Source organism: Pantoea sp. Mhis (assembly GCF_009830015.1).
In genome coordinates this window covers 1-55,669 of sequence record NZ_SZZX01000007.1, presented here as the reverse complement: position 1 = coordinate 55,669, position 55,669 = coordinate 1, and the positions used below count along the sequence as shown (strand labels likewise).

General features: G+C 25.7%; 40 protein-coding genes, 1 rRNA gene and 6 pseudogenes. 22 read left to right on the top strand and 25 right to left on the bottom strand.

Annotated features, from left to right (window positions below; all coding sequences use genetic code 11):
- Positions 1 to 1,797 precede the first annotated feature (1,797 nt).
- Positions 1,798 to 2,433, top strand: coding sequence for a DsbA family protein (locus FD727_RS03330; protein WP_159938736.1), 636 nt, complete (start codon positions 1,798 to 1,800; stop codon positions 2,431 to 2,433).
- 251 nt (positions 2,434 to 2,684) lie between these two features.
- A pseudogene (polA, locus tag FD727_RS03325) lies at positions 2,685 to 5,471 on the top strand (DNA polymerase I).
- Positions 5,472 to 5,515: 44 nt separating this feature from the next.
- Here polA and yihA read toward each other — a convergent pair.
- Positions 5,516 to 6,136, bottom strand: coding sequence for a ribosome biogenesis GTP-binding protein YihA/YsxC (gene yihA, locus FD727_RS03320; protein ID WP_159938735.1), 621 nt, complete (start codon positions 6,134 to 6,136; stop codon positions 5,516 to 5,518).
- Between the two features lie 284 nt (positions 6,137 to 6,420).
- Positions 6,421 to 7,830 (bottom strand): glutamate--ammonia ligase, encoded by a 1,410-nt coding sequence (gene glnA, locus FD727_RS03315; RefSeq protein ID WP_159938734.1) that lies wholly within the window; start codon positions 7,828 to 7,830, stop codon positions 6,421 to 6,423.
- A 397-nt stretch (positions 7,831 to 8,227) separates the two neighbouring features.
- Here glnA and typA point away from each other — a divergent pair, with 397 nt between their 5' ends.
- Positions 8,228 to 10,063, top strand: coding sequence for a translational GTPase TypA (gene typA / locus FD727_RS03310; protein ID WP_159938733.1), 1,836 nt, complete (start codon positions 8,228 to 8,230; stop codon positions 10,061 to 10,063).
- 1,412 nt (positions 10,064 to 11,475) lie between these two features.
- Here the strand turns inward: typA and FD727_RS03305 are convergent.
- From FD727_RS03305 to FD727_RS03285, 5 genes are all read right to left on the bottom strand, one after another.
- Entirely contained in the window at positions 11,476 to 13,362 is a 1,887-nt protein-coding gene (locus tag FD727_RS03305; RefSeq protein ID WP_236393569.1) for a RelA/SpoT family protein, read from the bottom strand.
- Positions 13,349 to 13,567, bottom strand: a complete 219-nt coding sequence (rpoZ, locus tag FD727_RS03300; protein ID WP_159938732.1) for a DNA-directed RNA polymerase subunit omega — start codon at positions 13,565 to 13,567, stop codon at positions 13,349 to 13,351. Before rpoZ ends, FD727_RS03305 begins: the two co-directional genes overlap by 14 nt.
- A 52-nt stretch (positions 13,568 to 13,619) precedes the next feature.
- Positions 13,620 to 14,243, bottom strand: a complete 624-nt coding sequence (gene gmk, locus FD727_RS03295; protein WP_159938741.1) for a guanylate kinase — start codon at positions 14,241 to 14,243, stop codon at positions 13,620 to 13,622.
- A 627-nt stretch (positions 14,244 to 14,870) separates the two neighbouring features.
- A complete protein-coding gene (locus FD727_RS03290) occupies positions 14,871 to 15,482 on the bottom strand; it encodes a trimeric intracellular cation channel family protein (RefSeq protein WP_159938731.1) in 612 nt (203 codons plus the stop codon).
- Positions 15,483 to 15,959: 477 nt separating this feature from the next.
- A complete protein-coding gene (locus FD727_RS03285; protein WP_159938730.1) occupies positions 15,960 to 16,826 on the bottom strand; it encodes a YicC/YloC family endoribonuclease in 867 nt (288 codons plus the stop codon).
- 690 nt (positions 16,827 to 17,516) lie between these two features.
- Between FD727_RS03285 and pyrE the strand changes: the two genes are divergently transcribed.
- Entirely contained in the window at positions 17,517 to 18,164 is a 648-nt protein-coding gene (pyrE, locus tag FD727_RS03280; protein WP_159938729.1) for an orotate phosphoribosyltransferase, read from the top strand.
- A gap of 66 nt (positions 18,165 to 18,230) precedes the next feature.
- On the opposite strand, the gene dut is transcribed toward pyrE, so the two are convergent.
- Positions 18,231 to 18,686: a dUTP diphosphatase gene (dut, locus tag FD727_RS03275; RefSeq protein WP_159938728.1), complete on the bottom strand. Its 456-nt coding sequence runs from the start codon at positions 18,684 to 18,686 to the stop codon at positions 18,231 to 18,233.
- Positions 18,658 to 19,863 (bottom strand): bifunctional phosphopantothenoylcysteine decarboxylase/phosphopantothenate--cysteine ligase CoaBC, encoded by a 1,206-nt coding sequence (coaBC, locus tag FD727_RS03270; protein WP_159938740.1) that lies wholly within the window; start codon positions 19,861 to 19,863, stop codon positions 18,658 to 18,660. The genes dut and coaBC overlap by 29 nt, the downstream gene beginning before the upstream one ends.
- Positions 19,864 to 20,359: 496 nt before the next feature.
- Between coaBC and rpmB the strand changes: the two genes are divergently transcribed.
- The 3 genes from rpmB (at position 20,360) to mutM (ending at position 21,658) form a co-directional block, all read left to right on the top strand.
- Positions 20,360 to 20,602: a 50S ribosomal protein L28 gene (rpmB, locus tag FD727_RS03265; RefSeq protein WP_159938727.1), complete on the top strand. Its 243-nt coding sequence runs from the start codon at positions 20,360 to 20,362 to the stop codon at positions 20,600 to 20,602.
- A gap of 3 nt (positions 20,603 to 20,605) precedes the next feature.
- On the top strand, positions 20,606 to 20,773 hold the full coding sequence (rpmG, locus tag FD727_RS03260) for a 50S ribosomal protein L33 (protein WP_159938726.1): 168 nt from the start codon (positions 20,606 to 20,608) through the stop codon (positions 20,771 to 20,773).
- 75 nt (positions 20,774 to 20,848) lie between these two features.
- Complete coding sequence (mutM, locus tag FD727_RS03255; protein ID WP_159938725.1) at positions 20,849 to 21,658, top strand: bifunctional DNA-formamidopyrimidine glycosylase/DNA-(apurinic or apyrimidinic site) lyase; 810 nt, start codon at positions 20,849 to 20,851, stop codon at positions 21,656 to 21,658.
- 17 nt (positions 21,659 to 21,675) lie between these two features.
- Here mutM and coaD read toward each other — a convergent pair whose 3' ends face one another.
- The 10 genes and pseudogenes from coaD to FD727_RS03210 all read right to left on the bottom strand — a co-directional run bounded on the left by coaD (position 21,676) and on the right by FD727_RS03210 (position 31,088).
- Positions 21,676 to 22,155 carry a pantetheine-phosphate adenylyltransferase gene (coaD, locus tag FD727_RS03250; RefSeq protein ID WP_159938724.1) on the bottom strand — a complete coding sequence of 160 codons (480 nt, stop codon included), beginning with the start codon at positions 22,153 to 22,155 and terminating at the stop codon, positions 21,676 to 21,678.
- The gene (locus FD727_RS03245) at positions 22,152 to 22,931 is read right to left on the bottom strand and encodes a glycosyltransferase family 2 protein (protein WP_159938723.1); all 780 of its coding nucleotides are present in this window, start codon (positions 22,929 to 22,931) and stop codon (positions 22,152 to 22,154) included. Before FD727_RS03245 ends, coaD begins: the two co-directional genes overlap by 4 nt.
- Before the next feature lie 3 nt (positions 22,932 to 22,934).
- Positions 22,935 to 24,221 (bottom strand): lipid IV(A) 3-deoxy-D-manno-octulosonic acid transferase, encoded by a 1,287-nt coding sequence (gene waaA / locus FD727_RS03240; protein WP_159938722.1) that lies wholly within the window; start codon positions 24,219 to 24,221, stop codon positions 22,935 to 22,937.
- 100 nt (positions 24,222 to 24,321) lie between these two features.
- Positions 24,322 to 25,440 (bottom strand): annotated as a pseudogene (locus FD727_RS03235) (glycosyltransferase family 4 protein).
- Positions 25,441 to 25,566: 126 nt separating this feature from the next.
- Positions 25,567 to 25,860, bottom strand: a complete 294-nt coding sequence (locus tag FD727_RS04055) for a hypothetical protein (protein WP_236393570.1) — start codon at positions 25,858 to 25,860, stop codon at positions 25,567 to 25,569.
- 541 nt (positions 25,861 to 26,401) lie between these two features.
- Positions 26,402 to 26,524 carry a hypothetical protein gene (locus FD727_RS04095; RefSeq protein ID WP_255454575.1) on the bottom strand — a complete coding sequence of 41 codons (123 nt, stop codon included), beginning with the start codon at positions 26,522 to 26,524 and terminating at the stop codon, positions 26,402 to 26,404.
- 123 nt (positions 26,525 to 26,647) lie between these two features.
- Positions 26,648 to 27,625: a lipopolysaccharide heptosyltransferase RfaC gene (gene rfaC, locus FD727_RS03225; protein WP_159938721.1), complete on the bottom strand. Its 978-nt coding sequence runs from the start codon at positions 27,623 to 27,625 to the stop codon at positions 26,648 to 26,650.
- Entirely contained in the window at positions 27,622 to 28,674 is a 1,053-nt protein-coding gene (gene waaF, locus FD727_RS03220; protein WP_159938720.1) for a lipopolysaccharide heptosyltransferase II, read from the bottom strand. The genes rfaC and waaF overlap by 4 nt, the downstream gene beginning before the upstream one ends.
- The gene (gene rfaD, locus FD727_RS03215; RefSeq protein WP_159938719.1) at positions 28,671 to 29,627 is read right to left on the bottom strand and encodes an ADP-glyceromanno-heptose 6-epimerase; all 957 of its coding nucleotides are present in this window, start codon (positions 29,625 to 29,627) and stop codon (positions 28,671 to 28,673) included. Before rfaD ends, waaF begins: the two co-directional genes overlap by 4 nt.
- 771 nt (positions 29,628 to 30,398) lie before the next feature.
- On the bottom strand, positions 30,399 to 31,088 hold the full coding sequence (locus FD727_RS03210; RefSeq protein WP_159938718.1) for a DUF2076 domain-containing protein: 690 nt from the start codon (positions 31,086 to 31,088) through the stop codon (positions 30,399 to 30,401).
- Between the two features lie 1,229 nt (positions 31,089 to 32,317).
- Here FD727_RS03210 and FD727_RS03205 point away from each other — a divergent pair.
- The 5 genes from FD727_RS03205 to pfkA all read left to right on the top strand — a co-directional run bounded on the left by FD727_RS03205 (position 32,318) and on the right by pfkA (position 36,848).
- The gene (locus FD727_RS03205) at positions 32,318 to 32,746 is read left to right on the top strand and encodes a rhodanese-like domain-containing protein (protein ID WP_159938717.1); all 429 of its coding nucleotides are present in this window, start codon (positions 32,318 to 32,320) and stop codon (positions 32,744 to 32,746) included.
- A 172-nt stretch (positions 32,747 to 32,918) separates the two neighbouring features.
- The gene (gene secB / locus FD727_RS03200; protein WP_159938716.1) at positions 32,919 to 33,386 is read left to right on the top strand and encodes a protein-export chaperone SecB; all 468 of its coding nucleotides are present in this window, start codon (positions 32,919 to 32,921) and stop codon (positions 33,384 to 33,386) included.
- A complete protein-coding gene (gene gpsA / locus FD727_RS03195; RefSeq protein ID WP_159938739.1) occupies positions 33,383 to 34,381 on the top strand; it encodes an NAD(P)H-dependent glycerol-3-phosphate dehydrogenase in 999 nt (332 codons plus the stop codon). The genes secB and gpsA overlap by 4 nt, the downstream gene beginning before the upstream one ends.
- A 77-nt stretch (positions 34,382 to 34,458) precedes the next feature.
- Entirely contained in the window at positions 34,459 to 35,262 is an 804-nt protein-coding gene (cysE, locus tag FD727_RS03190) for a serine O-acetyltransferase (RefSeq protein WP_159938715.1), read from the top strand.
- 623 nt (positions 35,263 to 35,885) lie between these two features.
- On the top strand, positions 35,886 to 36,848 hold the full coding sequence (pfkA, locus tag FD727_RS03185) for a 6-phosphofructokinase (RefSeq protein WP_159938714.1): 963 nt from the start codon (positions 35,886 to 35,888) through the stop codon (positions 36,846 to 36,848).
- A gap of 69 nt (positions 36,849 to 36,917) precedes the next feature.
- Here pfkA and tpiA read toward each other — a convergent pair whose 3' ends face one another.
- The 5 genes from tpiA to priA form a co-directional block, all read right to left on the bottom strand.
- Positions 36,918 to 37,691: a triose-phosphate isomerase gene (tpiA, locus tag FD727_RS03180; protein WP_159938713.1), complete on the bottom strand. Its 774-nt coding sequence runs from the start codon at positions 37,689 to 37,691 to the stop codon at positions 36,918 to 36,920.
- Between the two features lie 273 nt (positions 37,692 to 37,964).
- Positions 37,965 to 38,711: a ferredoxin--NADP(+) reductase gene (gene fpr / locus FD727_RS03175; RefSeq protein WP_159938712.1), complete on the bottom strand. Its 747-nt coding sequence runs from the start codon at positions 38,709 to 38,711 to the stop codon at positions 37,965 to 37,967.
- Between the two features lie 452 nt (positions 38,712 to 39,163).
- Positions 39,164 to 40,498 carry an HslU--HslV peptidase ATPase subunit gene (gene hslU / locus FD727_RS03170; RefSeq protein WP_159938711.1) on the bottom strand — a complete coding sequence of 445 codons (1,335 nt, stop codon included), beginning with the start codon at positions 40,496 to 40,498 and terminating at the stop codon, positions 39,164 to 39,166.
- A gap of 11 nt (positions 40,499 to 40,509) precedes the next feature.
- A complete protein-coding gene (hslV, locus tag FD727_RS03165; RefSeq protein ID WP_159938710.1) occupies positions 40,510 to 41,040 on the bottom strand; it encodes an ATP-dependent protease subunit HslV in 531 nt (176 codons plus the stop codon).
- Between the two features lie 831 nt (positions 41,041 to 41,871).
- Complete coding sequence (gene priA, locus FD727_RS03160; protein ID WP_159938709.1) at positions 41,872 to 44,073, bottom strand: primosomal protein N'; 2,202 nt, start codon at positions 44,071 to 44,073, stop codon at positions 41,872 to 41,874.
- A gap of 224 nt (positions 44,074 to 44,297) precedes the next feature.
- On the opposite strand from priA, the gene rpmE reads away from it, so the two are divergent.
- From rpmE to metF, 3 genes and pseudogenes are all read left to right on the top strand, one after another.
- Positions 44,298 to 44,513 carry a 50S ribosomal protein L31 gene (gene rpmE, locus FD727_RS03155; RefSeq protein ID WP_159938708.1) on the top strand — a complete coding sequence of 72 codons (216 nt, stop codon included), beginning with the start codon at positions 44,298 to 44,300 and terminating at the stop codon, positions 44,511 to 44,513.
- A 512-nt stretch (positions 44,514 to 45,025) separates the two neighbouring features.
- Positions 45,026 to 46,185: pseudogene (gene metB, locus FD727_RS03150) on the top strand (cystathionine gamma-synthase).
- 267 nt (positions 46,186 to 46,452) lie between these two features.
- Positions 46,453 to 47,352, top strand: a pseudogene (metF, locus tag FD727_RS03145) (methylenetetrahydrofolate reductase).
- A 616-nt stretch (positions 47,353 to 47,968) separates the two neighbouring features.
- Here the strand turns inward: metF and FD727_RS03140 are convergent.
- Positions 47,969 to 48,214 (bottom strand): peptidase dimerization domain-containing protein, encoded by a 246-nt coding sequence (locus tag FD727_RS03140; protein WP_159938707.1) that lies wholly within the window; start codon positions 48,212 to 48,214, stop codon positions 47,969 to 47,971.
- A gap of 612 nt (positions 48,215 to 48,826) precedes the next feature.
- On the opposite strand from FD727_RS03140, the gene FD727_RS04190 reads away from it, so the two are divergent.
- The 7 genes and pseudogenes from FD727_RS04190 to FD727_RS03105 form a co-directional block, all read left to right on the top strand.
- Positions 48,827 to 49,117, top strand: a complete 291-nt coding sequence (locus FD727_RS04190; protein WP_159938738.1) for a hypothetical protein — start codon at positions 48,827 to 48,829, stop codon at positions 49,115 to 49,117.
- 1,373 nt (positions 49,118 to 50,490) lie between these two features.
- Positions 50,491 to 51,645, top strand: a pseudogene (locus FD727_RS03130) (argininosuccinate synthase domain-containing protein).
- A 754-nt stretch (positions 51,646 to 52,399) separates the two neighbouring features.
- Positions 52,400 to 52,588 (top strand): annotated as a pseudogene (locus FD727_RS04185) (lyase family protein); the annotation flags it as partial.
- 199 nt (positions 52,589 to 52,787) lie between these two features.
- Positions 52,788 to 52,949 (top strand): hypothetical protein, encoded by a 162-nt coding sequence (locus FD727_RS03120; protein ID WP_159938706.1) that lies wholly within the window; start codon positions 52,788 to 52,790, stop codon positions 52,947 to 52,949.
- Between the two features lie 713 nt (positions 52,950 to 53,662).
- Positions 53,663 to 54,013 (top strand): YijD family membrane protein, encoded by a 351-nt coding sequence (locus tag FD727_RS03115; RefSeq protein ID WP_159938705.1) that lies wholly within the window; start codon positions 53,663 to 53,665, stop codon positions 54,011 to 54,013.
- A 365-nt stretch (positions 54,014 to 54,378) separates the two neighbouring features.
- Entirely contained in the window at positions 54,379 to 55,230 is an 852-nt protein-coding gene (gene murI, locus FD727_RS03110; RefSeq protein ID WP_159938704.1) for a glutamate racemase, read from the top strand.
- A gap of 327 nt (positions 55,231 to 55,557) precedes the next feature.
- A 16S ribosomal RNA gene (locus FD727_RS03105) occupies positions 55,558 to 55,669 on the top strand; the annotation flags it as partial.

The window sequence follows — 55,669 nt, the reverse complement described above, 5'->3', positions numbered from 1 at the left end:
CATGTATTATAGAACGATACGGAGCACACCGAGATCTAAACATGCGATGACAATCTTTACCTACAAGACTATATTCCGATCTTTATATTTTTATTTAAATAGTATATTACTAGTAATATACTATTTAAATAAAAATATAATAGAATAATCAAATGTTTTAAAAGAAAATTTAAATATAAAGTTAGATACAAGTCAATAACTTTAACGTTCATTAAGTTAATATTTTATGAAAATTTATAATATTAAGATAAATGTATAAATTACGTATTTATAATAAAATAAACTATATAAAATATAATTTATTTTGAGTATATATATATAAAATTGCATATATATAAATATCAAAAATATATTAAAGACAAATAAATTTGCTTTTGGTTAATTTAAGCTTGATATTAATGGATTGTGAAATAAAAATGTTTTTATGCTGATTAAAGGTTCATTAAAATTTAAATCATTATAAATAATCTATGATACTAAGCTCAAAACATTATAAATATTCATTGTTTATATTTATAATAAATAAATTGCTTTAAAACATAGATATGTTAGTTTATTTAGACAATCCTTTAATATTTAATGATATAAATCAAATTATTGAGCTAAAATGTTAACAACGTTAATTTCATAAAATGTACCAAAAAATATAATAATTACTCAATTCAACTTGACATATTGATAGATTTGTTCAAGATTATTATGTTATTTATAAAAATTATTCACATTATAAATACAAAGTAATTTATAATAAATCATATATTTTGAATACTTAAAATAGAGAATATTATTGAATAATTTATAGTTATCATAATGATGTACAATTTTGTTAAATATAGCTTTATTATATTCTATATAATCTATGTTTAATTTAGTAGAGTGCAATAATAGTAGATACAAAATATATAATTTATTGGCATTTGAAGTAGTGCGAAGTTGATTAAATTTAAAATATTTTAATTTGGTAATTTTATTTATAATTTATGTACATTAAAAATTGCAATTAATTATTACTTTAGTATATTAAACTATAGTAACCAATATAAGTTACTTATATTGTAATTTTCATGTCTAGTGTATAAAATAATGATTCATTAATAAATAAATGGATATTGAAGATATATAAATAAGAAATTTATATTAAAATAATTATATTATAAAACTAATTGTTTTATAAAGAATATTTAAACAAAGAAAGTTAACTAGATATCGTTATAATTGATCTCTTAAATAAATTATATTGTTAGCCTATGTATAATATTTAATCTAATAGCAGAACTATAAGTACTAAAAAGATTTTAAAATAAATTAAACTTTTTTAAGTTCTTTATTGTGAACGTAATTAACAATTAATATAGAATAACATAATTATATGAACTTAATAGAAATTACGATGATAAAATATCTAAAAAGAGATCAAATTTAGAAACAGAACGCGTATATTAAATAATATTATAATATCATGCTATTTATAAGTATTAAATTAATAGGAACTAATTTAATATTATATTATTTATATAATTCAATTGATAGTTTTAATTTAAAACATTCAAATAAATTAATAATTTTAAGTCATGTTTAAAAGAAATTAATTTTCTTCTAACGTTCTTGTTGTGTTAGAAAATAATCATATGTATTTTATATAAAAGTTAAAAATATAAATATTTTTATTCATTAATAATAAAGGAAAATAAAAATACAATCGTCATATGTTGTTTAGTTTTTTTAAAAAAGATAAATAATATATAAATATATCTATCAATTAACATTAAATTGTTAGTTAATCACTAGGAGTATAGAATGAAAAATATTGTCTTCACATTAATAGGATTAATATTATCATTTAATACATTAGCAATACAATTCAATGAAGGTAAGCAATATATAACTTTATCAAAACCTCATATTCATGATGATACACCACAAGCTTTAGAATTTTTTTCTTTCTTTTGTTCATATTGTTATCAATTTGAACATGTCTATCATATAAGTGATGTAGTAAAGAAGAATCTTCCAGTTGGTATTAAATTAGTCAAATATCATGTAGATTTTTTGGGTAATGAACTTGGTCAAATGCTTACACATGCTTGGGCTATAGCAATAACATTAGGTGTTGAAGATAAGGTGATTCTTCCTCTTTTTGATGAAATACAAAAAAAACATGCTATTTTCGATGAAAAAAGTCTAAAGCAAGCTTTTATAAAAGCTGCTGGTATTTCTTCTAAACAATATGATATCGCATGGAATAGTTTGAGCGTAAAATCATTAGTTGCAAAACAACAAAAAGCTACTATAGATATGAATTTACAAGCTATACCGGAATTTTTTGTTAATGGTAAGTATATGGTTAATATAGCTGGTTTGTATAACAGTAATATTAATAAGTTTGTTAATAACTATGCAAAACTTGTTGTTTTTTTAATAAACAAAAAATAATTTTATTAATTATTTATTTATATTTAATAATTTTATTACTACTATTCATGTAGTAATCATATATTACTACTATATTACTATTTATTAACTATTTAATAAAAATTAATATTTTAATCTAAAGTTTATTCATTAAATGTATCTTTTTAAAAACACAAAACATTTATTTAATTAAAGTATATATAAATAATATTTAGTTTAAAAAATACTATTGATTAATAGAAGTTCATGTAAAGATAAAAAATAAAATTACAATAATGCAAATAACGAAAAATCCTTTAATTTTAATAGATGGTTCTTCTTATCTCTATCGAGCATATAACGTCTTCCCTTTGCTAACAAATAGTATTGGAGAACCAACAGGAGCAATATATGGTGTACTTAATATGCTTAAAAGCATACTTTTACAATATGATTCAGAGCATATAGCCATTATTTTTGATGCATACGGAAAAACTTTTCGTGATGAATTATTTGAAGGTTATAAATCTAATCGTTCCGCTATGCCGAAACAGTTATCTCTGCAAATTCCTCCATTATATGAAATAATACAGGCAATGGGTGTATCGCTATTGGAAATAGCAGGGGTAGAAGCGGACGATGTTATTGGATCATTAGCATTAAAAGCAGAGAAACAAGGTCATACAATTCTAATTAGCACAACTGATAAAGATATGGCACAATTAGTTACACCTAGAATTAAAATTCTCAACACTATGAAACATATAGTATTAGGCCCAAATGAAATACAACAAAAATATGGAATACCACCTTCGTTAATTATTGATTTTCTTGCTATAATGGGCGATAAAATAGATAATATTCCAGGAATTCCAGGAATAGGTGCAAAAACTGCACAAATTTTATTAAAAGAAATTGGAAATATAAAAATTATCTATAATAATCTAAATAAAATAACTAATCTTTCATTTCGTGGTGCAAAAACTGTAGTCAATAAATTAAAAAAACATCGTGATATAGCGTTCTTATCTTATCAATTAGCATCAATTAAAACCGATTTAAAATTAGAATTAACATATGAACAACTAAAATTAAAAACACCCAATATGAGTATTTTAAAAAAATTATTTGATCGTTATAATTTTAAACGATGGTTAAATGATTTAAATTAAAAATAAATTTTTACAGAGCAAAAAAATAAAATTTTAGTTGGGTATATAAATTATAAGACCATGATAATGAAGTTAAAAAATCCTAATATAATTTTCAGTAATAATTATGTTATTATTCTAGATAATATTAAATTTAAAGAATGGTTAAATAAATTAAAAAAAGCTAAGTACTTTGTTTTTACTTTAAAAACTGATTCTTTAGATATCTTAGCTACTAAAATAATAGGAATTGCTTTTGCTATAACAGCAAATGATATCGCTTATTTACCACTTAGCCATAGTTATATGTTCGTACCTAATCAGCTAGATTATAATAATGTGTTAAACCAACTAAAACCTCTACTAGAAGATAAAAATTTAATAAAAATTGGACATAATCTTAAACGTGAATTATATATATTAAAAAAACATAATATTGAACCAAATGGTTTTAAATTCGATATTATGCTTGAATCTTATTGTCTAAATAGTGTTAATAAAAAACATGATATATATAATTTATCAGTGCAATGGTTAGATTATGAATATTTAAATATTAAAGAACCTATACAAAAAAATAAGAAATCTATTCCATTGAATAATATTGAACTAAAACAAGCAGCTATATCTGCTGCTGAGCATGTTAGTATTATTTTTCAATTACATTTGAAGATGTGGCCTAAATTACTTCACGAAGTAGGATCAAAAAAAATTTTTGAAGATATTGAAATTCCATTACTGAAAGTAATCTCACGAATTGAAGAAAATGGTGTATTGATTGATAAAAATATGCTCATAGAATACACGAAGGAAATTAGTATACGTCTAACAGAACTAGAACAAAAAGCATATGAGATAACAGGTAAAACATTTAATCTTTCTTCTCCCAAACAACTTCAAGATATATTATTTAAAATAAAAGGAATACATTCCAATAAAAAAACTCCAGGAGGTACTAAATCAACGAAAGGAACAGTATTAATTGAATTTGCTCATAAACATGAGTTACCGGGCATTATACTAGAATATCGTAAATTATCCAAGATTAAATCTACTTACTCTGCTAAATTACCTTTAATGATCAATTCATTAACTGGACGTGTACATACATCCTACCATCAAATAGTAACAACTACTGGAAGACTTTCGTCTACAAATCCTAATTTGCAAAATATTCCTGTAAAGAATAAAGAAGGACGTCGTATTCGTAAAGCATTTATCGCTACATCAGGTAAAAGTATTGTCTCTGCAGATTATTCACAAATTGAGTTACGTATTTTAGCACATTTTTCCAAAGATCCAAGATTATGCAATGCTTTTTTTTTAGGTCATGATGTACATAGTACAACAGCAGCAGAGATATTTGGTATAACACTAGATAATGTATCTAAAGTTCAACGAAATACTGCAAAAATAATTAATTTTAGCTTAATTTATGGTATAAGCTATTTTAGCTTATCAAATCAACTTAACGTAGATGCTAAAAAAGCAAAAGAATATATAGAACTTTATTTTAATCGATATCCTGGTATACTTAGTTATATGAAAAAAACATGTGAACAAGTAGAAAAAAATGGCTATGTTGAAACAATTGATGGTCGTCGTCTATGGATACCAAATATTAGATCAAATAATATTATTCTCCGCAAATCGGCAGAACGAGCAGCAATTAATGCTCCAATACAGGGAACTGCAGCAGATATTATTAAAAAAGCAATGATTAAAATTGATAGTTGGCTTTTGGAAACAGACAATAAATTTATAAAAATGATTATGCAAGTACATGATGAACTGGTATTTGAGATACCACATGACATGATTGATATATCAAGCAAAAAAATTAGTCAAATAATGGAAAATGTTACGCAACTTGATGTACCATTACGCGTTAATATTGGTATAGGGCATAATTGGGATCAAGCACATTAACAAAAATTATAACATTAATAAATATATAATTACTAGTTTCAAATTTATATTTGATTTATATAAGGATCGCTAAACCAAGTATTTAATTTTTGTTGTAATTTATTTACCCCTATTTTTTTTAAAGAAGAAAAAATTTCTACTTGTATATCTGCTGTAAACATAAATGAAAGTTTATATAAAACCATATTAAGCTGAGCTTTAATCGCATTAGACATTAATTTGTCAGCTTTAGTTAAAAGTATCATAATTGGTATATTTCTCTGAGTAGCTAATTTAATTACTTGATTGTCAATATCTGTTAATGGATGTCTAATATCCATTAATATTATCAACCCTTTTAATGATTGACGTTTTTGAATATATTTAGGTAATACATTCGAGCACGTTCGCCGTATTTCCTTTGATGCTATTGAATAACCATAACCTGGTAGATCTGTTAGACGTTTACCTTCGATTATTTGGAATACATTAATCGATTGTGTATTTCCCGGTGATTTGCTGGTATAAGCTAATTTTTTTTGATTAGTTAATGTATTGATTGCGCTAGATTTACCAGCATTTGAACGTCCAGCAAAAGCAATTTCAATTCCAATATCTGTTGGAAGTTGGAATATCTTATATGCACTAAGAATAAAACGAGTAATGCAGTAATTTAAATTACACATAAGCAGGATATTCATCCTAAAAATTTTAAAACATTAAAGTACGATATAACAAGGTACTAAGTTTTTTCCATAAATATTCAATAATTCGTTATATAATAATTAGTATATAAAATTCTCTCGTACTGAATTTATATCTTTAATAATAATATTTTTTATAAAAAAGAGCCCATCTTTAAAAGATTAAATGGGCTTTCATATTTTTTAAATAACGTAATTTAATTGAAATTAACTAATACATTTCATTTAAAATAATAGTCATTTTTTATAAATATTTACTCTAATTATTATATACTATAGTATAATTCAAATTCAATAGGATGAGGTGTCATAGATACACGAGTAATGTCTAATTGACATAATTTAATATAAGCATTTAAGGTATCATCATTAAATACTCCTCCACGTTTTAAAAATTCACGATCTGTATCTAAAGCATGCAAAGCATCTTCTAAAGAAGTTGCAAGTTTTGAAATATTAGATTTTTTTGATTCAGGTAAATCATATAGATTTTTATCTAAAGGATCACCAGGGTGAATTTTATTAATTATACCATCAAGACCTGCCATAAGTAGTGCAGTGAATAATAAATATGGATTAGCAGCTGGATCAGGAAAACGCACTTCAATTCGACATGATTTTATATTAGTGACAATGGGGATACGAATCGACGCGGAACGATTACGTGTTGAGTACGCTAATATTACCGGAGCTTCATAACCTTCAACTAAACGTTTATAAGAATTAGTTGTGGGATTAGCTAGTGCATTAATAGCTTTAACATGTCTCATAATTCCTCCAATGTAAAATAGGGCAATTTCAGATAAACCACCATATTTATCACCGGAAAATAGATTTACATCATCTTTAAATAAAGAAATATGACAGTGCATTCCTGAACCGTTTTCACCTAACATTGGTTTAGGCATAAATGTTGCTGTTTTACCATGTATATGAGCAACATTATGTACTACATATTTATACATTTGAATTTCATCTGCTTTTTTAGTCATAGTATTAAAACGAGTTGCTATTTCATTTTGACCTGCAGTAGCTACTTCATGATGATGTGCTTCAACTATTATTCCCATTTGTTCCATGAACAGACACATGGTAGAACGAATATTTTGTGAAGAATCAATAGGAGGAACTGGGAAATAACCACCTTTTAGACTTGGCCGATGACCTTTATTTCCGTTTTTATAAAATTTACTATTATTCCAATAGGCCTCAATATCATCAATAATAACATGTGAACCAGAAATTGAAGAACCGAAACGAATATCATCAAATAAAAAAAATTCAGGTTCAGGACCAAATATTGCAATATCAGCAATACCAGAAGATTGTAAAAATTCTTCCGCACGTTTAGAAATACAACGAGGATCACGATCATAAAAATTTAACGTAGTTGGTTCTAAAATATCACAACGTATTATCAATGTTGATTCATTAAAGAATGGATCCATAATTACAGTAGTTAAATCTGGCATTAAGATCATATCTGATTCATTAATATCTTTCCATCCACCAATGGAAGAACCGTCAAACATTTTTCCTTCTTCAAAGAATTTAATATTTACTTGTTGAGAAGGAATAGTAATATGTTGTTCTTTGCCTTTAGTATCTGTACAACGTAAATCAATAAATTTAATTTTTTGCTCTTTTATCATCGAAAGTACATGTTTAGCAAGCATACGCAACTCTCCTGCAAATAGTTATTTTTTGTTTTAATAAATAAGCTTAATTATTTTCAATAAATATTTATAACTTATCCAATTAAATTAATCATTAAGTTATGGTATAATTAATAGTTGATAACATTAATAAATAATTAAATTTATGACAATTATTGTTATAACATTTTATATATAATACTTTGCTGGTTAGTAAGTTAAAACACATTAAAATAACAAATTTAATTACCAAAAGTTTTTAATATATGAAAAACAAAATTTTGAAAAACGATAAATACATTATGAATATTACTAAAATTTATTATTAAACTTTATTGAAATTCAAAAATATTTATTAAATCTTTTATCTACTCTGTATAGAGTAATGATTATTTTTATAATATTCGAGAGATATATTATGAATAAATATTTGCGTAATATTGCTATTATCGCACATGTGGATCATGGTAAAACTACTTTGGTTGATCAATTATTACGACAATCAAGCACTATTGATATTCTTAATTCTCTTTATAATAAAAAAATTGAGCATGTTCTAGATTTTAATGAGCTTGAAAAAGAGCGTGGTATTACTATTTTTGCAAAAATTATTGCTATAAAATGGAATAATTATCATATTAATATTATTGATACTCCAGGACATGCTGATTTTAGCGGTGAAGTTGAACGTATAATGTCAATAGTAGATTCTGTATTATTAGTTGTAGATGCAATAGATGGACCTATGCCCCAAACACACTATGTAACCAAAAAAGCTTTTCAATATGGTTTAAAACCAATTGTAATTATTAATAAAATTGATTGTATAGGAGCTCGACCAGATTGGGTAGTAAATCAAATATTTGATTTATTTGTAAATCTTAACGCTTCAGATGAACAAATAGATTTTCCAATTATTTATACTTCAGCATTACTTGGCATTGCAGGAATAAGTTATCTAAAGATGGATAACAATATGATATCATTATATCAGACAATTATAGATCATGTATCTCCACCAAAAGCAATAATTAATACACCATTACAAATGCAAATTTTTCAGATAGATTATAATGATTATTTAGGCATGATTGGTATAGGTCATATTAAGCGTGGTAAATTACAAATTAATCAACAAGTAAGTATCATTAATAACTCTGGAAATACAATTATTGGTAAAGTAAATAAAATATTCAAATATTTGGCTTTAGAACTTATAGAAACTAAAGAAGCAGAAGCAGGTAATATTGTTGGAATTACCGGTATAAATGACCTTCGTATTTCTGATACTATTTGTGATGTACAAAATGTACAGGCATTACCTATATTAAATATAGAGAAACCAACATTGACTATGTTTTTTAAAATTAATACTTCGCCTTTTAACGGTAAAGAAGGTAAGTCATTAACATTTTCTAAACTTTTAGAAAGATTAAATAAAGAGATACTATATAATGCTGCATTACGTATTGAAGAAACAAATAATACTGATACATTACTTGTTTCTGGAAGAGGAGAATTACATTTATCAATATTAATTGAAAATATACGTCGCGAAGGTTATGAATTAGAAATATCTCGTCCAAAAGTTATTTTTCAAGTATTTGAAAACTGTAAGCAAGAACCTTTTGAAAAAGTTATTTTTGATATTAAACAAAGTTATCAAGGTTCTATTATGCAAGCAGTATCTGAACGTAAAGGAATTCTAAAAGATATATCTCCAGATGGAAAAGGTAATCTACGTTTAAATTACATTATTTCAAGTCGTGCACTTATTGGATTTCGTCGTGAATTTATGATGTTAACTTCAGGAACTGGTCTGATGCATTCTATTTTTAGTCATTATAGTAATATGCAACCAGGTGAAATAGGGAGACGCCAAAATGGCGTATTAATTTCTAGTTCTCAAGGCAAAACCGTTGCTTTTGCTTTATCAAACTTACAACATCTTGGAAAATTATTTGTTAGTCATGGAATAGAAGTTTATGAAGGACAGATTATTGGAATCCATAATCGTGCTAATGATTTAACAGTTAATTGCTTGACTAATAAAAAATTAAGTAATATGCGTGCTTCTAGTAATGATGAAGCTATAACTTTAATTCCTCCAATAAAAATGACTTTAGAGCAAGCGATTGCATTTATTGAGGATGATGAATTAGTAGAAGTTACACCAAAATCAATTCGTATTCGTAAATTACATCTAACAGAGAATGAGCGTAAAATCGCATCTCGTATTGTTAGTAAAAATTAAATACAAACTAACTACATTACAAATATGATTATATTAACTTATTTAATAAACATTGATAATTATCAATATCATTTAGTTTTTAAACTTAAGGTAAATAGTTATGTGTGTCTTTATCTAATAGATAAATAAAATAATTTACTCAGCTTATTTTTTCTTATATGATTAAACATAACTTTAATGTCTATAGCGGAATTTCTTATCTAGAAAACTTCAAATATCAAGAAATAAGCTATTTTATTATATATAATTTGATGCATAGAAAATATTTCTAAATCATTAAACTATATAAATGTTTTAGTTTAACTTAATTACAGTTAACTTTAATTAAGTTAAAAACAAATATAAAATAGTAAATGCTTTAGATAGAAGTATAACAGAATAGTTTTACTTAGAGCTTTATTATTTCATCAAATATAATTAATTATTACAATAATCATTACATGATACATTGTATTTTTAAATGCAAAACTTGCATTTTATTATTTAGTAAATGTGCCTTTTTAAAATTTAATGCTTTACTTATATTAAGTAATCACTACTTTTTTAATCCTAAACATTTTAAGTTTTATTTAGTAAATAAATAATAATTATGACTATTGATTATTATGCTCATTTGTGAATTATTTAAATTAATTATTATTTTTATAATAACAATCTATTCAAATATTATTAAATTATACCAATATTAATTATATTAATTTAATGTCTATATGTCATATTGATTTTTTTAAATAGTAATTAAACTAACATTTCTATCTTTATATCAAATTTAATATTTAAAGTATTTAGTAAAAATTTTAATAAATTAATTTATTAAAATCTATTTAGTTTTTATTCATCTATCTATTATTATCTATACTATTTTATTTATAAAAATTTTAATTTTTCATTAAAATACAATATAAATGATTGATAATTTTTAATAAAGATTATTACAAGTTAATTGAGTTAATGATTTTAAATAAAAACTATTTTACTTAGAGCTAATATGGTACTTAAAATAAAAATACTGATGTTAATAAGTAATCAATCATTGTCAATAAAAATAATGATAAATATATAAAATCAAATTATTAATCAAATATCTTTAATGTTAAAATTCAATGCATAGTTTAATATAGATCATGATATACATCAATAAATTATAAATGGTAACTAATCTTAATTTTAGATAATGTTTATAAAGTAATTATAATATCTTATCAGTCAATAATGATTAGTTTGATTATAAAAATTTTATGTTTAATGCTTATTAAAATTAATATAATTAATTAGTTATGAGTATCTAAATTAGATGATCTAGATATCAATTATATTTTATCTATTAGAAATAAAAATAGGTAATTATAAAATTAAATTTAAGAGTTTATAGTGATTATTTAACAATTAATTATATATTATAACTGAATTTTCTATAAAAGAATTTTTGATGAACTAAAAAAAAATTTATCCAAATTCATGTATATAATAATTGATTTATTAATAATAAAAAGATAATTTTTAACAAGATTGACCAATAATCTATTATAAAATTTTATGAATATTTTTTTTAATTCATATTTAATATGTAATAATATTTTATTACTTACATATAGAATTTTTGTTTCTAACATACTTTTAGTAATATGTTTTAAATATAAATATTGCATAATATCAAAAAAATTTTTTGATATTATGGATTTTCGATATTTAATGTTATAAGTGCCGATCTTAATAGATTTTTTATTATCGTAACATGTATTTCTCAATACATCATATTTTATATTAACTGAATTATCGTATTTTATAATTTTTATAAGTTGACGAATTTTAGTTTTAGCTTTTGAGCTAACAACAAAATTTAGCCAATTAGGGTTAGGTCTTGCATCTGGTGCAGTGATAATTTCAACAGTTTGACCACTGGTGAGCCTTTGTGATAGTGGATGAAAGCGATGATTTAAACGGGCTCCAATGCAAGTATGACCAATATTACTATGTACTGCATAAGCGAAATCTACTGAAGTAGAACCTGCAGGTAACTCAATAATATGACCTTTAGGAGTAAATACATAAATTTCATTTGGTAAAAGTTCAGATTTTACACTTTCAATAAATTCAAATGAATTACCAGTATTTTGATATAGTTCTATAAGATTTTTTAATAAACGTTGTGAACGTATTTGTATTGTGCTATATAATCCTATATCTTTATAAGTCCAATGAGCTGCTACACCCATTTTTGCCATTTGTTCCATATCTTCTGTATAAATTTGGATCTTGATTAATAATCCTCGTGGTCCAATTAATGATGTATGTAATGATTGATAACCATTCCTTTTAGGAACAGCAATGTAATCTTTAACATGTCCCGGAAGTGGTTTATACAAATTATGCAGTTCACCAAGAACACGATAACAATTATCTAAATCTCTTACAATGATTTGAAAAGAATAATCATTTACTATAGAATGAAAACATTGTGTTTTTAGATGCATTTTGCAATAAATAGCATAAAGATGCTTTTCTCGACCATTCACATGACATTCAATTCCTGCTCCTTGTAGACGATTAGTAATTTCAAAAATTATATTTTGAATCATTTCTCGACGATTACATTGTGATATTTTAACTAATTGGTTAATTACACGAAATCTTTTAGGATAAAGAGCTTTAAAACCAAGTTCTTCCAATTCTGTCTTAAGATGATAAATACCTAATCTATGAGCAAGAGGACTATAAATTTCCAAAGTTTCTAGAGCAATACGTCGCTTCTTATCAGGTCTTAACGATTCTAAAGTACGCATATTATGCGTACGATCAGCTAATTTAATTAAAATAACACGGATATCTTGAACCATTGCCATAATCATTTTTTGAAAATTTTCAGCTTGTGCTTCTTTCTTGTCCCGAAATTGTAAATTATCTAGTTTTGATACTCCTTCCACTAATTCTGCAATGCTTTTACCAAATAATTGTTCCATATCTTGATACGTAGCAGGCGTATCTTCAATAACATCATGTAATAAAGCTGCCATCAATGTTTCATGATCAAGTTTCATTTTTGCTAAAATGCAAGCAACAGCAATTGGATGAGTAATATAAGGTTCACCACTAGAACGTGCTTGTCCTTCATGGGCTTCACGTGCAATAAGATAAACATGCCTAAGCCGCTTAATTTCCTCTTCAGATAAATATTTTTTAGTTAATTTATTAAGACTTTCAAATTTATACAAAATAGACCTACAAATATTTTTAATTAAATCATCAAGAATATTACTTATATTTAGTTTAAAGTTTCGCTTGTCTCTATTGTTCTGCATTAATATAAATATTCAAAAATTGATTTGTAATTAATCCTTCTTCAATTTCACGCAAAGCAATAACTGTAGATTTATCATTTTCTTCTAGAACTAAAGGATCTTTACCTCCAACCTGCATCTGACGTGCTCGACAAGCAGCAACTAAAATTAAATCAAAACGGTTACCAATTTTTTCTACTGCATCTTGGACTGTTACACGTGCCATAAATATATTACTCCATAAGCTATGCACAAGTTTTTTAAAATACTTAAATTGATTAAATCGCTAATAGCTTGGCGATTAAATCATTATGTAATACTTTTTGACGAAGCATACGTAAACGTTCCGCATATATAATACTTGTTAGTTCAGATAATGCTAAATTAATATGTTCATTGATTATTAAATAATCATATTCATAATAGTGACTCATTTCTTGTATAGCTTTTTGCATACGATGAGCAATAACTTCTTCGCTATCTTGATCACGGATACGTAAGCGATATTCTAATTCCTTAGTTGAAGGTGGTAAAATAAAAATACTGCATGTTGTTGAAATTTTCCTTCTAACTTGCTGTGCTCCTTGCCAATCAATATCTAAAAATAAATCAGAACCACTATTTAATATATTCTCAGCAGCCAAACGCGAAGTACCATAATAGTAACCAAATACTTCAGCATATTCGAGAAAATCATTTGCAGCAATCATAATTTCAAATTCATTCTTCGAAATAAAAAAGTAATGTTGACCATGTATTTCATTAGGACGTATATTACGTGTAGTATGAGAAATAGAAATTTGTATATTACATAATGCCTTCGAATGTAAAAGTGCATGAATCAAACTAGATTTACCAGCTCCACTTGGAGCTGAGACAATATAAAGTGTACCTTGAGATATCGTCATGTTAACTTGATAAAAATACATCTAATCGCTTATAACAGCATAGGTATCTTAAATATTACATTCAAGTTTTTTCTCAACTAATGTAATACTAAGTATTAATTAAATTATTACCAACAATATTAATAATAAATAATTATTTTAGTTAATCTATAAACATGAATAAATATATATTTAAATAATTTATATAATTATTTATTATTACTTTATTAAAGTATTTTTTTAAAATTCATATGTATTAAATAAATGAATTTATGGTATCCTAAATCATTTATATATTTTATTCAAAATTTATATGTTTAGCACTTGGTTAAAATCATTAACTATATAATATTAATGTTAATGTTATATATATTGTTTTGTAACAGAAGAGAAGATATTAATAATAGTAAAGCATTATTTATCAAATATTTCCACAATATAAATTGTTATAATAATGTATTTAAATACATTACTTTATAATGAATTAAGACAAACTAAATAAAAATTAATTATTTTTATGAGTGAAAATTATGTTCAAAAATAAACCTTCTTACTTAGCTATATTATGTTTAAAAAACTTAATTTATAAAATTACTTGATCTATGTTGCTACATTACTCATAAACTTAATGATGAATTAATATTAATTATCTGAGTAATGAAAAATAGGTAAACTAAGCTGAAAGTGTACTGCTAGTAAACGAGCACAAAATCCAAATAGTAACGTCATAATAGTTACTATCTCTGATGGTAATGATGTACTTATTAAAGTAATATAAATCCATGCTGAAACAAAAGATATTCCGGCATAAATTTCTTTACGAAATACTAATGGAATACAATTACAAAACATATCACGCAATACTCCACCAAAAACTCCAGTAATTACTGCTGAAATTATAGCAATAATTTCTGGATGACCTGAATTTAGTGCAACTTGTGCTCCTATAATAGAAAATACTACAAGACCTAAAGCATCTAATATTAAGAAAATTTTACGTAATTGATGGATTAATGGTGCTATAAAAATAGTTATAATTGATGCAGTAGAAATAATTATAATATACTCCGGATGGTTTATCCAGCTTAGTGGATAATGACCTAGTAAAATATCACGTACTGAACCACCACCAATAGCAGTAACTAAAGAAATAATAATTACGCCAAATAAATCCATTTTACATCTACCAGCTGCTAATGCGCCAGTCATCGCCTCAACAGTAATACCTATTATATAGAGAGTAGTTAATAACATAAATCATTCCGTCTATCAATTTCGATATAACTAAAACTATAACATAATAAGAATTACAATGTATTAAATCTGAAACATTCATTTAACTCTATTAATTAAATAAAATAAAGAAATTTTAAAGACTGCATTTACTTTTAGTATTAGAATTTTTAGAAAGTTTCTTATATAAATTATTATAATTATCTATATAATAAATATATCTATATTTATAAGATTTAATCAATATTTCAATATTAGAATTAATAAATAAAATTAATTGTAAAGTAATAAATAATTTAATTAACTTTAATATTATATATATTAATAATTTAAATATGAATTAAATATATTTAATTATCTATTTTTTTATATAAGATCTTAACTATATATTTAATGTATTATTAAACAACATTTGATACTTTATTAAAATTTTAATTTTAACTATAAGCAAATAATATCATTTATTACAATATAAAATAAATATATTATATAAATAAATCATTCAATATTTTGAATTTGCTCGCGCATCTGTTCAATTAATACTTTCAATTCAATCGCTGAAGATGTAATACTAGCATTATTTGCCTTAGATGCAAGTGTGTTGGCTTCACGGTTAAATTCTTGCATTATAAAATCTAGTCTTCGACCAATAGCAGTTTTTTTTGTTAAAATATTATATGTTTCTTTAACATATGTGTTAATACGATCAATTTCTTCTGATATATCAATACGCTGTGCTATCATTACTAATTCTTGTTCTAGCCGATGATTGTCTAAAGTTACTTCTGCTTCCTTAAGTTTTGTAATTAATTTTTCATTATGATATTTAATCACTTCAGGTATTAGTAGTCGTATTTTATCTACTTCATATATTACTTGTTCTAAACGTTTTTCAATAAACGATTTTAATGCTATACCTTCATTTTTACGATTAGTGATAAAATTATTGATTGTGCTATCGAATGCAATTAGTAATTCCGTATTAATAGCATAAAAGTCATATTTTTGCTCTAATATAATTCCCGGCCAACGTAAAATATCCAGTGGATTAATAATCCCCCCATCATCACTTTGGATTTTTATCCACTTAGCAGCTTGTATTAATTGTTTAGCCAAAAATTCATCTAATTGAAGTTTCGCTTTTGTATTAGAAATTGCATTAATATGTAAATTACATTCGATTTTACCACGTGTTAAACTATTACGAATACGTTCACGAATAATACTTTCTAATTTATAAAATGTTTCTGGTAAGCGTATATGAACTTCTAGGTAACGCTGATTTACGGAACGTAATTCCCAAGTAGCATTACCCCAGGCACCTTTGGTTTCACAAAGAGCATAAGAGGTCATACTGCTAATCATGATTTTTAATCCTTATTATTTTTTTATTTATTGATTTTGAGTGTTTAATAATAAATATTAGAGTGTTAAAGCACTACTTAAATATCTAATAAATGATATTTAATAAATAATTAAATATTAAAATTTTTAAAATTAAAGTAAATTGTAATTAATTACAATCATTCTGTACTATAATATCTCAAATTAATTATTTAAAAATAATAACAAGCAGATTATAAATATTTTTAAAAATTTAAAATAGGTAGAAATGTATCAGATTAAATCTCATGTATTAAATATTTAATTTTTTTTTTCATTATTAATATCACTTTATATCAATATATTATTTGATATAAATTAATTTTTTAAAATGTCATATTGTAACTATATTAGTTTAAAGACTAATGAAATTGCTAAACATCAAATAAATGTTTCTTATCATATTTTAATTGAATAAAATTTCAAATATCTAAGTAAACCTAAAAAAAGAACTAATAGTAAAAACTAATCTATAGTAGATTAATAAATCTATTAATTTATCAATTTACTTCATAGGAAATTAATCATAGATTTCAATTTTAATTGATCAATTAAAAATATATTAACATTATCTAAATAAAACAATCATAATTTATTATAAAAATTTAAATATAAGTTCACTAAACATTTATGTTATATTTTAATATAAATTAATTGATTGGGAAGTAATAAATGAAATATTGGCAACGTCAGTTCATTGAACATATTTTAAATAAAAATATAATAAATTTTGGTAATTTTATTCTAAAATCCGGTCGTAGTAGTCCATATTTTTTTAATTCTGGTTTATTCAATACTGGGTTAGAGTTATCAATACTTGGTCGTTTTTATGCTCAAGCATTAATAGATAGTAATATTCAAGGTGAATTATTGTTTGCTCCAGCTTATAAAGGAATTCCTATTGTTGCTGCTACCTCAATAGCATTAGCTGAACACCATAATCAAGATATGCCTTATTGTTTTAACCGTAAAGAAACTAAATATCACGGTGAAGGTGGATTATTGATCGGTAGCCCATTACAAGGTAGAGTCATATTAATAGATGATGTAATTACTATGGGTACAGCAATTCAAGAATCTGTTAAAATCATCAATTCACATGGCGCTAAACTTATCGCTGTACTTATATCTTTTGATCGTCAAGAACAGGGTAAGTGTAAAATGTCAGCAATCCAAGAAATTGAAACAACTTATAATTGTAAAGTGATTTCAATTATTAATTTAAATCATATAGTTAAAGTTTTAGAAGAAAAACCAGAAATGGCTGAATATTTGGTACGAATTCATGATTATCATAAAAAGTATGGCGTATTAACATAAATAAATATATAATAACGCTATTTCTTAACATATATAAATTACATGATTAATAAATAATTTAATTATTTATTGATATCCTGAGTGACCAAGTCCACCTAACCCTCGTATCGTAGAATCAAAATTCTTAATTATATTAAATTCTACTTGTATGATTGGCACAAAAATTAATTGTGCTAAGCGATCACCTGGTCGAAGCATAAAGCTTTGTTGACCACGATTCCATGTACAAATAATTAATTGACCTTGGTAATCTGAATCAATGAGTCCAACTGAATTACTTAATACAATGCCGTGCTTATGTCCTAGTCCAGAACGTGGTAAAATGATTGCTGCTAAACCGGGATCACCAATATGAATCGCTAATCCAGTTGGTACTAAAATAGTCATACCTGGGATAATTGTTATGGGTTCATCAATACATGCACGTAAATCTAAACCAGCTGAACCCGAAGTTGCATAAGTTGGTAATGGAAATTCATTGCCAACGCGTTTATCAAGTATTTTTACGTCGATTTTTTTCATTGTAAAGGTTTATAATTTCATTTATTAATTGTTTGCCTAGTAATTTCTTATTCATACATGGAAGAGTTTTTGCTCCTTTCTGCCAAAAAAGATGAACAGCATTAGTTTCACTATAAAATCCTTGACCTACTTTTCCAATATAGTTAGCACAAATTAAATCTAAATTTTTTTGTAAGCGTTTTCGTTGTGCATGTTTTCTTATATGTTGTGTTTCAGCCGAAAAACCAACTACAAACGGTCGATTGCTCTGTAATGCTGCTACATCTGCAATAATATCTGGATTTTTAACTAGCTGCAATGTAAGATTATTATCTTTATCATGTTTTTTAATTTTTTCTAAAAAAACATTTTTGGCTCGATAGTCTGCTACAGCTGCATTGCCAATAAAAATATGCTGTTGGTTAATTGTTCTCATTACTGCTGTTTTCATTTCTATTGCACTATTAATATCTATACGTTTTACTCCATAAGGAGTAGATAAATTCACAGGACCTGTAATTAAAGTAACTTTTGCACCACATTGAGCTGCAGCTGTAGCAATAGAAAATCCCATTTTTCCTGAACTATGATTACTAATGTAGCGTACTGGATCTAATGCTTCTCGAGTTGGACCTGCAGTAATCATGATATTTAAATGCTGTAATTTTTTAATAAAATTTATCCATTCAATTACATAAGATAATACTGCTAATGGTTCAAGCATGCGACCTGGACCAATATCACCACAAGCTTGTTTACCAACGTCTGGTCCCCAAATTAGCATTCCTCTTTGATGTAATTTTTTTAAATTTTCTTGCGTTATATCCGCATGGTACATTTGCTGATTCATTGCAGGAACAATAGCAATAGGCACATTGCTAGAAATACATACATTAGTTACTAAATCATTAGCTATACCGTTAGTTACACGTGCAATTAAATCAGCAGTAGCAGGAATTAAGATTATTAAATCAGCCCATTTTGCTATATTAATATGAAACATCGTTGTTTCTATATCACGTGCAAATAAATTATCAAATACTGGGTATCCTGATATTGTCTGTAAGCTTAGAGGTGTAACAAATTCTTTTGCTTTTTCAGTCATTATTATCCGTACTTTTGCACCATGATTGATCAGCAGACGAATTAAATCTAATGTTTTATAGGCTGCTATACTTCCACTGATACCTAATAGAATTTTTTTTTAGCTAATATAGCCATTTTCTTACCTTAATTTTAAAATTATAAGTATTACTAATAATTGTTTGTAATACTTTATTGAAAGTAGATGATATCACTTTTTATGAATTTATTAATGTACAATAAATACAATAATTATAAAAATTTAAATATATTTATTCATATAAAACTGTTAATTAATTTAAAGTTTTGTGTAATTAAGTTGTACACTTTATATACACGGTATATTAATATATAATATTGAGTTCAATAAGAAAAAAAGTTAAGTATTAAAAAAATAATTGATTATTAGATCGAATCATTTTTATTACAAGCTAATAATTTTAAATTTTAACTTTTATTCAAATAATTTTGTAAAAATAAGATTTTTAACAAATGCATTTGCATATCTATAGATATATATATATAATTGAATTATTTAATAATAAATTATTCAATTATAATTTAAGTATCAAATTCCCAGCATAAGAAAATTTAATTCTTGGAGAATAGGTATGTCACGAGTATGTCAAGTTACAAAAAAACATCCAGTAAGTGGTAATAATCGATCTCATGCAATGAATGCAACAAAGCGCCGCTTTTTACCAAATTTACATTCACATCGATTCTGGAGCGAAAATGAAAAACGTTTTATTAATTTATGTATAAGTACTCAAGGAATGCGTATTATTGATAAGAAAGGAATTGATGAAGTTTTAGCTAAAATTCGTACTGATAATAAACATTCAAGGATATAAATTATGGCTAAAGGCAATCGTGAAAAAATTAAACTTATTTCTTCTGGCAATACCGGCCATTTTTATACAACTACAAAAAATAAACGTATCAAAATCGAAAAGTTAAAGCTTAAAAAGTATGATCCAATCATACGTCAACATGTAATTTATCAAGAAGCTAAAATTAAATAATTTTGTTTTTTATAATAACTTGATGTCGTAATTAAACTGTTTATTTTTTTAAAATTTATTAAGGTTGAAAATTTAATGCCTGAGTTACCTGAAGTAGAAATCAGTCGAAAAAGTATTGAACCTTATTTAGTTGATCAGATTATTTTATACACAATTATACGTAATATGTTTTTACGTAAACCAATATCCAACGAAATTAAAACATTACGTAATCAACCCATATTAAGTGTACAAAGGCGTGCTAAATATTTATTACTGGAATTACCGATAGGTTGGATCATTATCCACTTAGGTATGTCTGGTAGACTTCGTATATTTAATTTAAATGAACCAGTAACTAAGCATGATCATGTAGATTTAGTTATGAATAATAATATAGTGTTACGTTATAATGATCCACGTCGTTTTGGTTTGTGGTTGTGGAGTAAGGATTTGATAGAAAATCAGATATTATCTCAACTTGGTGTAGAACCACTTAGTGATAAATTTGATACTAATTATTTATTCTATAAATCACGAAATAAAGTTACAGCAGTAAAACCATGGTTGATGAATAATAAAATTGTAGTAGGTATTGGTAATATTTATGCTAATGAATGTCTTTTTCATGCTAATATTCTTCCTACCCGAGCTGTTATGAACTTAAATAAAATAGAAATAACTAAGTTAGTAACTGTAATAAAAACGGTATTATTAAATGCTATTCAACATGGTGGAACTACACTACGTAATTTTTTACATGTTGATGGACAACCAGGACGATTTAATTATAAATTGCAAGTATATAATCGTTCTGGTAAGCCATGTAATTTATGTGGAACATTAATTGTTAGTATTAAGCAAAATCAACGTACTAGTTTTTGGTGTCCAAAATGTCAATATTAATAATTAATGTATTTAAATTATAGCATTTTTTTAATAAGCAATTGATGCACAACATCAGGTAAAAAAGCTTGAACATCATTACTATAATGTGCTAATTCTTTTACTATAGAAGAAGAAATAAATGAAAATTTTTCCGTAGACATTAAAAATACATTTTCAATGGTAGGCATAAGATGATGATTTATCTGTACTAATCTTAACTCATATTCAAAATCTGATGTTGTTCGTAATCCATGTATCAATATATTAGTAGATTGAGTTTTAGCAAAATTTGTAATTAATCCATTAAATCCAATTACTTTAACATTAGGTAATTCTGCTGTTACTTGATATGCTAATTTTATACGTTCTTCAATGTTAAAGAGTGGTTGTTTAGCAGGATTAGCAGCAATTGCAATGATAATAAGATCAAAAATTCCTGAAGCACGTGTAATAATGTCTAAATGACCAAAAGTAATAGGATCAAATGTACCAGGATAAATTGCTTTATTACTCATAAATCTTTCCTACTTGAATTATGATACAAGCACCAAAGTGCTGAATATTTGTTGAAAGTATATTGTGCATTTACAATAGCTAATATCCAACCTCGTTTACCATCTAAAATTCCTCGTCTTATTAGTAATGTATTCAAGAATGCACCTAACATGTGATTAAATATAGACAGAAAACTATAGTATTTTCTGCTTTGAAAACGATCTTCTGCCCATGCTTTAGCATAATTTAGTTGTTTATGTTGAAAAATATTTAAATCACGGCATGTAAAATGTTCTAAATCACCATGTAATAATATTACAAGAGCATTTTTTATATCTAATGATTCATGTACTAAATTATTATTATAATTAAAACTACGTGGATAAAGACGTATCACTTCGTCTGGATTCCATCCACTGTACTTCATACAATATCCTAAAAATATATTTTTACGTCTAAAACTATAAACTTTATTAGGTTGCGGTTGCTTTAAGACTTCCTGTATACTGTGCCGTAACTTCGGGGTTATGCGTTCATCTGCATCAATCATTAATATCATATCACCTGTAGATAAAGTTTGAGCATACTGACGTTGTTTACCAAATCCTAGCCATTCAGTAGTTTGATAAACTTTGACACCATAGCTAAGAGCTATTTCATAAGTTTTATCATTGCTTCCGCAATCAAGTATTACAATTTCATTTGCCCAATCAATAACTGAATCTAGCATATTAGGTAATAATTCTGCTTCATTTTTTACAATCATTACAATAGATAAAAGTTGAGGTTTTAACATATATTAATCATTTATTAAAGGTAGTAAATAAGGTTCTAGTAGTTTAATTATAGAATATACTGAGCCCTGATTTTCGGATAACACTTTTATCGCATTATAGGTATAGAAGCGTCGATATTTATTATCTTGTAATAAATTTACTAATGCTTTCTCCATGGAAGAAGCATTATTAATAATAATCAATCCTTTTTCTCGATATAATTTCATACAGATATTTTTAAAGTTCCAGATATGAGGACCTGTAAGCACTGGAATAGCATGTAAAGCAGGTTCTAAGGGATTGTGCCCTCCATGTTTAACTAAACTGCCTCCAACAAAAGCAATATCAGCTATACCATATAAGTATATTAATTCTCCCATTGTATCACCTATTATTACTTGTGTAGAATCAGAAGGTACTTCTCCACTACTTCGTAACATGGAAATAAAACCAAATTTATTTGTTAAATCATAAATATTATGAAAACGTTCTGGTTGCCTAGGTACTAAAATTAGTAATAAATTAGAAAATTGCTGTAATAATCTGCGATGTACATTTAATATAATTACTTCTTCTCCTTCATGAGTACTTCCTGCTATCCACACTGGACGATGCGCAGCCCATTCTCTACGTAATATCATGGTTTTAATGATTATGTTATTAGTTAATGATGTATCGAATTTTAAACTACCGCTTATTACTAATTGAGATTTATTCAATCCTAGCTTAAGAAAACGCTTAGCATCTTCAGAATTTTGAGCAACTATTAACGTTATATATTGTAATAATTTCCTCATAAAACTACCAATTTTTTGGTAACGTATAGTGGAATACTTTGATAGACGTGCATTAACAATGATCAATGGAATATGATTTTGGCGTAAGGTATAAATAATATTTGGCCATAATTCGGTTTCCATAATAATTACTAATTTTGGTTTGACATTTTGTAAAAAGCGATTTATAGCAGAAGGAAGATCGTACGGAAGGTATACATGATATACAGTTTTACCAAATGATGAACGTACAAAGTCCGAACCACTAGGAGTCATTGTAGTTATAGTAATTGGTAATGTTGGATAACGATTAAGTAATGCGTGAATTAAAGGAATAGAAGTGATAGTTTCTCCTAACGAAACTGAATGCAACACAATACCATTTGGTCGTATTTTATTAACACAATGTCCATACCACCCATAACGTTCTGCCCAGCGTTCACGATAATTAGGTGATTTTTGACTACGTAGGAGTAAATATAACCAAATTAATGGCTGAATCAAATACGATAAAATCGTATATAAGGTTATCATAGTACGCATTATTATTTATTGATATTAAGCTATATTAAAATATATAATTAAAACTAATAATTTTACCTAAATTTAAGATTTTTGTCGATTTATTAAAACATTAATTCAATACTAATTTATAAAGCGTAGTTAATGATTTTGATAGATATCTATGACTAAATAGATTGGATTTATGCCGTGTAGCTTCACCCATAATAGAATTATTTGTAAGTGATGGTGTTGCTAATATAGCTTCATTTAATCCTTTAATATTTAAAGCATCACGAATAAAACCTTCTTGTCCATCACGAATAAATTCAGTAGCTCCACATCTATTACTGGTAATTATGGCTAAACCACAAGCCATTGATTCTAATACTATATTAAAAAATGGATCATAGAATGTAGGTAATAAAGCATTTGCTGCATGATAAAATAATTGCATATTTTTTGTAAACTAACAGTTCTTAATCGATCTAAACAATTAAGATTATTTGCTAATTTTTTATAATTAGGTAATTGCTTATCTTGACCAACTATTATTAAATACCGATCAGTATTTGCAATAGCTCTAATAGCATGACGATAATCCTTTTCTTTTAAAATCAAAACCGACGTAAATCATGACAGTAGCATTACAAGGAAGATTAAGTTGCAAACTTGAAAAATACCGATCTTTTTTTATAGTTGGCATAAATTTGTGATAATCTATACTGTTATAAATGATATGAATCATATTAGAATCAAGCGAATAATAGCGTAAATATCCTCTTTTACCATTTTGAATTACAAATTATAGCTTTTAAAGATGATGAATTAAATGTTTTTCAGCTTTAAGTATATACCTATGATAAGGACTTAAAACTTTACTTAAACATTTCCATGGTGATATAGTACGCATACATTCTTGTAACCAAATACGATGTACACTATCACTAGCTCTAAAAATATTACATCCGTCAATACGTTCATGACTTTGTATAATATTAAATTTCTCATGTTTCTAATATGCACGTGCAATCTTAGCAAAATGATATTCACGAGATATCCTACCAAATTTTATTGGATTGCATATATGTACATTCCAATTGATATTTCCTGTATTTTTCCAACTACGCGTAATAAGATTAACATCAAATTCTTTATTATTTAATATTTCTAATATATTTGAAATAAAACGTTCTGCTCCATCATCTAAATGATATTGTTGTCGAACAATTGCTATACGTAATTTACTCATGTAAATAAATATCCATCTTATAACATTCAAGAATATTAAATAATAAGAACATATCAATAATATTGATTTTAATAAAATTAATTTATGTTAATTATACTAATTAATTTTATTAATATAATTAATTAGTTATATTGTAAGTAAAATTTTTAAATTATCTTTGATAAAGATTTTGATCTTCTCTATTTTTTCTTCAATTAAAATAAATAAATCTTTAGTAAATTGCTTAACTTGAACTTTTGTGTCAAAAACAAAACTTGAAGCTTGTATATTTTCTTCTGGACCAATTAAAAGTACATTTTGTACTGGTCGTTGTTCTTGGAATGAACAAGGACCATAAAACATGATAATTGGAATATTTTGTGAATCAGCAATATAACCATTACCTGAATCAGAAGAAATATAAAAGTTCATTTGAGAAATAGCCCACGGTACATCCTCTAATTTTAATTGACCAAGTAAATTTACAATATTTTTTTTCCTGTTAATTTTAATAAGTTATCAAACCAAGATCTTTCATCAATACTACCAAATATAAAAAAAATGTACATAAAAATATCAAGTAAATCAATAAGTTCAATCTATATTTTAGTTGGAATAATTTTTATTTTATTGCCAGCTACAATAATTATTCCAATTTTTATCCCTATATTACATGAATCAATGATAGATTGATGATTGATTGAATATGTAAAGGAAAAGTTGCATGTTTAGGAAAATTTGTATACTTAAAGATTCGATTAATTAGCTTTAAATAGCTATTTAAAGTTAAATCTAATTTAGTATGTTCTACCATGCCAGTAGAGTTATTATAAAAATATTTATAATAAAGCTTATATGCATATGTTTTTAAAAATTGTTTATTGGTCGCATTACATAAAGATGTAAAAAAAGATTTATGCTATTAGGATAAACGAGATAAATATTATCATAATTATTCATTAACTTAAACACTAATATAATTTTAGTAAAAAATTTTATTGGCTTTTTCAATTAAATAAAAATGAGTAATAGTACTATCATAACGTGCTAATGGTTCTACAATACGACTAATTAAAATATCCGAATTTTTTAAAGCATGTAGCATAGGAGTAATATTAATAAAATCATCGATTTTAGTTGTTTGAACTATTAAATTCTTTCTTGTTTTTTTAAAAAAAACGTAAAATATTTCGAAAAGGTAATAGTAAAAAATACATTAAAAGATATTTTATAAAATGTTCTTATCTAAAATGGATTGAAGATAAGGAAGTACATACTCTACTTTTAAATCACTAAGATGTTGAGTAGAAGAAGTTAATGAAATTTGATTTTTCCCATAACTACCAATTAATTGTGAGTATGTAGGTCCATATAAGGTAATATTCGGGCGTCCTAAAGCTGCTGTTAGATGACTTAATCCTGTATCTACAGATACCACCGCTCGTGCACCTATTAATTGCATAGCAATCTGCTCCAACGTTAATTTAGGTAGAACTTCTACATATTTAAATCCTTTAGCTAAGCGACAAGCACGTAAATATTCATGTTTTAATCCCCAGGGAAGTTTTATTTTTAAGATATTTGATTGTATATACTGAATTAGTTTTCGCCAGTATAATTCTGGCCAATGTTTATTAGTATCTGTAGTAGAATGTATAAAAATTAAATATTCATATGTATTATTAGTTAATGATGAAGAAAAATGTTCCGCAATAGCATAATTTCCTAAGTTTTTTGGTTTTTTATAGTCTAAACATTTCGAGAATAATTCTCGAGTTCGTTCTATGGCATGTTGATCTTTATTAATCCTATGACCTTTATCATACCACCATCCAGCAAAAGATTCTCGTGCACTTTGACAATTGTATCCATGTTTTTTGCCTTGAGCCAAACGTGTAATTAACACAGCACTTTTAATAAGTCCTTGTGCATCTATAATTAAATCATATTTATTTAACTGTAATTCTGTTTTAAATTGTCTACGTTCTTTTGATTGTTGTCTACCAAACCAATGTTTGCGCCATCGGCGAATTGCAACAGGTATTACTCGCGCTACTGCTGGATGCCATGCTGGAATTTGTAAAAAATCTTCTTCAACTACCCAATGAAAACAGATTTTTGGCAAAATATTCATTGCATCAGTAACTGCAGGTAATGTATGTAATATATCGCCCATTGATGAAGTTTTCACGATTAAAACTTTCATATTAAATTTTTTGATGAATTCAATAAAATCATTAATTCTTTATATACATGTATAGGCTCAATATCAATTAAACTGTGATGATAACCATCTTTATTAATATGATTTTTATATATTTTATAGCAATTTTCATCCATTCGAATAATACGTGCCTGATGAGATAAAGGAGGAGTAAATATTGGACTACTTGGACCATATAAAACTACTAGCCGACAATTAAGTGCTGCTGCAGCATGCATAAGTCCAGAATCATTACTTATTACAACGATACACTGTGTAAGTAAAATTAATGCTTGTGTAAGTTGAGTCTTACCTGCTAAGTTTTTACAAAATATACGAGCTGAATTTGATAACAATTGGATAATATTGTTGCAAATTTTATGATCTTCTTTTGAACCTATTAATATTATTTGATAACCTTCTTTAATTAATTTTTCAGCTAATGCTGCATAATGGTAATGTGGCCAGCATTTTTCTAGACTAAGTGCTGCACCTGGACATAAACAAATAATTGGTCGAATAGATAAAAATACAAATTTAGACTTTATTTTACGCTTTTCTTCTTCATTGATTTTTAATTTTGGCCACATCAACGGTTTGGGTAACTGTTTTGCAGAAATAAAAGTTTTTTCATATGCTAGTGCTATATATCGTTCAACCATAAGTGGAAATGCAGTTTTATCTAGTATACGCATATCATTAATAAGACCATAACGCATTTCACCACGCCAACCAATACGATGTTGAATACCAGCAAAAAATGGTATTAGTGCTGATTTAAAGGAATTGGGTAATATATATGATCGATCATAATTATTTAGCTGTAAAATTTTACTCAGTTGATATCTTTTATTAAAAGCTAATATACCATGATCGAATGGCATTATTAATGCTTGGTTAACTTCAGGCATATATGATAGTAATGAGCAACACCAGATAGGTGCTATAACATCAATTACTGAATGAGTGTAGTTTTTTTTAATGGTTCTATATAAACTTTGCGACATTACCATATCACCAATCCACGAAGGACCAATAATTAGAATTTTCATTCTTTATTATTTTTTATTGATTTAATTTGTTGATTTAATTGCATTATATACTCATTAATACCGTTATTAATTGTTTTAAATTTTTTTGTATAACCAATTTGATGCAATTTAGTAAGATTAGCTTGTGTAAATGTTTGATAATAACCTTGCATTTCTTTGGGAAATGGAATGTATTCAATGAAATTTTCTTTGTAAGAGCTTAATATTATATTAGCTACTTCCTGAAAGGAAGTAGAATGACCTGTTCCGCAATTATAAATACCAGAAATTCTTTTTTTCCAACACCATAAATTTAATGCAACTACATCATCTACATGAATAAAATCTCTATAAAAATTACTACTACCTTCAAATAGTTTTAAACTTAATTTTTCATTAATCTGCGAATTAAAATGAAATATTATGCTCGCCATGGCTCCTTTATGTGCTTCACGTGGTCCATAAACATTAAAATAACGAAGACCACATATAGGTGAATTTGTGCACGGTAATAATTGTCGTACATAGTTATCAAATAACATTTTTGAATAACCATAAATATTAAGTGGTTTTTCATATTGGCGTTCTTCAATAAAATTTTTTTTACGAATACCATAAACAGCAGCAGAAGAGGCATATAAAAAAGGGATTTTATAATTAAGACAAAAATGTAAAATTTCCTTTGAGTATTGATAATTATTTTCCATAATATATTTGCCGTCCCATTCAGTAGTATCTGAGCAAGCACCTTTATGAAATACTATTTTAATAGAACCAAAAGTTCTATTAGACTTAATATAATTAAGAAAATCTTTTTTATCTATGTAATCTATAATATTTAAATCTGCAAGATTTGCACATTTATGACCATCCTTAAGATTATCAACAACTAAGATATCAGCGTGGTTAAGAATATTTAAGGCTTTAATAATATTACTACCAATCATACCCGTACCGCCGGTAACAATAATCATATATCTTACCTATCAAACTAAATACAAAAATATTTTTTATTATTTTTAAAAATTTTTATTAAATTCAATACATATATATAATATGTGTCAATATAATTATAATTTTAAAGTTATTAACTAATTAAAGTTGTATATCTATTAATTAGATGACTGGATAAATTTCAATAAATTATAGCATAATACAATTATTTAATTTTTTCTAAAAATTTAGTTTCTATAAAATTTATAATAGTTAAATAAATAATAGCGATATTTTATAAATGCAAAAACATTTATTTTAAATAAAGAATATTAATGTATATATATTTTATATGTATACATACAAGCTTTTTATTTTAAATAGTCAATAAATTTTACATACCATATGAATTTTAAATTTCAGGTAATAGATTTAAATAAAATTTAAAAATTAACTAAAGTTAATTAAAAGTAATATTTTATTTAGAAGTGAATAATAAATTTACAGAAAAATATATTTTAAATACAATGATTTTATAGCTATATTTTTTTAAAAAATTACATTGGATATTTTAGAAAGAGTCACTTTAGAATAATTTCTATTAAATATACTACAGCATAGTAAATCAGTATAAAATATACATAAATAATTTTATTTTTGAATAAAAGATGTTTTGATATAATATGTATTCATTGTTAATGAATATTAAAAATTCAATATATTTATGTATTACAGCTACAAAATATATTTGTAGCTGTAATACAAGTTTAATTTTAGTTATTTAAAATATTAAAAATTTTATTTAATATTTGTTAAATGAAACCATCATCGTCGATATTAAAATCAGTACTGTTAAATTCATTACTTTGTTGTATATCATTATGGTCAAGAAAATGACTGTCAGAAATATCATTAAATGTGTCTAGATTACCTGCATCTAAATCATAATTTAGAAATGAATCATTCGTTTCTGACAACGATGTTATAGGATCATCTTCAATACTATTAATTATATCTTCAGGAGCTGAATGATGAAACATGTTAGTTAGCATGTTTCCTAATACTACTCCTCCAGCTACACCTGCTGCAGTTTGTAAAGCACCTGACATAAAACTACTAGTTCGAGGAAAACTAGAAGGTTGTTGCGTTGTAGTATAACTATTATTATAGTTTAAAGGTGACATTTGAGATTGTGGTTGTTGTATTGTTTTATTTCTATTACAACGGAATAAATTGCCAAAAAATCCTTTACCAGCAGATTGTTGAGATATCTGTAATTGATTGATTCTATCTTGTAAATTTTTAATTTGTTCATTTAATCGGTTAAGAGCAGCTTCCTGAATTAAAATCGATTGTGCCATATAATAAGGAGCAGCTGGTTGTTGTTGAATAAATTTCTGAATTTGTTTTTCTGCTTCAGAATCTCGTTGACTTGCATTTTGTTCAGTTTGTTTCAAACGTTGAAACAAACCCTCTATTAAACGTTGTTCTTCAGCTTGCATAAATTATAATCTCTTTATATAAAAAACAAAACAAGCATTTTAATGTATTATACTTACATTATAGTAGCTAATATCATAAAATAAATAATGTTAATATCATATAGAAATAGTTTTTTTTGATATATATAAATGTGTTCATTATATTATATGATTAATATATATTTTATATGATAATTTATTGGATTTGTGTTAAAAACAGTAGATATGTAAATTTAATATTATATCCTTTAATTATATACAGAATTAAATAGTGTTCTCATGACTATATGATGATATCATTAAATTTATACATAATACATAATGAGCTGTTTATTGATTGACTAGAAGTTAGTAGCTTTATATCACATATTAAACTTATATTTGTTATACTATATATACAGTATATGTTTTAAAATAAATATTTTGAATTATATACAAAATTTATTAAGTAAGTTTTACTGTATCAATAAATTCATACATCTATAATAATATACACTTTAAATATTTTAAAGTATATATTATTAAATATAAGTATGTATGAATCGAATTCTTAAAACCTTTTGATTAATGATCATGATAAAAAAATCAAAAAGATAAAAATCATAATTATTTATTATATGTATAATCTTTTCCTATTAAATGAATTAAAACTCATTTAATTATCTATATAATTATTTATATTTGTGTTATATAACACATTTTATTATTTATTTATAGTATATATAATTTTATTTAAATTACTTTTTTATGATGTATTTATATCATTAATTATCAAGAGGATTTAAGCAAAAAACTTAATATTTCATGAATAATTTAAGGAATTTTAATAGCTATCTTACTTATATATATAGTATTATATAATCATAGGATTGTAATACTAATTACAGATATTTATAGTATATTATTTTCTATAACTACATGATAACTAAAATTTTAGAACACGATATAAACCTTACCTGCTTACTAATAAATAAAAATATAAAATGCATAGTATTATAATAAATTTATAAATAAATATAGAGAATTTATATTCTTGAACAATGTTATTTTATATTTACTATATCATACATAATAGTATTTATTTTTAAACCAAATAATTAAATCAACAAATGATTAAGTTATGTATGATTATTTAAATAAATAAACTTTTATCCCATAAAATCGCAATTTTATGTATTTAATATAATATATAGATATTTATTATCATTAATTTTAGATGATTATCTTTAGTATGAAATGGTTAAATTCTCATGCAAGAAATTATTGAGTTTATAAATAGACATGTTGTGCTCAGTGCAATATGGGTTATGCTACTTATATCACTAATTTTAAATCTTATAAAAAGATTTTTTTTAAAAGTAAAAATTATTAATTGTATCGAAGCAATATGTCTTATAAATAAAGAAGACGCAATAGTAGTCGATATTCGTTTTCATAATGACTATAATAAAGGACATATTACAGGAGCTCTTAATATAACAGAACCAGATATAAAAAAAGGAATTTTAGGTAAATTAGAAAAGAACAATTTAAAACCCATAATTATAGTATGTAACACAGGTAATAATGCTATAAATTCAGCAATGCAATTAAAATCTATGGGATTTATTGATGTTTATGTACTACGTAATGGAATGAATGCCTGGATTGATGAAAATTTACCATTAGTTCGTATGTAATAATATTTAATAAAATTTAAAATAATTGATTTAGCATAATTTCTAGTTCTTTATTCATGATAGATATGCGCTAAAAATCAATAGTAGTTAAAAGTATTATAAGAATATAAGTTATTTAAATATAAATTATTAATTGGTTAATGTGTAATTTACAATTACAGGATTCAGTAACATGTTAGAAGATAATGCTAACGAAATACAATTTCAGATTCAGCGTATTTATACTAAAGATATTTCTTTTGAATCACCAAAATCTCCAAAAATTTTTCAAGAAAACTGGGAACCAGAAGTAAAACTAGATTTAGATACTTCATCTACCCAGTTAGATGATGAGGTTTATGAAGTTGTTCTACATGTTACTGTTATTGTTCTTATTAGTAAAGAAACAGCATTTTTATGTGAAATTCATCAAGCAGGTATATTTCGCATAAGTGGTATTACTGGTAATCAGATGACACATTGCTTAGGTGCTTATTGTCCAAATATTTTATTTCCGTATGCTAGGGAATGCATTACAAGTTTAGTATCCCGCGGTTCTTTTCCTCAGTTTAATTTAACCCCTGTTAATTTTGATGCATTATTTATTAAATACTTACAGCAAGAGGATCAAAAATCATCATGCCCGAAGAATGCTCAATGACATATTTTAATAGTTCAGTTAGCGTCATTGGTGCTGGTTCATATGGCACTGCTTTAGCTGTTGCACTAGCTCGTAATAAACATTTAGTCTTACTATGGGGATATAATGATAAATTTATAACAAAGTTAAAACATGATCGATGTAATAATACTTTTTTGCCTAATGTACCTTTCTCTAACATGTTAATTCCTGAATCTAATTTAGCTAAAGTTGTTAATACTAGTCAGGATTTAATAATAGTAGTTCCTAGTTATGCATTTAGTAATATTCTAATACAAATTAAACATCACTTACGACCAGATTCAAGAATCGTATGGGCGACTAAAGGATTAGAAAAAAGAACAGGTCGCTTATTATACGATGTTGCACGCGAAATTCTAGGTAATAATATACCATTGGCAATAATTGCTGGTCCTGCATTTGCAAAAGAATTAGCGATCGGATTACCAACTACTATAACACTTGTATCTAATGATAAACAATTTGTTAAAGATTTACAAAACAAGTTTTTTTATGATAGTTTTCTTCACATAAAACATAGTTCAGATTATATTGGTGTACAGCTCAGCGCTGCAATTAAAAATGTTATTGCAATTAGTGTTGGTATTTCAGATGGAATTAATTTTGGTTCTAATGCTCGTATTACATTGATTATTAATGGTTTAAATGAAATGAGTAAGTTAGGTACAGTATTAGGAGCTGATCCTGCTACGTTTACAGATATGGCTGGTTTAGGTGATTTAATATTAACATGTACTAATAATCAATCACGTAATCGTTATTTTGGTATGATGTTAGGTGAAGGTAAAAGTGTTGAAGAAGCAAGACATATTATTGGACAAGTTATAGAAGGTTATAGTAATAATAAAGAAATTAAATTATTAGCTGAAAGTGTTAATGTAAGAATGCCAATAGTTGAGCAGATGTACCAAGTATTGTACTGTAAGAAACCTGCAAGAGAAGCTATATTAAATATACTGAATTATTCATATTAAAATAAAAAAATTTAATATATATATTACTTATAATATCTATAAAAGATACTCAATATTTTTATTGGAGTCATAATAAAATGTTTCCTAAAGAATTAGAATTAATTTGGAGTAATATTAAAGTTGAAGCTAAATTAACAATAGATTATGAACCTATATTGTCTAAATTTTATCATGAAACTTTACTTAATCATAATACTTTTAAAAGTGCGCTAAGTTATATTTTGTCAAATAAACTATCTAATTCAATTATGCCTGCTATTATTATACGTAAAATAATTGACGAAGCACATCAAAAAGATCCAAAAATAATTATTTCAGCTTGTTATGATATTCAAGCTATTCGACAACGTGATCCTGCTGTTCATGAATATTTAATACCATTGTTATATTTAAAAGGGTTTCATGCATTACAAGCTTATAGAATTTCTCATTGGTTATGGAATGAAAAGCGATTTGCCTTAGCTACTTATTTGCAAAATGAAATTTCTGTTTCTTTTGGTGTAGATATTCATCCAGCTGCAAATATAGGTCGTGGTATTATGCTTGATCATGCTACTGGAATAGTAATTGGTGAAACAGCTGTAGTAGAAAATGATGTATCTATTTTACAATCAGTTACATTAGGTGGCACTGGCAAAACTATTGGGGATAGACATCCAAAAATACGGGAAGGAGTTATGATTGGTGCAGGAGCTAAAATTTTAGGTAATATAAATGTAGGACAAGGTGCAAAAATTGGTGCAGGTTCTGTAGTTTTAAGAACAGTGCCATCTCACACTACGGTTGCTGGTGTACCTGCACGTATTGTAGGCAAACCAGTTAGTGACAAACCATCCATGGACATGGATCAATATTTCAATGATTTTGGTGATGGTATTTAATCTTAATTAATAATTAATTATATAAATATATTTAACAAATATATTTATATAATTAATTATTATACATTTTTATATTTATAAATATTTAAATTTAATTTATTTAAACACATAAATTTAGATAAATTACTATTTAAGTATATTAAAAATTAAATTTCCATATATATATATACAAGTAAAATTATATAAATTTAATCTTTTTTTAAATTTATATATTAAATAAAATTTGTATTATATATTTAAATTGATATTTTTTATATTAAAATATACAAAATAATATAAAGTTATCAGCTAACAATAGTTTATAATTTACAATTTATTTAAACCTATTGATTTATTAATTAATATCATTTGTATATATTAATTAATAAATAATTATGTAGTGCATTATCTTTGACTCATTATTTAGTTAGGTTTATTTTAAAGTATAAATAATTGTTAGTTATGTATGAGATACCAGATAATAAATTTCTAAAATATATACAGATAAAATAAAAAAAATATATATATATTTTTTTTTAAAACAGCATTTCTAAAATTTTAACTCAATAAAAGATTTACATAATATAAATACATAAATTTGCTATGATAAATAATCATAGATTTTGAACAAACTAGAGGTTGTCATGATCAAAACAATTGCTGTACTAACGAGCGGAGGAGATGCCCCAGGTATGAATGCAGCTATTCGCGGAGTTGTACGTTGCGCTCTAAACGAAGGACTTAAGGTTTTTGGTATCTACGACGGCTTTCTAGGATTATATCAAAATCGAATGATTAATCTTAACCATTATAGTGTATCTAATATGATTAATTGTGGGGGTACATTTCTTGGTTCTGCACGTTTTCCTGAATTTTGCGAAAATAAAATTCAGGAAATAGCTATAAAAAATATGAATAAAAGTGGTATTGATGCATTGATAGTTATTGGTGGAGACGGCTCTTATATGGGAGCAAAATGCTTAACAGAAATGGGATTTCCATGTATTGGATTACCAGGGACTATTGATAATGATGTAGCCGGTACTGACTATACAATCGGTTATTTCACAGCTTTAGAAACTATTGTAGAAGCTATTGACAAATTACGTGATACTTCTTCTTCACATCAACGTATTTCTATTATAGAAGTAATGGGACGTTATTGTGGTGATTTAACATTAGCAGCTGCTATTGCCGGTGGTTGTGAATTTATTGTCTTACCTGAAATTATATACACTCGTGAAGAGTTATTAGCTCAAATTAAGATTGGTATTCGTAAAGGTAAAAAACATGCAATAGTAGCTATTACTGAACATATATGTGATATTGTTGATTTAGCTTACTATATTGAAACTGAAACTAAGCGTGAAACACGTTCTACTGTGCTTGGTCACATTCAACGTGGTGGTGCCCCTTGTGCCTACGATCGTATTTTAGCTTCGCGTATGGGGGCGTATTCAATTGAATTGCTGCTTAAAGGTTACGGAGGACGTTGTGTTGGTATTCAAAATGAAAAAATGGTACATCATGATATTATTAATGCTCTTAAGCATATGAAACGTCCATTTAAGAGTGATTGGTTAGATGTTGCAAAAAAACTATATTAACTTTATGATTATCAATAGATATAGATCTAGCTATTATATAATACATATAATAATTAATTCATTGAATATTTATTCAAACATTGTAGTTGTTGTGACTGATGCCTTAATAATTTTGGTAAAATTACTAGAACTTAATGAAGCAGTACCTACTAATACACCATCAATATCTGGTTCTTTTAGTAATTCAATAATATTTTGATCATTTACAGATCCACCATACTGAATGATCACTTGTTTAGCAATCGATATATTTTTTTTAGCAAGATGTTTGCGAATATATTTATGAATTAATTGTACGCTTTTAGCATTAGATGATTTTCCAGTACCTATGGCCCAAATCGGTTCATAAGCTATTACTGCATTTATAAATGCTTCTATACCTAACGTTTCTAATATAGCGTCAATTTGACGAGTACATACTTTTTCTGTTTGGCCAGTTATTTTTTCTTTTTCTGTCTCGCCTATGCATAGAACTGGCACTAAATCTGTGTTTTTTAATACATTGAATTTTTTAGCGATTAATTCATCGGTTTCTTTATGATAGAGACGACGTTCAGAATGACCAATAATAACATATTTTACACCAACATCTTTTAACATATTAGCTGATATGTCTCCTGTAAACGATCCACTAACATTAATATCAACATTTTGTGCGCCTAATGAAATATAACTCATCTTAATTAGATTGTTTACTAATTCTAAATACATGATAGGTGGTGCAATTACAACATTATAATTTTTAATAGTAATTAAGTTATTACAAATGGCATTGAGTACTTTTGTAAGTATATCCTTGCTACCATGCAACTTCCAATTACCTAATACCAATGGGTATCGCATTTTTTCTCCATAATATTTATTATATAAATATATATTTAATGAATATACTTCATTTTTCAAATTTAAAATATTATAGGTTTCTAATTGCACTTAAAAAGTGCACAAATAATTTTTGTTTTATTATAAATAATACAAAAAATTTTACAAACTTAAAAGTTCACAAGAGAAATAAATTATATTTTTCTTACAAAAAATATAATTGATAATTATTCTAGAATTATTTTACTATATATAAGATATATTTACAGATATATTTACGCTTATTTTATATTATTACCAATAATGTTCAGTGCTTATATGGCCAGCTTTATGCTTAAAATGTTTATGCATTTCTCGTGTTTTTTCTAATAATTGCTGAGTATCACGTACCATCTCTGGATTTCCACAAAGCATAACATGACTATTATTTGATGTTATCTTTAAACCCACAGCGTTTTCCAAATCACCGTTTTTAATTAATTGTGGTATACGTCCATGTAAAGAATTTATATTTTTTTCACGGCTGACGATAGTTATAATTTTTAATTTATCCATATATTTATAATATAACTTTTGCATCAATGGTAAAAAACTTAAATGGTTAGTGTAACGCACAGCATGTACTAGGATAATATGTTTAAAACGATCAAGATTATCTCCTTGTTGTAATATTGACAAATACGGACCTATTGCTGTCCCAGTAGATAACATCCATAAAATTTCAGAATCTGGAATAGTATCTAATATAAAAGAACCATATGCATCCTTAGTTATAAATAGTTTATCATTAGATTTTAAATTTTGTAAATATGTACTTAACTGCCCTCCTGGAACTTTAACTAAATAGAATTCTAATAAAGAATCTTTAGGTGCATTTACATAAGAATAGGCACGTTGTACATATTTGTCATTTATTATCAGGGCTAATTTAGCAAACTGCCCAGCGATGAAAGTATTAATTGGAGCTCGAATTCTTAAACTAAATAACGTATCGGTCCAATTTTCTATCTGTGTTACTTCAGCATCTATCCAATTTGTCATATTTCTTCCTTTATTGAGTTAATGATTCATTATTCCATTATTTATTTTAAATGTGTTAATAGATTCATTAATAATACTTTTATCTTTTATTTACTTTTATCTTTATATTTTATTATTAAATTATATTAACTCAAGTGTGATATGTGGATATGGTAATAAAATTTATTATATAATCTTATTCATTATTCTAATGTAATATAAGATATAAATACATTCAAATAATTATTTTTTAAAAGATTATCTAAAAGAATGCATTTAAAACTTAAATATTTGTATGTTCATACAACATTATATGGATTGTAATCATACGTAATATTTTTATGTCAATGAAATAAAGATAATATCCATTATAACAAATGTATTATATAGAAATTCATTTCTAAAATTTAATAGAACCATATTCATATATAGGATAATTAATTAATACTTTGATTTATAATTAAATAAGTATTTCATAGAATAAAACGGCTAAGATCTTCGTCTGCAACTAATTTATCAAGATGATAACCTACATATTTAGCATCAATTGTAATTGATTCGCCCTCACGTTCACTGGCATTATAAGAAATATCTTCCATTAAACGCTCTAACACAGTATGCAAGCGACGTGCACCAATATTTTCAGTAGTTTCATTGACTTGCCATGCTGCTTCGGCGATTCGTCGAATACCATCTTCAGTAAATTCTATATGTACTCCTTCAGTACTTATTAATGCTTTATATTGTACAGTAATAGAAGTGCTGGGTTCAGTAAGAATACGTTCGAAATCATTTACAGTAAGCGCTTGTAATTCAACACGAATAGGTAAACGACCTTGTAATTCAGGAATTAAATCAGATGGACTAGCAACTTGAAATGCACCTGATGCAATAAACAAAATATGATCAGTTTTTACCATGCCATGCTTTGTTGATATAGTACAACCTTCTACCAATGGAAGTAAATCTCGCTGTACGCCCTCACGTGATACATCAGGACCTAAAGATTGTCCACCACGTTTACAAATTTTATCAATCTCATCAATAAATACAATTCCATTTTGCTCAACGGCATTTATTGCATCTTGTTTTAATTCTTCTGGGTTTATTAATTTAGCTGCTTCTTCTTCAACAAGTAGTTTCATTGCATCTTTGATTTTTAATTTACGAGGTTTTTGCTTTTGGCTACTAAGATTTTGAAACATTAATTGCAATTGATTAGTCATCTCTTCCATACCTGGAGGAGCCATAATTTCCACTCCCATAGGTACTACTGCTAAATCAATTTCAATTTCCTTATTATCTAGTTTACCTTCGCGTAATTTTTTACGAAAAGATTGTCGTGCAACAGATGGTTCGGCATGAGTTTCAGTTTGGCACCAGTTATTTTTTGCAGGAGGTATAAGTACATCAAGTACACGTTCTTCAGCCATTTCCGCAGCATAATATTTATTTTTTTCTATAACATGACTTCGTACCATTTTAATAGCTGAATCAGTTAAATCACGGATAATAGAATCTACTTCTTTACCCACATAACCTATCTCAGTAAATTTTGTTGCTTCCACTTTAATAAATGGAGCATTTGCTAATTTAGCTAATCTTCTAGCAATCTCAGTTTTACCAACACCCGTAGGACCAATCATTAAAATATTTTTTGGTGTTACTTCATGACGTAATTCTTCATTTAGTTGCATTCGACGCCACCGATTCCGTAATGCAATAGCTACAGCACGCTTGGCGCAGTCCTGACCTATAATAAAACGATTAAGCTCGTTAACAATTTCGCGTGGAGTCATATTAGACATGATTTTGGTCCTTACGCCTTGAATAATAATTCTTCGATATTGATATTATGATTGGTATAGATACAAATGTCACCGGCAATATTTAGTGATTTTTCAACTATATCACGTGCATTAATGTCTGTATTTTCTAATAAAGCTCTAGCTGCTGCTTGGGCATAAGGTCCGCCAGAACCAATTGCGATTAGATCATGTTCTGGTTGAATTACATCACCGTTACCACTAATAATAAGTGAAGCACTTTTATCGGCAACGGCTAATAAGGCCTCTAAACGACGTAATATGCGATCAGTGCGCCAGTCTTTTGCTAGTTCAACTGCGGCTTTAACTAAATGACCTTGGTGTATTTCTAATTTACGTTCGAATAATTCAAAAAGTGTAAGTGCATCCGCAGTACCACCAGCAAAACCGGCAATTACTTTATTGTTATGAAGGCGACGAACTTTTTTAACATTTCCTTTCATTACTGTATTGCCAATAGTAGCTTGACCATCACCCCCAAGTACTACTTGATCCTTACGCCTTACACTTACTATAGTTGTCACTAGAAAACTCCATTATTACAGCAGTAAATTACTCTTATTTGTTAAAAATAACCATATTTTATATGGGGTAAGATTGAATGATTTCAACCCCTAATGGTTTAAAGGTCATAGCTGTACCTATATAAATTATATAAGAATTTGATGATGTTATAAACGGTGATATGCTGTTTAATAGCAGGAAAGTTTGCGAATTACATACTTATATTAATAATTATATTTTTTTAATATAGTTAAATTTTATATTTATACATATGAATTTTATTTTAAATTATTAAAAATTATTTGTTATCAGTTTATATTAAAAGCTTATTTATTATTTTTATATATCTTTTATTATAGACATTAGTTATTCAATATAATATTACTTTTGTTTTAAGAATTTTTTAATAAATTTATTTAATAAGATTCATAATTTTTTTTCAAAAACTATTTATTTTAATGTTTATACCTTATAAAAATCTAATCTTTATTTTTATAATAAATATCTTATGTAATATTATTTATTATAACAGTAATTATTATTAGTTAATTTTAATTAAAATATATTATAAAAACTATGGATATATATTTGATATTTAAAATATAAATTTAAATATAAATATATAAATCTATTTACATTCTGTTATATTTATGTAAGTTATATATTTTAAAATTTTTATATATAAAAACTATGTTTACTTAAATTAAATAAAGCTCATTATCTAACATGTTATAATGAGAATATTACAACTAATTATTAATATCACTAATCAATTTAAACAAATCTTTAATTAGTTCTTAGATTTGATCTAAATAAATTCTGATATGGATTCTTAATTATTTATATATACTTTAATTTTCAATGGGATCAATATCTAATGTCCATCTAATTCTTTGAGCTGAATGTATAGTTTTAATCAAAGGTAATAAATTACTTAATAATTGATGTAAATACTTACGTGATGGATGTTGCAATAAAAGTTGCCAACGCCAATATCCATTTCTTTTTTGTGTTAAGGATGGTACAGGTCCCATTAACCATGTAGATTGATCTTTTAAGGGATGTTTGTCCAATAATTTACGTAATTGGATAAGAAATTCTACTACTTTTTCATTATTTAGATCTTCAGCGCGGAAAAGAGCATGATTTGTCCATGGAGGTAATTGTAATAATTTGCGTTCTAAAAGTGTTTGTTCTGCGAAATTAAAATAATCATTAGATAATAATGTTGTTAACAATGGATGTTTTGGGTGATAAGTTTGTAATAGCACTTCTCCATCTTTATTAGCTCTGCCAGCACGACCTGCAACTTGAGTATAAAGCTGAGCAAAATGTTCTGCAGCACGAAAATTAGTTGAAAATAATGCTCCATCGATATCTAAAAGTCCTACTAATGTAACATCAGGAAAGTGATGACCTTTAGCTAACATTTGTGTACCAATTAGAATATGTTTACCTCCGCGATTAATATTGCTTAAATATTTTTCTAATGCTCCTTTTTTACCAGTAGTATCACGGTCAATGCGAGAGACTGGTACGTCTGGAAATAATTTAGTAAGTTGTTGTTCTAATTGTTCAGTTCCTACTCCAATCGATATTAGATTTACTGATGTGCAATTCAAACATTTATCTGGTAATTGTCTATGATTATTACAATAATGACACCTTAATTGACGATAATGTTGATGAAGTGTATAATATCTTTCACAACCTTGGCACTTGGCCAACCAACCACAATCGTGACATATAAATATAGGTGAAAAACCTCGACGATTAAGGAATAACAATACTTGGTTATCATCATTTAAATGTTTACGTATTTTACGTAGCAGAATTGACGTTAATCCATATTGAAGTTGTTGGCCTTTTAAATCTACTAATTGTTGATGTATTATCTTTGCATTTCCAGCTCTCTGAGTTAGATTGAGTTGCTGGTATTTACCTTGACGAACATTGTATAATGTCTCTAGAGCTGGAGTGGCAGATCCCATTATAATTGGAATATTTTCTTTGTAAGCACGAAGTACTGCTAAATCTCGAGCTTGATAACGCCATCCATCTTGTTGTTTATAAGAATTATCATGCTCTTCATCAATAATTATGACACCTGGACGAGCTAAGGGTGTAAATAATGCTGATCGTGTGCCAATTATAATGGCACTTTCACCACTACGAGCACGTAACCATACGGCAAGACGTTTACTATGATTTAAGGAAGAATGGAGTACATCAATTGGTATATTAAACCTCTCACGAAAACGAGCTATAGTTTGAGGAGTTAAATTAATTTCTGGAACTAATACCAAAGCCTGTTTACCATGTGATAGTACATTTTCTAACATATTAAGATATACTTCAGTTTTTCCAGAACCAGTGGTCCCAGCTAATAACCATGCAACATAATGATGATTATTATTAATCATTGCTTGAACTGCATGTTCTTGTTCATTATTTAACTTTAAATTTTTATCTTTAACTAAAAAAAATGTATGCCAATCAGTTATTTGAGATTCATAAGTACTTAAATCGCATAAACCTTTAGAACGTAAAATTTCTAGTATAGTGGTGCTGATTTTTTTTTCCTTAAGTTCACGAGAATATATTGGTTGTGAGCGTAAAGCTGCTAATGCTTGTTGTTGTTTAGGTGCGTTTTGTAAGCTAGATATTTTAAATTCTAGACCAGCCTTATTAATGATCCATCGCGAATGCAATTTTTCTTGAAGAGTTTTTCCTTGACGTAATAATAATGGTAAAGCATGATTAAGAATTATTCCAAGAGGAAAATGATAATATTGTGCTGACCAATGTAAAATTTGCCATAACGTAGGAGAAAATAAACTTTGATCATCAATCATATGTTCTATTTGTTTAAGATTTTTAGATGGTAAATCTTTAGTTTTTAGAATTTTTACAGCAATTCCAATCATCTTTCGATTTCTAAATGATACTCTTGCTCGTGCACCAGCTACTGGTACAGGTGTATTTGAAGGTGCCAAATAATTAAATAAATGAGGGAGTGGTACTGGTAAAGCTACTTGGACAACAATATGCATAATAATTTTAACCAACATTCTCTGTAATAATTAATATATATATATTAATATTGAAATTATATGCATGTAAATTAAATTCTTAAGGTAAAATAATAAATTAAAAAAATTAATTTATTATTTATTATATTATATTTAATAATATGCTTCTTAGCAACTTATATATTATTACTTAAATATATTCATCGTATCAATGTGATTAATATAAAATTATGTGAGGATTTGACATGAAAAATGGGATACATCCAAAATATCAAGCTGTAACAATTACATGTTCATGTGGTAATGTAATTAATACTCGTTCTACAATGAATAATGACTTAAATTTAGATGTCTGTGGTAAATGTCATCCGTTTTATACAGGCAAACAGCGTATAGTAGATACTGGTGGTAGAGTTGAGCGCTTTAATAAACGTTTTATAGGTATGTCTAATAAAAAATAAATTTTTAATATGTTTACATTAATAATTGTAAAGATTAAATGTCATTTATATATTACCTGTAATTACTTTTAGATCTTATGAAATATATTTATTATGATTTTTCGTAAACAAAAGATTGATTAGATCATTAATCTAATATCTTATTTATGCAAATTTTAGTAATTTAATAAAATTAAAATTCTAAAATTTTGTTTGTCATATTTAACATAAAATGTAATCTATTACTTATTTTTAATTAGAAATGCAGTCACTTAATTAGTAAAAATATAATTTTAAAATAGTTAATTAAAGTCAATAATTATTTATATACATTTGAAATTCAACTGTATATATTATATTCCTTATAAAATTAAGGAATATATTTGTTATAATCTAATCGTTATCAATATTTAGATTATCTAAGATAGGATAGTTAATTAAATTTTCTAAAATATATATAAAAATATTAAAATCTACTTAATAGATATTTAAAAATAATCATTTTAAATGACACTCATAAAAGATTAAGTCTGATAATATATAAAGAAGAAACTATTTTAGTACATAGTGGTTTAAATACTGATAAACAGTATGGTAGCGTTATTCCACCTATGTATCTTTCTAGCACTTTTAGTTTTCTCGATTTCAATGCACCACGTATACATATTCACGTCGTAGTAGCCCGACACGCGATATAGTACAATCTACATTAGCAAAATTAGAAGGTGGGTGTGGAGCTATATTAACTAACAGCGATATGTCAGCAATACATATGCTAACTACTATGTTTCTAAAACCAGGTGAATTACTAATAGCACCACATGATTGTTATGGTGGTAGTTATCGTTTATTTAATAGTATGAGCAAAAAAGGAGCTTATCGATTTAATTTTATTAATCAAGGTGATCAATCAGCATTGATAGCATCATTGGCTGAAAAACCTAAATTAGTATTGATTGAAAGTCCAAGTAATCCATTACTAATGGGTAGTAGATATTAATAGAATCTGTCAAGCTGTACGTGATGCTGGATCTATTAGCGTAGTAGATAATACTTTTTTAACTCCTATATTACAAAATCCATTAGCATTAGGTGTTGATTTAGTTCTTCATTCATGTACAAAATATTTAAATGGTCATTCTGATTTAGTAGGAGGTGTAATAATAGCTAAGGATTTAGCACTAATAAATGAATTATCTTGGTGGGCTAATAATATTGGTGTAACTAGTTCTAATTTTAATAGTTATTTACTCTTACGTGGTTTACGTACATTAGCATTACGTATGAAAACTGCACAAAATAACGCATTAAAAATTATTGATTACTTAAAACAACAAACAGTCGTAAAAAAAATATACCATCCTTCTTTGGATGAAAATAAAGGACATGAATATGCTGTGTATCAGCAGCGTGGTTTTGGTGCTATGTTAAGTTTTGAACTAGATACTGATACAATTTATTTACGTAATTTTTTAAATTCACTTCAATTATTTACTTTAGCTGAACCACTTGGGGCGTTGAAAGTGTGATTTCACATCCTGCAACTATGACACACGTTGGTATGTCCAAAGCAATACGTTCAACAGCAGGAATGTCTGATATGCTATTGCGTATTTCTGTAGGAATTGAAGATCAACAGGATTTAATTAATGACTTAAAAAATGCATTTCGTATTGCAGATGAGAATTTTTAAAATTAAGATTAATTACTAAAAAACTAACTAACATTTAGTTTATATACAGATATAATTTAATTATTATTAATAAGCTTTATTCTTGTTTATTAGAATATGAAATTACTTCATGTTACTTGAATAATTATCATCTTTATTTATTAATTTTATGTTGACTGATAGTTTGGAATTGTCCATGTTACATCTAATGATTGTAATAGATAGCTCCTTGTTAACTATTCACTCATATTTAATATCTAATGGATGTATAATAATTAAGGTAATGATATGAGTTTTTATTCTATTCATCAGCACGAAGTGCTAAATCAATTTTTAGTAGAATACAATGGAAAAATTAATGTTTCTTTTGAATTTTTTCGTCCACATTCTAAAGAAGAAACTTTGTGGATTTCAATTAAACAGTTAAGCAGTTTAAAACCAAAATTTGTTTCAGTAACTTATGGGAAGAGTTCTAATGAACACCATAGTACATATTGCATTATAAAATGTATTAAAGAACGTACTAAGTTAGAAGTCGCACCACATCTTACTTGTGTTGATACAACATGTGATGAATTACGTAATATTGCACGTAATTATTGGAATATTGGTATACGTCATATAGTAGCATTACGTGGTGATTTTTCTATAAATGATTGTAAACCTATAATGTATGGTTGCGATTTAGTATCTTTGTTGAAAGAAGTTGGTGATTTTGAAATTTCTGTAGCTGCTTATCCGGAAGGTCATCCAGAAGCAAAAAGTATTCAGGCAGATTTAATCTATTTAAAACGTAAAATTGATGCAGGCGCTAATCGAGCTATTACACAATTTTTCTTTGATATTGAAAAGTTTTTACGTTTTCGCGATCGATGTGTAGCTATTGGAATAGATATTGAAATTGTTCCAGGTATTTTGCCTATTTTTAATTTTAAGCAAGTCCAATAATTTGCATTAATGACTAATGTACGTTTACCAGGTTGGATGCATACAATGTTTGAGGGATTAGAACATGATGTAGATACTTGTAAGATAATTGCTGCTATATTTTCTATAAATATGGTTAAAATTTTATTACGCGAAGGAGTAAAAGATTTTCACTTTTATACCTTGAATCGATCTGAGATGAGTTATGCTATATGTTATACACTTGGTTTAAGATCAACAATATCGGCAATACATTGTTAAAACGTCATTAATTAAATTTTATTTAATTATAAATATCCTGATTAATCATGTTAAAACTTATTAAAGTATTAATTTAAATAAAATTATTTGAAATGTAGAGAATCTTTAAATAGATAATTTTTTATATCTTTCTAAGATAAGATCATTAAACAAGGATTTAATCATAATTATTAATTTATATATAATATAATATCTTGAAGTAGCTTAAATATTTTAAATATCAATATTAAAAATATTGATAACTTAAATTAAATTGTTTTATTTTATATATACATTTTATTGATTAAATAAATATTTATTAATATCTTTATTGTTTATAAATAACAAAATGATTGATTATATTTTTAATAATAATTAAAGTAAGTTTAATAAATTTAGTATCAATAAATTCATGTAGTTAATGATCTTGTTTTTTAGAATCTAGCCTTAATATTAATGTTGAAGATATTTTTGTGAAAAAGAGGTTTCTGTATAATAGTGTATTACTTCAGTTTTCACATTTAACAGTTTTTCTATTACTTTTATTTTTTATGGTTACTTTTACATTCATATCGAGTTATATGTGCATATAAGTTAATAATAGTTAAGTATTTTAAAGTGTTTGAAATATTTAATTTCATTGCTTTTCTAACAAAATATTAATTTTATTTATATAAATATTTGCAATAGGACCAATATCTATATGTAATTTGCAGTGTGAACAAATTCTATTAACAATACCTTCTCCTTGAATATAACCAAAATCCATTGTAGAATAAGGAGATTTGAAGTTGTCATGATTATATTTTTTGAGTGTATTATATAATTTTATTAGCTTTTTAATTGAATTATGCATTAAAATCAATAGATCTATATCTTTCAAAGAGTTGCTAACATAAGCAATTTTCCTTCAATTACAATCTTAATTGCGATAAAATCTTTATTTATGCATCCGCATTAGTGTCATTATCATTGGTTATCCTATGAGAGTGCATTTAGGACATAATTGAGTAGTTTCAGAAAAATATTTTGCTATTGTCATAGTAGTTTATTCATCAGCAGTAGTTAAAACATATAATGGTTTGTTTAATTTTTTAATTTTAACATCTCGTAATGTATTTACGAGTATAACAAAGAAACCTTAAATATCAGTAGATTTTAAGCTAAATAGCTTATTATTTTGTTCAATTCAATTTAATGAATTCTGTCTTTAATATTTACTTTCATGTGGAACAGTATCCGTATGTCTAGATAAAAGTAATCCTCCATCATCAATTCTTATACCAGCTAACATATTAAATTTATAATTTGTGTTTGGAATAAATTGTATTTGTATATTGAATCCTAATTCATATAACCAATCTGCTAATAAATTAATTAATGTTTTATTGCTTTGATCTAAATTATTATCATGAGAGCCTATAGCTGATACAACAATTAATTGTTGATGCTAGTGGTTATGCAGGTGTAGAATTAATTATTTAAATCGTCATATATAAATATAATTGCTTTAGTTGTTTCTAACAATAGTTTAGATCCTGGTAAATTATTACCAGATATATATCCAAATCTTGAAGCTATTATTGATTTAATATCATGTTATTTAAGGATTATTAATAAATGGATAAATAGGGTTGATGTTGTTTTTATATGTACTGATCACAAAGTTAGTCATGATTTAGCAAGAAAGTTTTTAACTATTGGTTGTATTTTTGATCTTTTTGATATATTTCGTTGTAATAATCAAAATATTATGATTTTGTCCATAAGCATAAAGATTGATTAGCTAAAGCAGCTTATGGTTTAACTGAATGGTACGATGAAAATATTCAAAATGTTCAATTAATAATGATACTAGGTTGTTATCCTACTTGATCTGTATTTTAATTAAAGAAAATATTATTAATAATAATCAATAGCCTGTAATTAACGCAATAAGTAGTGTAGGACGCAAAGGTAGTATAAATAGTCATTTATGTGAAGTTAGTTTACAGCCATATGATTTTAATCATCGGCATTATTTAGAAATGGTTATTCATTTAGGTATTTATGCGATATTTATCCTGCATTTAGCAGGTAGTTTTTCCTGTGGCATCCTTACTACTATCACTTTTATTTACAGAAAATAGTTACACATAAAGATATATGAGCAATTTATTCTAATATATATAATAATAAATCATTAATACGTATTTACAAAACAGGAGTTCTCGCTTAAAAGCAGTTATAGTTATTCCATTTTATAATATTGGATTTGTTGTAACAGTTAAACTTTTAATGTTATTGAACATTATTTTTAATTTAATATATAGATATATAAATTATGAATCATCCTTCGATTATTAAGCTAGGTGGTATTTGCTAAATAGTGAAGAATGTTTAGTTCATATATTTGATGAAATATATGAACATCTTATTAAATGTAATCGTGCTTTAATTATTATGCATTGTGGTGCATGTTTAATTAATAATTAAATGAAAAAACTTCATATAACAATAAAAAATATGGTAGTTTACGTATTATATCAGCTGAACAAATGAAATTTATTACTGATGTGTTAATTAGTACTGTTAGTAAGTTATTATTTTCTTAAGCAAAAATATAATATTAATTCTATAGGTCTCTGTATTGATGATGCTGAACTGGTGAATATTAGTAATGTGATAAAGATCTAGGTTATGTGTACGGGGCCAGATTTCACCTGATAAGTTAATTTGATTATGTTCCTATTATAAGCTCTATTGGCATTACTAATGATAGTTGTAAGCTGAATATTAATTCAACTCAAGTGCAAACACTTTAGTAATTACTATTGAGAGCAGATTTAGTAATATTATTCAATGTTATTGGTATTATTGATAGTATAGAACAGTGTATTACCTAAATTACATCTCTTGAAGCAAATAAATTAATCTCTAAAGATTTTATTACTAAGTATATGATTATTAAGGTAAATACAGTTTTTAAAAAAATCATGAGCATTAGGACGTCTTGTTAATTTACTTGGTTCGGTGGGGCTATGTTAGATAACTTTTAGTTATTTTTAATGGTGTGCCTATTGACACTTGTATTCGCGTATAATTTAAGAATCGAAAAACATGAGCAATCAAATTTAAAAAATTATTTAAGCTTATTCTAGAGCGTTAGATACCTCAGTTATTATTCATTGGCTAAAAGAAAATTATATTGATTGTGAAATTATTGCATTTGTAGCGTATCTTGCTCAAGACCCAATGATTTAAAAGATATTGAAACTAAAGCATTATATTAAGATGTATCTAGTTATTATATATTAAATTTAAAAGAAGAATTTATTAATGAATATGTGTATCCAGTATTAAATACTGGTTCATTTTATGAAGGAAATTATTTACTAAAAAAGGTACTGCAATAATGGGTCCGATTATTATAAAATATCAAGTACATTTAGCATTACAAAGTGGTGCAGATGCACGCTGTTGCTATGTCATGACTCTACTAGAAAAGTCAATGATCAAGTACCATTTAAATTTACTTATGATGCATTAGTACCACAATTAAAAATTGTTGCACCATGGCGTGAATGGACTTCACTTTCTCGTGAAGAGTTAATTGATTATCTTAAAAATCGTAATATTGCAACTACTGCATCACTAGAAAAGATTTATAGCGAAGATATGAAAATTTGGTATTTACTGCAAGTGGTTTATTGGAATAATCATGGAATAAAGTAAATAAAGATTGTTGGGCATAAAACTTGATTCATTAGAAGCACTGAATAATTTAGAATAAATTTCTTTAGAAATAGAAAGAAGTATAACTATATCTATAGATAATAATATATTTAATTTATTAGGATGTCTTAATAAATTAAATATATTAGGTTTAAAGCATGGTATAGAATGTATTATATTGTAGAAAATCGCTTAATAAAATAAAATTTTGTAGGTATTATGAAACTCAGGTGATAATGTTATTGTTAATGCATTATGACGAATTGCATAACTAGTATTAGATCGTGATAATTTTAAATAACAGCAACAATTAGGTGTAGAGATGTTTTATATAGGTAATATACGATGGCAGTTGGTTTACTACCGTATGTCAATCTCTTCAAATAGCATTAAGACTTTTATCTGAGATAGTAAGTGGTGGAATTGTTATTCAGTTATATAAACAACAAGTTACTGTAATTAAAAATAAATTAATTAATAGTTTATGTTCAAAAAAAATACTCAATCTCTGGTAATGATAAATTTTATAAGCCTCATCATGCAGAGGGGTTGATACATTTATTCGCATTATCCTCTCGTATTCGTACCCTAAATAAATAAAGGTTAAAATATAAACAAAGCAATTAATGAATTTTACAATTAAATTTTTTAATAACATTTATTTTAAGTGTTAATAAAATTTAGAAATATGAAGATGATATTTTGGAATTAAATTTTTTTGAAATTAACTAATAATCGCTTTAAAAAGTTTAGTAATTCTTCATATTTTGATTATCGTTTAGTAGAACTAAATATACTTGGTTCTATAGTTTGAACAAAAGCATTATTATCACTAAATATTTTAAATGAAATTGAGCAGAAAAACTGAAATTAGCATTATATTCTTTATTATAGATACTCCATATTAATTCTAAACAAATTTTAGAAATTGATGCTGAAGATATATATAGTTAGGTTAAAATTAAATTAATTAAAAAAGTTGAAATATTAGGAAAAATTACATACAGATCGTAGTCGTAATGATCAAATTACTACTGATATGAAATTATGGTTTAAAAAGTAGATTTATTTTTTATCAGAATCAATTAGTAAATTGCAATATATTTTAATATCAGTAGCTAAAAATGATCATATGCTAACTTATACACATATACAATGTGTATAACCGATAACTTTTGCTCATTGTTGTCTTGATTATATTGGAATATTAATATGTGATAAAATAGTTTGTAAAATATGTTTAATAGACTTAATGTAAATCAGTTAAGTTATGGTGGCTGTTATAATTTATGAGATTGATCGTTAATAATTAGCTGAATGCTTAAGTTTTGCTTAAGTTACGTATAATAGTTTTAGTATTGTTTTTAATCGCGATTATATAATTGAATTATTACCTAATGCTTCTATTGGAATGATGCATTTATTACGTTTTAAGGAAGATTTGATTTGTTTTAATGCTGTTGAAATTAATTTTATTAAATTAGGTGATGAGCTAACATTTCGATCATCGTTGATGCTTCAGAAAAAACTGCAGATTTATTAGAATTAATTCATGGTAAATGTGGTGGTGTACAAGGTTATTTGATTAGAAAGCTGATGATGAAAAAATTAGCATTATTATATAATACTAGCGATGTTCAAGAATATAAAAAAGCATTTATTTGATGTAGTTGATACATGCTTTGAATGTTTGAATATTGCTTTTTTAGTATTTGAAAATATTTATATAAATACTCAACATTGTGAAAAATGTAGCTAAAAAAGCTTATACTAATGTAAGTGATCTTGCTCATTATCTTGTTGTTAGGGTAATTCCATTTAGAGAAGATCATAAAATTATTGGTAATATTCTATTATTTGCCATTAATCAACTAATACAATTTGAAAAAATGAGTTTAGTTTAATTTAAACAATTCTGCGCGCTTATTGAAGATGATGTATATTTAGTATTATGATTACAATTATCTATTAATAAACTTAATGTACTTGCAGGAGTTGCATTAAAAATAGTATCTATAGAAATTAATAAAAACCAATATTGAATTAAGTAAAAATAATTAAAATTTATGTTTTAGAATAAAAATTATTAAAAGTTAATATTTATTTAATATACATATTAACATATGTTTTTTAAACTGTTATTTATATAACATCAATGTGTTATTATTTGTTTGACATATTAATAACTTTAAGTTTTAATAATTTATTTTACATAAGTAATAGTATATAATTACTGTTTTTATTTTTATAAACATTTAATGTTTTTATAAGATTATCTATATATCTACATATATGTCTATTTATATTATAATTAATACTTTAATTAATTAATTTATTTATATAAATCAATAGATAAATATGTAAGTAGTATATATATATAATTTATATTAAAAATATTTTTATAAAAAACATTTTATTTTATAGAAACAATAGACTTATATTTTAACTATTTTAAAAGCATTAATATCTTATAAGTATAAAATTTACAGAGTTTTTATTGTTTCATGCTATATTTATATATAATTGTATAAATATGTTTTTATTAACATTAATACAACTTATAACATTAAATATAGAATTAAAAAATTCGAAAAGTAATATGATAAAGGATAATGAAATGAACGAGCAAATTTTTCGCGATAAAGGAACTCTTTTATTAGCTTTTATTACGGGTTTAGCTATAAATGGTTCTTTTTCAGTGCTGTTCAGTACATTTGTACCCTTTTCAATTTTTCCAATGATTTCTCTTGGTTTAGCGACTTGGTCTTTACATCAACGTTATCTCAATAGGAATATGCCAAATGGTGTTCCTTCATTAGCAGCAGCGTTTTTTCTTCTTGGTATTTTAGTATATAGTGTTTTAGTGCGAGCGGAGTATCCAAATATTGGTTCTAATCTTATTCCTATTGTGCTTTTAATTGGATTGATTGGTTGGATTATAATGCGCGTTTATCGTATTAAAAGATGAACATTTTTAAAATAACACTAAAATAAATCGGGAATCTTAAGGTTCCCGATTTATTTTAGTGTTATTGCCTAATTGTTTAATACAATCGTTAATATACTATATATTCACAATATATATATATATTTATAATTATTAATATTTATATTGAATTTATGTTAAGTCAAATTTAATAAAAATATAATATATATAATCAAAAACCATCTAATTAACAAAATTAAAAAAATTAACAGAGTATCTCTAATAATATATTTTATATGATATTTATATATATAAATATAGATGAAATTAATTATACTTCAATATATATATAACTTTAAAATTAAACTAATATTTGTTTATTCATTAACTATTTAATTAAATAAAATATGTTTACTCAATTTTTAGAAAGAAATAATACTTCTTTACAAGAAATCAATCCTAAACTTCAACCAACAATACTTATATTAGATTCTGGAGTGGGTGGTTTATCTATTTATAAAGAAATTCACACATTATTACCAAATATTAGATACTTATATGTATTTGATAATGCTAATTTTCCTTACGGAGAAAAAAACGAAAACTATATTTTAAGATGTATTATATCTATAATAAAAGCAATTTATAAAAAATTTCCTTTATCATTAGCAATCATCGCTTGTAATTCAGCTAGCACTATTGCTTTATCTACTTTAAGAAAAAACTTTGAATTTCCAATAATTGGTGTTGTACCTGCCATTAAACCAGCAGCATTTTTAACACGTAATAAAATAATAGGTTTATTAGCTACATTTGGCACTATAAACCGTCATTATACTCATCAATTAATAAAAAAATTTGCTAAAACATGTAAAGTTGAAATGTTAGGTTCAAGTAAATTAGTAAATTTAGCCGAAGCAAAGGTACATGGTAAAAAAATAATAATTAATGATATAAAATCTATCATAGAACCTTGGATAACAATGAAAAAACCACCGGATACTGTAATATTAGGATGCACACATTTCCCATTATTATACGATGAGATAAAATCTGTTTTATTATCTGGAACACAACTAGTAGATTCAAGAAAAGCAATTGCTCGTCGCACAGTATGGATATTAAAATATCAAAATATTAAAAAATTTTTTACTGCAGAAAATATAGCATTTTGTACACAAATAAATAATGAAGTAATGCAATTAATACCTACTTTACAATTTTATGGATTCTCATCATTAGAAAAATTATTTATATAAAATAAATTAATTGTATTATATAAAATTAATTTAATATAGATATAATTAAATTAATTCGTTTCGAGAAAATATTAATAATATGAATTATTATCAACTAATATAAAAAAAATGTATAAAAAAGATTGACAGAAAAAAAGTAAAGAGTAGGATACCACATTATAGTAATAAAATTACTATTTAATCTTACATTAGTGTTAATGCTCTTTAACAATTTATCAGACAATCTGTGTGAACATTCGCAGAATTGATATATATATTTTCAATATAGTAACAATTGATTGTATGTTAAAAACATCATATAATTTATGATGTAAATTAATTAAGTTTTAATTGAAGAGTTTGATCATGGCTCAGATTGAACGCTGGCGGCAAGCCTAACACATGCAAGTCGAACGGCAACACAAAAGAGCTTGCTCTTTGGGTGGCGAGTGGCGGACGG

What these genes read in the sequence shown, in the direction of transcription:
- FD727_RS03285 (WP_159938730.1), bottom strand. Translation starts at nt 16,826, where the DNA reads ATGATTAGCAGTATGACCTCTTATGCTCTTTGTGAAACCAAAGGTGCC.
- rpoZ (WP_159938732.1), bottom strand. Translation starts at nt 13,567, where the DNA reads ATGGCACGTGTAACAGTCCAAGATGCAGTAGAAAAAATTGGTAACCGT.
- fpr (WP_159938712.1), bottom strand. Translation starts at nt 38,711, where the DNA reads ATGACAAATTGGATAGATGCTGAAGTAACACAGATAGAAAATTGGACC.
- FD727_RS04095 (WP_255454575.1), bottom strand. Translation starts at nt 26,524, where the DNA reads ATGCTACATGCTTTAAAAAATTCGGATATTTTAATTAGTCGTATTGTA.
- gpsA (WP_159938739.1), top strand. Translation starts at nt 33,383, where the DNA reads ATGACATATTTTAATAGTTCAGTTAGCGTCATTGGTGCTGGTTCATAT.
- pyrE (WP_159938729.1), top strand. Translation starts at nt 17,517, where the DNA reads ATGAAATATTGGCAACGTCAGTTCATTGAACATATTTTAAATAAAAAT.
- rfaD (WP_159938719.1), bottom strand. Translation starts at nt 29,627, where the DNA reads ATGATTATTGTTACCGGCGGTACGGGTATGATTGGTAGTAATATTATT.
- dut (WP_159938728.1), bottom strand. Translation starts at nt 18,686, where the DNA reads ATGAAAAAAATCGACGTAAAAATACTTGATAAACGCGTTGGCAATGAA.
- coaD (WP_159938724.1), bottom strand. Translation starts at nt 22,155, where the DNA reads ATGAGTAATAAAGCAATTTATCCTGGTACATTTGATCCTATTACTTTT.
- waaF (WP_159938720.1), bottom strand. Translation starts at nt 28,674, where the DNA reads ATGAAAATTCTAATTATTGGTCCTTCGTGGATTGGTGATATGGTAATG.
- hslU (WP_159938711.1), bottom strand. Translation starts at nt 40,498, where the DNA reads ATGTCTAATATGACTCCACGCGAAATTGTTAACGAGCTTAATCGTTTT.
- secB (WP_159938716.1), top strand. Translation starts at nt 32,919, where the DNA reads ATGTTAGAAGATAATGCTAACGAAATACAATTTCAGATTCAGCGTATT.
- pfkA (WP_159938714.1), top strand. Translation starts at nt 35,886, where the DNA reads ATGATCAAAACAATTGCTGTACTAACGAGCGGAGGAGATGCCCCAGGT.
- FD727_RS03245 (WP_159938723.1), bottom strand. Translation starts at nt 22,931, where the DNA reads ATGTTAAAACCTCAACTTTTATCTATTGTAATGATTGTAAAAAATGAA.
- FD727_RS03205 (WP_159938717.1), top strand. Translation starts at nt 32,318, where the DNA reads ATGCAAGAAATTATTGAGTTTATAAATAGACATGTTGTGCTCAGTGCA.
- rpmG (WP_159938726.1), top strand. Translation starts at nt 20,606, where the DNA reads ATGGCTAAAGGCAATCGTGAAAAAATTAAACTTATTTCTTCTGGCAAT.
- rpmE (WP_159938708.1), top strand. Translation starts at nt 44,298, where the DNA reads ATGAAAAATGGGATACATCCAAAATATCAAGCTGTAACAATTACATGT.
- mutM (WP_159938725.1), top strand. Translation starts at nt 20,849, where the DNA reads ATGCCTGAGTTACCTGAAGTAGAAATCAGTCGAAAAAGTATTGAACCT.
- yihA (WP_159938735.1), bottom strand. Translation starts at nt 6,136, where the DNA reads ATGTGTAATTTAAATTACTGCATTACTCGTTTTATTCTTAGTGCATAT.
- priA (WP_159938709.1), bottom strand. Translation starts at nt 44,073, where the DNA reads ATGCATATTGTTGTCCAAGTAGCTTTACCAGTACCACTCCCTCATTTA.
- FD727_RS03330 (WP_159938736.1), top strand. Translation starts at nt 1,798, where the DNA reads ATGAAAAATATTGTCTTCACATTAATAGGATTAATATTATCATTTAAT.
- glnA (WP_159938734.1), bottom strand. Translation starts at nt 7,830, where the DNA reads ATGCTTGCTAAACATGTACTTTCGATGATAAAAGAGCAAAAAATTAAA.
- FD727_RS03290 (WP_159938731.1), bottom strand. Translation starts at nt 15,482, where the DNA reads ATGTTATTAACTACTCTCTATATAATAGGTATTACTGTTGAGGCGATG.
- rpmB (WP_159938727.1), top strand. Translation starts at nt 20,360, where the DNA reads ATGTCACGAGTATGTCAAGTTACAAAAAAACATCCAGTAAGTGGTAAT.
- FD727_RS03115 (WP_159938705.1), top strand. Translation starts at nt 53,663, where the DNA reads ATGAACGAGCAAATTTTTCGCGATAAAGGAACTCTTTTATTAGCTTTT.
- tpiA (WP_159938713.1), bottom strand. Translation starts at nt 37,691, where the DNA reads ATGCGATACCCATTGGTATTAGGTAATTGGAAGTTGCATGGTAGCAAG.
- FD727_RS03305 (WP_236393569.1), bottom strand. Translation starts at nt 13,362, where the DNA reads ATGCAGAACAATAGAGACAAGCGAAACTTTAAACTAAATATAAGTAAT.
- murI (WP_159938704.1), top strand. Translation starts at nt 54,379, where the DNA reads ATGTTTACTCAATTTTTAGAAAGAAATAATACTTCTTTACAAGAAATC.
- rfaC (WP_159938721.1), bottom strand. Translation starts at nt 27,625, where the DNA reads ATGAAAGTTTTAATCGTGAAAACTTCATCAATGGGCGATATATTACAT.
- typA (WP_159938733.1), top strand. Translation starts at nt 8,228, where the DNA reads ATGAATAAATATTTGCGTAATATTGCTATTATCGCACATGTGGATCAT.
- cysE (WP_159938715.1), top strand. Translation starts at nt 34,459, where the DNA reads ATGTTTCCTAAAGAATTAGAATTAATTTGGAGTAATATTAAAGTTGAA.
- waaA (WP_159938722.1), bottom strand. Translation starts at nt 24,221, where the DNA reads ATGATAACCTTATATACGATTTTATCGTATTTGATTCAGCCATTAATT.
- FD727_RS03210 (WP_159938718.1), bottom strand. Translation starts at nt 31,088, where the DNA reads ATGCAAGCTGAAGAACAACGTTTAATAGAGGGTTTGTTTCAACGTTTG.